Source organism: Shewanella schlegeliana (genome assembly GCF_016765635.1).
Taxonomy (GTDB): domain Bacteria; phylum Pseudomonadota; class Gammaproteobacteria; order Enterobacterales; family Shewanellaceae; genus Shewanella; species Shewanella schlegeliana.
Genome location: NZ_JAESVD010000006.1, coordinates 288357 through 346027 on the forward strand (window position 1 = coordinate 288357; position 57671 = coordinate 346027).

The window sequence follows — 57671 nt, forward strand, 5'->3', positions numbered from 1 at the left end:
AAGTCCCTTCTGCTGTGAGTTACGCAGTCAAGCAGATTGAAGAAGAGCTAGGTGTAGTGCTGTTTGTACGGCATCACCGTAGCGTGAGTTTGACCCCCGCTGGCGAGCACTTTGTAAAGCAATCTAGAAGCTTATTAACCGATATAGATGCAATGCGCGCCGATACCATACGCGTCGCTAATGGTTGGCAGCCGACTCTTTCAATTGCCTTAGATAATATTGTCAGAGCCGATAAGATCAGCAATCTGATTGCGGATTTTTACCGCACTTTCGATAATGTTGAGCTGATAATTCGCATCGAAGTCTTTAATGGCGTATGGGAATCGATAGCCACAGGGCGAAGTGATATTGCCATTGGCGCGACAACGGCAATTCCCGTCGGTGGTGATTATCATTTTAGAGACATGGGACAAATTGAGTGGTGCTTCCTCGTTGGCAAGAACCACCCTCTTGCTGATATTGATAGGCCACTTACTGATGATGAGCTCAGGCAGTATCCCTCTATCTGCCTAGAAGATACCTCAAGAGAGATCCCAAAAAGAATGACCTGGCTGCTTGAAAACCAAAGGCGCCTAGTTGTTCCTGACTGGATAAGAGCAATTAACTGTTTTAGAGAAGGCCTAGGTGTTGGTTACATGCCTGCACACTTTGCATTCCCATTTATAAAAACCGGTGCGTTAATCGAGAAACAGCTTGAGCGGCCTAACAAGACCAGTCCATGCTGTTTGGCTTGGAACGCAACGAATAAGTCCCCTGCTATGGCTTGGGTACTGGAATATTTGGGGGATAGTGAAAAGCTACATAAAGATTGGTTAGATTAACTAAGGTTAACTTCGGCTTATTTTATGCTTCAAGCGCTTTATACCTTAGGTTAGCTGCTGTATGATTTAACAAATTAACACTGGAACATCACTCATTTTCATCTTGAGGGAACTCCTTGTTTAACTCGTGTTCAAACAAAATAGCTTGAAAATTTGTCTTCGGAGAAAGATATGAAAGATATGACACAACAAACCGCGTATAGCAGTACTTCAGTTGAAGTAAACAAACTGCTAAAGAATACTTATATGCTGCTTTCTATGACCCTTGCATTTTCTGCAGTGTGCGCAGGTTTGGCGATGGCATTAGCAATCAGTCCAATGATGTCTCTAGGTCTATCTATCGGTAGCTTAGTATTGTTATTCGTAACTCTTAGAAAGGCAGATTCTAGCGCCGGTATTTTCTGGGTCTTTGCGTTTACCGGTATGCAAGGCGCTTCACTCGGTTATATCCTTAACCATTACGCAGGCATGGCTAACGGTCCACAGTTGATCATGCAGGCACTAGGTTTAACCTCTCTCATCTTTGTGACCCTTTCAGGTTATGCGGTAACAACTAAGAAAGATTTCTCGTTTATGCGCGGCTTCCTTATCGCAGGTCTTGTGATTATGGTTGTAGGCTTGCTAGTTAACCTATTCCTAGGTAACAGTATGGTGTTTATGGCGCTTAACGCAGGTATTGCGCTGCTGATGACTGGCTTTATTCTTTACGATACAAGCAAAATCGTTAACGGCGGCGAAACTAACTACATTCGTGCGACTATCTCTTTATACCTAGATTTCCTAAATCTATTCATCGCCCTACTACATTTAATGGGTGTTGGTGGTGATGACTAATACCAATTAATTTTAATTGAGTTAAAATGGCCCTATTACAGGGCCATTTTTTTTACCATGAGCAAATTCATTATTCAGGTTAACTCCGCAGCCTATGGCAGTGCGTCGAGTTATAGCGCCTATCGATTCGCTAAAGCCGCCATTGAAAATGGCCACACTATTGAAAAGGTGTTCTTTTACCAAGACGGCGTACTCAACACCAATCACCTTAATTCTCCAGCTAGCGATGAGTTCGATCTAAAACAAGCTTGGGTCGAGTTACATCAACTTCACGGTGTTGCTTTGGTTAACTGTGTTTCAGCCGCACTGCGCCGTGGTGTCTTATCGGAGTCTGAAGCAAAAGAGAATCAGTATAGCCATTGGAATATGCAAGCTCCATTTACTATGGGTGGATTGGGTGAGCTGGTTATCGGAATTGAAACGGCCGATAGGCTTGTCAGTTTTTAGGAGCACAAGTGAAAAAACTTTGTATTATCTTTAGGCAAGCTCCCCATGGCACAGCTCATGGCCGCGAAGGGCTTGACCTATCATTGTTAAGTGCCAGCTTTGAGCAGGAAGTGAGTCTTCTGTTTTCCGATGAGGGGCTATTGACTCTTTTAAAGAGCCAAGATCCTGAGTCTATCGGTAGCAAGGATTACATCGCAGCCTTAGGTGCGTTGTCACTTTATGATATTGAAACTGTGCTTGTATGCCAGGAGTCGATGCAAGCACTAGGGCTTGAGTTGGAAGATTTACGTATTGATCTATCTGCAGCCTTGCCGACTGAAATCTCTAAACACTTAGCAGAAGTCGATGAGGTACTGGTTTTCTAATGATATTACATCACATACAAGATTCGGTTGAACAGAGTTCAGGCCTAACAACTTGCCTACGTTACATTGCACTGGGTGACAGTATTTTATTGTCCGGCAACGCAATTAACTGTTTACTCAAGCGTGAGTGGCGCGCAAAATTAGCAAATCTGCGCGTCGTAGCCTTAAAAGAAGACGTTAACGCTCGTGGTCTGCAAGATTATTTAAAGGACGTTAAGCAAATAAGCTATAACGAGTTTGTTGAGTTAAGCCTTGAGCACGAAAAAGTAATTAGTTGGTAAAATGATAGAATTTAATGGAAAACAGATAGAAACCGATCATCAAGGTTATTTAAAATCAGTCAATGATTGGACCCCTGAACTCGCGCCAGTTATCGCAAAGGAAGAGCAAATTGAGCTGACTGAAGCGCATTGGGAAGTGATTAACTTCGTGCGTGAATTCTACCTAGAATTTAAGACAAGCCCTGCGATCCGCGTGCTCGTTAAAGCGATAGGTCAAAAGCTCGGTGAAGATAAGGGTAACTCAAAGTACCTCTATACCCTCTTCCCTGTTGGCCCAGCAAAACAGGCAACCAAGATAGCGGGTCTGCCCAAACCAGCTAAATGTATCTAAGATAAAGCTGCATCGATTCATTAAATGAAAAGCCCTATTCGTTAGGGCTTTTTTGCATCTCAGCATAGCTTTGATGGACTGCTGCGAATAGGTTACCCCCCAAGGCATAACAAACACTGCTAAGCAGCATCTCCTTACATGGCTCAGCAGTACATTTTTACGATTTCGATACTCTTAGATGCAAAGAATGTTTTTACATTCTAGAAGCCCGCTCAACGCACTCAGAATGCTTTTAAATTAGGAGAAAACGTTCGCTTTAACAGACGACAAAAGTCACTCTGACACCAGCCCCCCTGATTTATAAGTAAGTGAGACTGAGTTAGTCTGTAGATCGGAATCGTATCGCTAGTCGCCTAGTTTATCAAAAGCGAGACATCTTTTATCAAAAGCAAATCCCTTGTACTTTTATCGTAAACGCCAGATACAAAAAAGCGCTGGCATTCATATTTAACGAGGTATCTCTTATAAAAAGGAATCCCTTGCCCTCTCTCAATAAGAGATAAATTTCAGATGAAAAAAAACCAGCGAAATGGTTGGTTTAGTCACTCTTCATAAGAAGATGGTCCCCGTGGCCAAGACTTTGTGAAGAGTGCGAGGCGGCTGTTATAAAATGGAATCTCTTGTACGTTCTTCATAAATGACAGATACAAAAAAGCCCCGACAGTGTCGAGGCTTATCTGCAACTCTCAATGAGAGTTATTTGGTACCCATGGCCAGACTTGAACAGGTTCTCTTATGCAGCGAGGCATCTCTTATAAAAAGGAATCCCTTGGCTCTTTTCTGATGAACCAGTTTTAGATGTAAAAAAACCAGCTCAAAGGCTGGTTTAATCACTCTTCGTAATGAAGATGGTACCCGTGGCCAGACTTGAACTGGCACGCTTATTCAGCGAGGCATCTCTTATAAAGGGGAATCCCTTGGCTCTTTTCTGATTAACCAGTTTCAGATGTAAAAAAACCAGCTCAAAGGCTGGTTTAATCACTCTTCGTAATGAAGATGGTACCCGTGGCCAGACTTGAACTGGCACGCTTATTCAGCGAGGGATTTTAAATCCCTTGTGTCTACCGATTCCACCACACGGGCAAACTCTTTGATTCTGACGATACGTATTGTCGGTATCAATACTGTTTCTCTTTTCAGAAAAACTCACCAAATTCTTATTTGTGGAGGCGCGACCCGGAGTCGAACCGAGATCGACGGATTTGCAATCCGCAGCATAGCCATTCTGCCATCGCGCCACTTTGTTTCCCTTCTTGCCGGGAACGAGGCGTACTTTACTAGAATAAAAATTTCAGTCAACAAGTAATTTGTCGATTTTATTCAAATGGTTAAAAGGCGCTCTAACTTGTCAAGAACTAATCAATCCAAGCTCGGTTTTTATCCTTCATGATGGCAATATCGCGTGAGGCAGGCTATTCAGTCCCCTATTGTAAATCTTGCTTTATTGTCAGTTTTTCATAAAGATTAAGCTGATAAATTTATTTTTGCTAAAATGTACGCCAACAGCAGCAGATACATACTTTCATCGCTATTGCCTCAATTGCAAAATGGCTAAAGTAGGATCCCGCAAAACGTAAAGACCTCACTAGATACTCTAAAGAGTCGCTATTTATAAACGGATGCCTGTCGCCCTTTTGGTAAGTGAGTGGGGAACTGATTAAGAGTACGTAGTCTTTCTTAAGGAAGGTGAGCTCTCGTTATTACTTGATGGTCTCCAAAAACTCGGATTTATTTGTGGTAACCCTATTACTCTCAAGTAGAGTTATTTTTACTAGCTACCTACAGTCCCTCTTTCATAAATAATGCCATAAGATTGTTTATGAAGATCGCGAGTTACCTTATATAAAAACAAATTCTTTGTACATTTGCCATAAACGCAGATACAGATAAGAGCGTTATTTGGTACCCGCTACAGGGTTACGCTGGCATTCATATTCAACGAAGCATCTCTTATAAAAAGTAAATCCCTTGTGCTTTTTTATCGTAAACGCAAGATACAAAAAAGCCTCCGCATGTCAATGCGAAGGCTTTAATGGTGGTACCCGTGGCCAAGCTTGAACAGGTTCTCTTATGCTGCGAGGCATCTCTTATAAAAAGCAAATCCCTTGGGATATGAAATCTCAAATTTCAGACGTAAAAAAACCAGCTCTAGGCTGGTTTAGTCACTCTTCGTAAGAAGATGGTACCCATGGCCAGACTTGAACTGGCACACCTATTCAACGAGGCAGCTCTTATAAAAAATAAATCTCTTGTGCTTTTGTTGTAAACGCCAGATACAAAAAAGCCCCGACAGTGTCGAGGCTTCTCTGCAACTCTACAAGAGAGTTATTTGGTACCCGTGGCCAGACTTGAACTGGCACGCTTATTCAGCGAGGGATTTTAAATCCCTTGTGTCTACCGATTCCACCACACGGGCAAACTCTTCGACTCTGATGATACATATTGTCGGTATCAATATTGCCTAACCTGATTAAGGTTAAACTCATCAAACTCTTAATTTGTGGAGGCGCGACCCGGAGTCGAACCGAGATCGACGGATTTGCAATCCGCAGCATAGCCATTCTGCCATCGCGCCACATGGTCTAAATTGGAGCGACATATCGGGTTCGAACCGATGACCTATACCTTGGCAAGGTATCGCTCTACCAACTGAGCTAATGTCGCATTTCAATTTAAACTGTATTCAAGTTCTTGCTTAGTTCGCTTCCCCTTGACTACGGAATGGCATTCTACCGATTTACCCATGAGAGTCAATCGACAAAAAACAAATTAGTGACTGTTTGACGTTAAAACCATCAGAAATAACAAATTTCATGCTATTTGATTATTTGGCAGCCTTGTTTATGGCATTCAAAGTCGTTTCAGAGTTGGCTATTGCAAATAATCGCTTGATAAAAGCCTTGGATTCTTTCATCGCTATCATTTACTCCACACTTTCTCTTTGCCGCTTAGGTATTCCAACCTCCCCTTTTCAGTTACCAAACTGAAAACAAAAACGCCTCTATGATTAGAGGCGTTTTATAGATGGGCTTAATTCAGTAGAGAATTAGCCATGAGGTAATGACTGGTAGTTAAGGCCAAGCATTTTCTGCATAACACCAACAACCTGGCAGCTATAGCCAAATTCATTGTCGTACCATACATACAGTATCGCTCGATTGCCTTCTGCAATAGTTGCTTGTGAATCAACAACACCTGCATAACGTGAACCGACTAAGTCGCTAGACACGATTTCTGTAGAATCTGTGTAATCAATCTGGTTTTGCAGCTCTGACTGTAATGCCATATCTTTTAGATACTCATTTAGGTCATGCTTGTTTGTTTCACCATTAAGGTTAAGGCTGATAATTGCCATAGAAACGTTAGGCGTTGGAACGCGGATAGCATTACCCGTTAACTTACCTTCCAATACTGGCAACGCCTTAGATACGGCTTTAGCAGCACCTGTTTCGGTGATAACCATGTTTAATGGTGCACTACGGCCACGACGGTCAGCTTTATGATAGTTATCAATTAGGTTCTGGTCATTGGTATACGAGTGAATTGTTTCCACATGACCATTTTCAATACCGTACTTATCATTCACAGCTTTTAGCACAGGTGTAATCGCGTTAGTCGTACAGCTAGCTGCAGATACGATTGTGTCTTCATCAAGAATATCTTGCTCGTTTACACCGTAAACAACGTTCTTGATGGCGCCTTTGGCTGGAGCGGTAAGCAATACCTTGCTTGCACCTGGAGACTTAAGGTGTAAACCTAGACCCGCTTCATCTTTCCAAATGCCTGTGTTATCGACAACAAGCGCATTTGAGATGCCAAACTTAGTGTAATCCACTTCATCTGGAGAGTTTGCGTAGATCACCTGAATATAGGTACCGTTGGCGATGATTGCATTGTTCTCTTCATCGACTTCAACTGAACCATTAAATGGACCATGAACAGAGTCACGACGCAATAGGCTGGCACGCTTTTCTAAATCGCCAGTACGGCCGCCACGAAGTACGATAGCACGTAGTCTAAGCTTGTTGCTTACACCCGTTCTTTCAATAAGCAAACGTGCGAGTAGACGACCAATACGACCAAAGCCATAAAGAACAACATCTCTTGCTTCTTGGTCATCTTGATGGGTGATTGCATCTGCAAGTTCGCGGCTCATGTAAGCTTCAATCTGACTTGCATCTTGATATTCGCGCCAGTAATTAACCGCGAGTTTACCGATGTCAACTTTACACTGCTTTACCGCCAACTTGCTTAGGGCTTCAACAAATGGAAAGCTTTCACGTAGTCTCAGTTTTTCACCAACATGGCGACGCACTAAACGGTGCGATTTGATGATTTCGATTGTAGAGGCATTAAGTAGAGGTTTGCCATAGACGACGACTTCTACACCTTGGTTACGGTATAACTTACCAAGCAATGGCTGCATAGCCTCAGCCATCTCGAAACGTTCTTGCCAACTTTGTAGGTGTTTATCAGCGCTCATTAACAGATCCTTTATCTCACTTTTCTGACTTTTTTGTCAGAAATGTTTGAGTAACAAAAAGAAAAGACCAATAATCTATCGTTATATAGGGGATCTTTCCCCGTTTGGTCGGCGCTATTGTAATGAAAAGTGTGCTCTCAAGCTAGCAAGATATTTTTCATAACATTGTAATTTTATTAGATAAAAAGCTATCTGGAGCCTGGTTTGAACCGAAAACTTGTAATGATTACATCATTTTTTGGGATTCCGCTTGTTTTTGGTCTTTTTGGCTGCGAACAGCCGACAAATACTCAGATCATTTGTAACAAAAATCCTGAACTTTGTGCAGATCTACATAAAGATAGTTGGTGTCGATTTGAACGAGGAGACTTGATCCGCAATAGGTTCAAGCTAAAAAGTATACAAGACCCATCTGGTAAGGAGATTTATCAGCAACTAGTGTACTTAGAAAGTTACAACAAATGCGTCGAACTTGCCGCGGGTGTACAACACATTTTACATCCAGAGCGCACCAATGATCGGGCTCGCGCATTCGGATTAAGCTCACAATCACTAGCGCAGTTACAAGAAAGCACCAAGGGGAGCTCTGACCCCCACCTCGCCTATTATCATTGGTCACGCTTTAACGATAGTGATGCAGAGGCAATTGTTTTCGCAGCAGAGCAAGAGAATAAGATTACAGATACTGACCTAAAGGCCCAGTTAGCGTCTTATTTTGTGAAAGTCAGTCCCCAAAAGTCTAAACAACTCTACGCTCAAGTATTTCAAGGCAGTACAGCAGAAGAGTTCGATCCTGATTGGCTTCTAGCATTGGCGACGCTCTACCGCCTAGAAAACAAAGCGGAAATTGAATATTGGCTATCAAAGACCAACATCGAGTTGACTCAGGCAAACTTTTCTAAGGAGCAGATGCTCGCCCTCATTAAGGGAGATAAGGCACTGCAACGAAGATTGGACCAAGATGCAACTAAGCTTGCAGATCAGCTTAAAGGTGGAAAGTATCAACAAAGTAAGCTAAAAATATTGCTTGATAAAGAGTTACCCAAACCTCTATAGAGGTTTGATTGTCGAACACTCTTTTTCGGCAATATTTTTGCCAACTTACAGTTATTCTGTAGATTGACACAATTTATATTCGAATTCGCGACACGTGTAAAAAAATTACCTAAACAATAGCAATATTTAGCCATTTATCACCGATATCACTTGACGGTGGCTGCCAGTTTGGTAATTTTACTACCAGATTCTATTTTTTCTTTTACCTGAGGGATATGAGATGACTATCCGAGTTGCAATTAACGGCTATGGCCGTATCGGCCGCAATGTTCTACGTGCACTATATGAAAGCGAAAAGAACTATCCTATCAAGATTGTTGCACTAAACGATTTAGGTGATGCTTCAATCAACGCTCATTTAACTAAATACGATTCTGTACATGGTCGCTTTAATGCAAAAGTAGAGCACGCAGATGATGCTATTTTTGTGAATGAAGATAAGATCCTTACCTTCCAAGAGCGTGATCCATCAAAACTTCCTTGGAAAGAACTGGATGTAGATGTGGTATTCGAATGTACTGGTATTTTCACATCTAAGGAGTCTGTTCAGCCTCACCTAGACGCGGGTGCCAAAAAGGTCATTATTTCTGCACCAGGTAAGAATGTCGATGCAACTGTTGTTTACGGCGTAAACAATGATGTCATCACTGCCGATATGACCGTTATCTCAAATGCTTCTTGTACAACTAACTGTTTAGCGCCATTTGCTAAGCCGTTAAATGACGAGATTGGCATTGAATCTGGTCTAATGACCACAATTCACGCTTACACGAATGACCAACGTTTGTCTGATGTTTATCATACAGACCTTCGTCGTGCTCGTGCAGCGGCTATGTCGATGATCCCAACTAAGACTGGTGCAGCAGCTGCTGTAGGTCTTGTGGTTCCAGAGCTTGCTGGTAAATTCGATGGCTTAGCGGTTCGCGTTCCAACCGTTAACGTTTCACTAGTTGACCTGTCTTTTGTAGCTGCACGCGACACAAGCGTCGAAGAGATCAATGCAATCATCGAAAAAGCGGCCTCTGTTGCGCCACTGAGTGAAGTGTTGGCTGTTAATCATGAGCCATTGGTATCTATCGACTTTAACCACAACCCATACTCTTCTAACTTCGATGCGACACAAACACGTGTTAACGGTCGTCTAGTTAAAGTAATGGCTTGGTACGATAACGAATGGGGCTTCAGTAACCGCATGCTAGACAATGCCGTTGCACTAATGAATGCTAAGTAGTTCGTGAGTAAAATTAAAAAACCCAGCATCTGCTGGGTTTTTTTATGCTTAGATATTTTCTGTTTAGAAAAGAAGTCATCGCCTTATTAAGCTAAGCAATAAGCTCTCAAGCCTCTGAACAGTCTCCTCCACTAAAAGAAACATCAAAACAGTTAACCTGTGAGTGTTCTCACCCGAGGAGCCCCTATCGCTTCATCAATATTTTCAAGGTTTTGGTCAATATATCCGAGCAAGATGTTTTTCTCAGTACTTCCCATATCTGCAATCAATATGGCTCTATGCAGCTCGAGGGATTCTGACTTAAGGGTTAAAAGCGTTAAGGCGGAGATCTGATCTTCGTTGTTATAGCGCCTCAGCAATGTACGCAGAGTGATCTCTAGCGATGTTTGCACACTATGATTCAAAATGCAGATCTTTTCATCCACAATGCTTTGCGCTGCTAAACCACAATACTGTCGTTGCTGCTGTAAAGTATATTGCATGGCCACCTCTTAAGGTTGTAGGCCTACATAGGTAGGCTTTGTGTGACACATCATAGCAATTTGGAACTGTACTAATACTTAATAGAGTACTTAATAGAGATCAATTAACAGTGGTAGGACAGCAAGTGATTAAACGGTTTAGCTTCGTTTAATACGCACAACTTTAAAAATATCCATTTCAAAACCCGCAACACCCTGAGTGTCTGGATAATAAGTCACATTGACTCTAGCCCCATTAAGGCTTTTGTATTTTTTGGTTCTGCGAAATGTAAAAGGTGTATCGCAGTCATCGATCATCACTGTGTGTTGTACCCAATCATCTTTAACTCTTTGGGTATGTGAGCACACTTTAACCCCTTCAGAATGTACTAGCTTATCGTGCTTAACTAGCATTTTGTCTACTGTGGACTTCACAATTTCCTCCATAGCAAAAAAGTAGTCTTTAACCGTAGCACAGACTGGCTATTGAGTAAAAAATTCACTTAAAAATAGCGATCTTTTACCCAGCCATACTGGTAGTAACCCCATTGCCCTAACCTTCTTAAACGAGCACAGGGAAACCTTGGAGCAGCTTGATGGTATAAGGGAAGCGAAGGCACTGGGAGGCCGACAATTTGCTCAGAGAGCCGATAAGCCGCCTGAGCACTGAAAGATACTCCTGCACCACAGTAACCTAAGCTATAGCCAACTCCGTTAGTTTCGAATACATGGGGAATATCATCAAAGCTGGCTGCAATCCACCCGGTCCAGTTATAGTCCAGTTTTTTAAATTTTAGTGCGGGAAAACATTGTGTTAAAGCGAACTTCAGCCGTTCTTGATACACTGGATTTTGTGAATTTCGCCCAAAAATTGCACCTCTACCACCAAAAAGCAGACGATTATCAGGTAACAAGCGATAATAATATTTTAATATGCGGGTATCCATTACTACTTCTCGTGTATGAATACCCAATATAGCAAGCTCGTCTGCAGTTAAAGGTTCGGTAACAATAATATTGCTTAATATAGGCAGGAAACGATTATCCACTGTCGGATGAAAATGCTTGGGTGTATAACCATTTCCCAAACTTACGACCTTCTTCGCCCTTAACTCTCCATTTGATGTGATTAACCTATGAGTCCCTTCTTCCTCAACCCACGACTCGACGCACGTATGCTCATACAGGGGAACACTCAATTTTTCGACAATCCTTTTATAGCCCTGCAGTAATTTAAGCGGGTTAACACCAAAGCCTTGCTCTACCCTTAAGGCACCAACTGCCTGATGGTGGTTCAAGTATTCGGCCTTAAGCTGCGCTTCGCTGATAAGTTGTGTACTCTCTCCTAAGTGTTTATCGATAAAGTTGGCAGTATCGCTTAGTTGTTTGAATGCTTTTCGGTTATGCGCAATTTTAAGATACCCCTTAACTTGTGGTTCACATTCAATTTTGTGATCCGCGATTAACCTTTCTACCCGCTCTACTGCTTGTGTAAACTCATGATGAATACCTTTAGCAATCCCCAGATCCCAACGTTGTACCATTTGGCTGTAGCCCAGACGTCCAGAACCTCTTAACACAAAGCCGGCATTGCGAGCACTTGCACCAAATCCTATCCTATTCGCCTCTAGCACACAGACATCGACATGATGATATTTGGCAAGGTAGTACGCGGTTAAAAGGCCTGTATAACCACCGCCTATGATGGCCACATCAGTCTGTAGTCTTGCTCTTAGTGGGGCTCTCGCCGTACAGAGTTCAACGGTATCAGACCAGTAAGAATGGCAATGTGAAAGTGATTTAGGTGAAGTGGCAACTAATGGATCAAAGCGATCACTTTGTTGATTGCTCATGCGCCCTCCTAAAAAGTCAGTAGCATTTCACATGCCACGCAATGACAATTCGGGCCACACAGGATACATACATAGTCAGGGTGCTCCTCGGTATCATTCCATCGGTTAGGATGTTCGTATATCAACTTACCGCCAGCTTTTGTGAAATACTTAACGGCAGCATTATTAGGGCTTTGTTGCCAAAGGTGACTCACGCCAGCAGTTGCGCCCTGCTGCGTTAATGCTGAAATGGAAGCTTGGAGTAACCTTCCCCCTAATCCTTTCCCTCTTGCGTCCTTAGCGACTGTATTACACTTAAAATAACCAACGCACTCCTCTTCTATGCCCCATAGTTTAGGCGAGCACCATTTATCTATCGGCCATTGACCTGGAGCATAGCAGAGCCTAAAGCCAAGTAAGGCGCCCTTTTCTATGGCAACAAAACAACTGTTAATGCCCTTTTTATATCCAAGACTAACGATGTGCGCTAACGATTTTGCGTCTAGATAGCCATCTCCGTGAACTTGGTTTCCAAGTGCGATAACGGCATCAAAATGTATAGGGGTTAGTGGGACAATCATGTGACCTCTTATTATTAACCTAACACGAGTATCACATTAACATGTTTTGTTTGGGGAGTTCCTCTGAGGTGTACTGACTTATCAATTTCAATTAACAAGCATAAAAAAAGCGTTATGTCTTAGACATAACGCTTTCTCATTGAAACTATTGGTTTGACGAGTTACTCAGCCTTCCAACCTAGTTTCTTCTCGATTGATTCGATCATCGCACCAGCGATATCGATACCAGTAGCAGACTCGATACCTTCAAGTCCTGGAGAAGAGTTAATCTCCAGTAATAGAGGGCCTCTGCTAGAACGAATAATATCAACACCTGCAACACGCAGACCCATGGTCTTTGCCGCTTTCAATGCTAGTTGCTTCTCTGCAGCGCTGACTGAAACGATTGATGCACTACCACCTTGATGGATGTTAGCTCTAAACTCACCAGGAGCCGCTGTACGCTCTATCGAAGCAACAACCTTACCGTCAATCACAAAGCATCGTAAATCTTTACCTTGAGCTTCTTTGATGAATTCCTGAACTAGCAAGTTTACGTGTAGCGATTTAAAAGCATTAATAACACTTTCAGCAGCTTTCGTTGTTTCTGCTAATACAACACCTTTTCCTTGAGTGCCTTCAAGTAACTTAACGATAAGCGGTGCACCACCCACCATATCGATAAGATCTTTAGTATCAACAGGCGAATTAGCAAAACCGCTCGTTGGAATATCTAGGTTATTCTTTTGCAACAACTGCAATGAGAATAGCTTATCTCTTGAGCGTGTAATCGCGTCAGAGGTGTTAAGCGCCATAATATTCAAACTTTCAAAGTGACGTGTTAATGCACAGCCGTAGAAAGTCATACTTGGTCTGATGCGCGGAATAACTGCATCTAAATCATTTAAAATACGACCACCACGATAGTGTACTTCTGGCTCTGATGCATCAAGTTTTAAATAACACTGCTTGATGTTCAAAAATACCATCTCATGACCGCGCTGCTCACCCGCTTCGATGATACGACGGTTACTGTACAAATCTGGGTTACTTGCTAGCAAGCCAATCTTAAGACCACTTTTCTTTGCAGTTTTAACGCCATAAAGTTGTTCAACTTCTACGTCGTTCTGCTCGCCTAAGCAAAATGATTCAGATGGATCAACCAAGGTCTTATTGCTCATTGCTTCGCGACCTAATAGCATCCGGTATCCCATGCTATCACGGTTAGTCAATGTAAGCTCAACTTCCCATGCGTGACCGCCTAGCTGGATAACAGAGGCAATAACGTAACGCTTTTCTGATTCGCCATTTGAACTCTTGATATTACGACGGTCAATAACTTTACTTTCACATCGAAGGATGATCTTGCGACTGTTTTGTATCGGATGAAGTTCAAAAGAAACCCATGGCTCGCCTTCTCTTTTAAAAGGACGGATATTTACAGCATGGATTGATGACGTTCTGGCGCCAGAGTCAACTCTAGCTTTAATTGCTGGAACACCAAGAGCAGGGAATGCACACCACTCTTCACTTCCGATAATAAACTTATTGTCGCTCATTACAATTCTTCCAGTTAAGTTAAATTAAGGAGCGCGAAAGTACTCCTTTTTTCAGCAGATGCAAACTAAATTTTAGTTATTTTCTACAATCGGGCAGGATTTTTTTAAAAATCGCGCAAATTTAGACCTCTATCGTGATTTTTTAGCCGTATAAATGGCTGACATCACTATAAAATCCATTATAGATGAAGGGTATCAAAAATGCGGATTATTGAGTAGTTTTGCTCGGTTAATTTTAATTTATCAGCATTTAAAACCTTATTTGCTATCACCATGAGGCTTTTCTGAAATGGCACAATTCACATCGTCTCTCCCTCGCTTCACCAAGGGATCGCTTGCCCCTGATAGTCATAGAAGTTACCACTCTGTTCAAGCTCTAAGCTATCGATAACATGAATCATTCCAATAACTGAGGTATCAGTATCAATTAGAGCATTTGGCCCGCCCATCTCTGTTTGAACCCAACCAGGGTGCAATGCCACACATCTTATTTGATCTTGCTTAAGGTCAATTGATAACGATTTCACAACTGAGTTCAATGCGGCTTTAGAGGAACGATAATAATATCCTCCTCCGCTGCTGTTATCTTCCATGCTACCCACTTTTGATGAGATAAAGGCCAACACAGGATTTTTTGAGGCTTTTAGACCAGCATAAAGTGACTCGGTCAACAGTAAAGGGGCTATCGTGTTGACCTCTAACACGCGTCGCCACTCCTCAACATCAGAGTGACCAAAACGGACACCTTTCGGACCGTAATAACCCGCATTATTAATCAATAAATCAATTGACTGCATGTCTTTGGCTTGTGCAAGTTTAGCAACAGAAGATGCATCTGTTACATTAAGCTCTGTCACTTTAAGATTAACGTACTTCGCCATTAACACCTTCAATTCTTGGGCTTTATTCGGCTCTCTACAACACGCTGTCACCTGCCACCCAGATAACAAGTACTGCTTAACAAATGAAAGGCCGATTCCACGATTAGCACCGGTGATCACTACATGTTTCAAAACTTATCCCTATCTTTATTAAGTGCTTAGTACTTTATTCGTTTGCTGTTCACTACCTTGGCAATGATTAGCATTAAGTTCATAAAGTTTATCACACACTTTGCTTATACAAAGGCACTAACAATATCATTCAGGTCTGATGCTAGATCTTGACTGTTCAACGGAGAGAGTGTTGAGCCTCAAGACAAGTGAAATCCATTTTACATGCAACAAGCTGTGTTTTAGTCGATATAAAATAGGCCTACAACTCGGAAGAACTTAACTGTAGATAGCTTATTAATTCACACTTAAATTAATAATCAGCTTTGTTTAAATGTAGCCATAATTATTTTAAGACTTTAATTTAACACCACATAACCACGATTAGTCATACAGTTTTTAATTACAGTTTGTTGCTCAGCAGCGTGGGTATCTTTATTACCTCGTCTCTCTCTGCCTTTGGATATTACGCCGACACCTAGCCCGATTGCCGCTCCCTTTTTAGCTCCATCGGTTCCAGAACCACCTGCAATCGCTTTACCAGCAGAGCCAATTGCCGCACCTTTGGCAGCAGTACCAATAGCGCTTCCTTCCGTCTTTTTTTGCTCAACTTGAGTCGACATTTCAGTACATTGGTGTAGATCATATACATAGTCTTTTTCATCAACCCCAGTTTTATCGACAATGATATTTGCCATCGCACTGACAGGTAGTAACAATAGGCCAAGGCTTAATAAATAACGTTTCATTCAAAAACTTCCTCTCTATTCAAAAATTCTCGCGTTAATCACCCAAAACAATGTTATGAGTCTGTTTTGATTCCGCTTCTTATCAATTATAGTACAGCGTTCTACCTGTCTGGTTGTTGAACAAAATTTTACTTAGGCGCATTAATGGATCTGACCAATAGCTCAGTTGAAAATGTGTTAGTTGATTTTTTTGAATCTACTAACTTCAAAAAAAACTCAAAGATTCAATCTCTTTGGTCTGGATATGGTGAAGTTGCAAGATACAGTTTCACCTCGAAAGAGTTAGTTAATAAATTTGGAGTTAGTCAATTTATTGTTAAACACATTTGCCCTCCTAAACAGGTTAATCACCCTAGAGGCTGGTCAACTTCGGTTTCTCACCAGCGAAAAATTGACTCTTATCAAGTTGAAACTAACTTTTATAAAACATTTTCTGAACGTTGCGATAGTTATTGTCGAGTCCCAAGATTTCTAGGTGAACGTCGTTTTATTGAGGATGGTAGGTCAAGCCAACTGATCTTGATGGCTGATCTTGATGACCAAGGTTTTTATTGCCGAGCGACAAGCCTGACTGTGGAGCAAACAAAATTATGCCTTCGATGGCTAGCCCATTTTCATGCAAAGTTTATGCACTTCTCTGCTGGCAATACTTATGATGAACTTTGGCCAATCGGTTGTTACTGGCACCTTGCTACACGAATGGAAGAGTGGCAATCTATGCCTGAGTCCAGACTAAAACAACAGGCGTCAGCAATAGATAACCTACTGAATAATTGCGAGTATAAAACAGTTGTACACGGAGATGCCAAGGTTGCCAACTTCTGTTTTAATCATGATTTTACCGATGTTGCCGCCGTTGATTTTCAATATGTCGGCAGTGGCAGCGGCGTTAAAGACCTTGTATACCTGATTGGCAGCTGCTTATCAGAAACCGAATGTGAGAATAATTTTACACAATTAGTGAATGAGTATTTCATCGATTTAACCCATGCTTTAGGTTTGTATCAGCCTACAATCGACCCTATTCTAGTCGTTAAAGAGTGGCAAAATATGGTGAATTTTGCGTGGGCTGACTTCGAGCGCTTTCTTGTCGGTTGGGCCCCTAACCATAAAAAGAGAAATCAATTCAGTCAGCGAATCACGAGCAAAGCCCTAGCATCCATTTAAGCTATTTTATTATGCTGGGCCTTTACGCAACATGATCGTTCAAATAGGTAACTTTGTTAAATGTTATGAACAGTTCTTAGTCAGCACTCAATACGTCTATTCATGACAGTACCACCCAAAGGGATTTAGGTAATGGATAACTGTTAGAAGCAAGCTTTGATTTTTGATATATAGGTAGAATACTCATATTGGCTCGGCCACAAACTTTGCTTGTTTAACAAAGCGAATTATCGAGTCTTGCCAATCATAAGGCACTGACATACTTAGCAGTTAAATAGACTTGCAACTTAAAACTCTTCTGTTGCCTTTGGGTATTCACTCAACAAGTGATCTATAGCTTGGTCGAATGTATCGATTTGATTTTGTGCCATGAACTCCTTGAGTTTTACTACAAGATCATTGCCAATCTCGATGTGGGATTTTTTTTTGCGTTTCTTTATTTGCGATAGCTCCTTTCGCACCATTCTCCAGCCATAATCACTAAAATAGCGATTAAGCAGTAAATTTGTTTGTAACAGAGCTTCATCAACACCAGTCGCTTGTTTTCGGAGCTGATTCAGAGATGACAAGCTTTCGGTTAACAAGATGTAGAGTTGCTCACGCTCTACAGCTTCTTCGAATTCATAAAACCAATCCTTTCTTTTTTCAACTTCAATCAAAGAGATTAGTCGATAGATTAGAGGCAAGGCAACGAGCAACTCTTCTGCTTCTAACAATTTTAATTTCCGACCTGCAGTTGGTTTTTGCTGATGATACTGCCAACTCTGCCCTGCGCTTTCTGTTTTGTTTTGCATTTCATTCCATTCTTAATCGCTAATTTCACTAGACTTTACTGGTAACCACATGAAAAATTAAAAGTATGGTGTAACCATATATTAGTCTAATTACTGCGTTAATGCATCATCTAACTCACTACCTCTACAAGGTTTTTTTACAAAACTTGACCATGAGTTTAATTGATACAATAAAATGGTGACACCATGCTATTAAATCTAAAACGGTCCCAAGCTAATCTTGGTTCTGCGCTAACGACTTCTTTGTTATTCGAATGGCTTATCTATATCACTCACAGCATCATTACCTAAAGCTCTATTTCTCACACCTGAATACTTATATTGAAACATAAGTGCTAAGCCATCGTTTGGATAACCAGCAGGTTAAAATTATTCGTGATTGATGTCAGTACTAAAGTTTAGCCAAATTTCCATACCACGAAATTTTTTGGCAGGCCTGAAAATCATCACAGTTCACTGCAGTGTCATTCATACTAAAACGGATTAAAACAGAATAACCAAGGATTAAGAAAAACAGTTCAAGCGTAAACATCTTCATAATAAGTGAAGATGTGAGTCCGGTTAACTTGTAGTCAGTAATGAACTTACAATCAATAACGTAGTTAAACCACCTTATTAAATGTACCGCCTTCATCAGCCCCTAACTTCAATATGTTATATTAGCCAAACAATAAATGGTTATACCATTCTTTTTCAAATAAACTTATTACCCACAGAGTTACAGAATAATTCAAATATAGATTTCATAATAATAAGCTTGTCTGTGCTTAATATTTCCTCCATCACAATAGATTAATCTCAATTATTGTACGTAAAACACTCAGTAATCATCATCACTATCTCTACCAGTGATAATGACGATTATCACTGGTAGAGATAACGGTTTTTAAGTAGAATATTGACCGTTAAACGATGGATTTAACGTCACTTTTGTAGATTATGGGTCAGCAATAATAGATGAATTCGGAACAACAACTTCCTAGGCAAGTCAGCTCTTTAAATGAACAAGAACTTGCATTAGGTCAATTTAGCGGTGGCTTAACAAACGATCAAAATGGTCAACGCGATCCGAACAACACAAACGAAAAGTTTTTCCAAGAACAACAACTTCCTATTTCGATCTTAGATGATTACAAAAGTGCAGCCAGCGAGACTCAATATGAGATCTCAGAAAACACTCGCCGAGTCTATCGTTCTAGTTTCGCTATTTTTAGAAATTATTGCGAACAACATAACTTAAGTGCCCTGCCCGCCGATCCAAGGAGTGTTATTTCCTTTATCGGTCATCAAAAAGAAATATACCAAGAAAAGAGTGGCCACCAGCTATCTAAACAAACAATTAATACCCGTTTAGCAGCGATTCGTTTTTTTCATATTCAAGCCGCATATCATTCACCAACTGAACACCCCCTTGTGATCAGGGTAATGCGTGGTCTAATGCGTAATCAATATCGTCAGATCTCCGACTACGATCAGCAACCGATCACCTATGATGAACTTGAAATGTTATTGGCAGTTATTGATCAACAGCCGCAAGAGTTAACTCGATTACGAGACAAAGCAATTTTACAGCTTGGGTTGCAGGGGGGATTTCGACGTTCGGAGTTAGCGGAGATAAGAGTTGAACATATCAGCTTCTTAAGAGAAAAGCTTAAGATTCGCGTGCCCTACTCTAAAAGTAACCAACAAGGTCAAAGAGAGTGGAAAGATCTACCAAAACAGGAACTATTTTCTGCTTATGAAGCCGTTCAACAATGGCTTGATGCCACCAAGATAAAGCAGGGGCATCTGTTCCGCTCCTTGAGTCGTGATGGCAATTCGCTTCGAGATTATCAAATCACTCAAGCGAAATTGGGAAAAGGTTTTTTAAAGGGTGACGATATTTATCAGATGATAAAAAAATACTGTGACAGAGCGGGACTAAACTCTCGATTCTATGGTGCGCACAGTTTACGAAGTGGTTGTGTCACCCAGCTCCATGAAAATGATAAAGACCATCTTTATATCATGGCAAGAACTGGGCATACCGATCCGAGATCATTAAGGCATTACTTGAAGCCAAAGGATTAAGTTTCTTCAATAACTAAGTTTTTGTTTAGTGCGTAGTTAAAATGATACTGGGTTTTAAGATGATAGTTTCTTGGCTAACCATCATTAAAATGGACAGGGACTGTTTGCAAAGATCCTCTCACCAGAGATAGGATGATCAAATTCAAGCTGAGTTGCATGTAGCATCAATCTTGGTGCGAGTCGGTAAGAGGTCTCGGAGCCATAAAGATCACAACCGATAATTGGATGGCCAAAGTACTGACTATGGATCCGTAATTGATGTGTTCGGCCTGTTTTCGGAATAAACTCAACTCTCGTCACAGTAATCGAACTGTCGGTTGCTTGTTCATTCATGCTGGAGACAGCTGCGTTATCATTATGGCTGGAATAAGATTCTAAGGCTAAAACTCGATATAAAGACCGTGCAGTTTTACCCTCTTTGTCGCAGATCTTCATTAACGGAAAGTTAGGTTTATCTTTCGCAATTGGTGCATCGATAAATCCCTGATCATTTTTGAGCTTATCAAATAGCAATGCTGTATAGGTTTTTAGCACTGTACGTTCACTAAATTGCTTACACAATAACGCATTAATTTGTTTATTTCGTGCTATCACCATAATACCCGAGGTGCCTAAATCCAACCTGTGAACTAAGGTACAACCTGGGAAATCCTTAACGAGACGATAATGTACTGAGTCAAGATTGGCAGGATTTTTCCCCGATAGAGATAGCAAACCTGAAGGCTTATTGATCAGCAAAAGATACTCATCTTGAAACAGTATCGTGATCTCATCTAAGCAAGGAGGTGCAATAAAATCGTCTGTTAATGGTGGTGAAACTTGCAATGCAGTTAACTCTAAGGCGTTTAAATTGCCGCCTATGATACAGGAATTTGCGTTAAACAACGAACTGATAATCTCTGAACCGATGGTGTTATAACTTGCTAAAATGAGTCTAATTGAGCTGGCTATTCTTAGTCATTACCACAGCCTTCCCCCTATTTATCTATACATTATTCTGATGTAATCGCATATATAAAAGTCATACTTAGCACCTTGTTCTGGCTATTATATTGCCTCATTTAAGTCCATTGACGCACGGTTTCTAGGGTTGCAACCTTATGCAAAAATCAGCATAGTAATGCACAAATTAAAATATAATCCCGAGATATTTTTAACTAGATTGATTTTATAGTCAGAATAATGAATAGCAACCAGTCACTAGAAGTGTGATAAGCAAATAAACTTGAGCGGTGTAGAGCGTATGTCCATATACGCTCCATGGGGGGCAAATAGTACAGCTTTACATAAAAACTAGGGGGGAATTTAGAGGTGGAAACCTAGATTAGAAGTCAATTCTGAAGCCAACACTCGCAATCGTATCATCAAAATCTGAGTACTGTTTTACGGCAAACTGACCCAGCTCTGTGTGTACTCGAGTTGATTTTGAAAGACGATATTCTGCGCCAATTGCCCACTGTGAAACCTCTGGAACCTCTGTAGCCGCAGCGCCTAATTTGTCATAAACACGTCCAGCAATTTTACCCGTACCAGAATCGTCCTGACCATATTGAGCTTTTAGTGTTAGCTTATCGATCTGATATTTAGCACTGACGATAAAGCCGTCACCATCACGTTGCTGCCAGTTATCTAAATTTGGATTAACGATTTCAGAGCTTTGATAAATTGTTCCTAACATTAACTTATCAATCTTATACTGAGCCACCGCGCGGAAACCTTTGATGTCTTCAACACCATCTGTGTAAGCAGCCGCAAGATACAGATCACCGGTTTTGAATAATTTATCACCGTAGGTTAACGCAACCTGGTAATTACCGTTGTCACGACGTACATCATCTTCACCGTAATAGTTATCTTCTAGAATATAACTGGCGCCAAATTGTAACTTGTTCCATTTAACAGTTTTATATTCTAAAGAGTCACCCCAACGCTTATCACCTGCAAATAAACGGTCATGTTTTAATGAGTACATGTCCATTGCATCGGCAGTGCCTTTCGCCATCTTAAAAACGGGGTCTATACGGCCTGCGGCAAGTTGACCAGCAGTTGAGTGTTTAATACCAAGGAAGGTAGGACGTGCTGAAAACGGGTTATTTTGTTTACCTTCTGTCGCACCATTTACGCCGACTTCTATTTGATAAAATACGGTGAAATCGTCATTGAGTGCAGTATTACCTTTAACGCCTAATCGACTCCAGTTGTTTTCTAAAATAGTGCCACTCTTTCCGCTATGAGTAGCACTACCACTATCAGAGTGAGTCACTGAGTAGTCGATACGACCATAAAATTTGTAGGCATCGGCCATCACACTTGGTGAAGCTAATACTGCGGCGGCAAGCAAAGTTAATTTAACAGTTTTCATCATCTTCTCTCTTAGTTCTTTTATCAATTTGAAAGGCAGACGACTCCGGCACTCTATGGCGATAGGGAGTCGGCCGCTAGAGCAGGATTACTTTTTCTTGTGTTCGTTGATCATTCCGTCTTGACGCATCTCTTGATACAAGATCTCAGCTTGCTTCAAGTAGTTATCCCAAGAGCTTGAACGCTTAGTGAAACCAGTGGCAGCATAACTTCCGGTATCGCCGGTGGCAGGAAGATCATCGATGATAAATAGTGAGCCGCCCTGTTGTAGGTGAGCATTCAAGCCATCGATCATCACATTGAAACCAATTCGTGCTGGCTCGACATAGTTGATAGATTCATACTTAGACTGGCGATAGAATTTTTTCAAAGATGCGTCTTTTATTTGGGCCTTTTCGTCTGCAAAAATCTCATCATAATGAGCTTTGACAATTTGCTTGGTATCACTATCCACAACGATTCGTAGCATGGCAGTGATGCCAGTCCAGTTACCTTTAGCATCAATTAGCTTTTCAGCATGTTGATAGAATCTTTGCTTGGTTCCGTCACCATTGATCTGGGCATGTATTTTGGCCGTTAGCGGAACCATAGATTGCTGAATACTGTTAGATGCACCTGCAACCACATCGATACCGGCATACTTCAAACGATTAGGTTCTTTTAGTTTATTGCGCAGTGTTGGGTCGTAATCTGGGTTTAAGTTAAACGTCAACTTATCCTGCTCAACCATAAGCTTTTCCATGGTCAAAGATGATTGCACCCAGGCTGTGCCTTTCTTCTTACCCATTGAGAAGTTGTATTCAGACATACGCTTAGGAACGTCTTGATATAGACGGGTATAGTAATTCGGTCGACCGCTTTCGTTAAACTCTGCAAAAATAACGTCTTCGGCGTTATTGCTATCGGTTACAATCGCAACACTCCCCATATGGCCTTGGCGGAATCGCGCCTCCTGATAGTAGTAATCTCCCTTAAGCAAACCTAACTGAGGTTGAATTGACCACTTAAGCTTGAAATCTTCATCGCCAGATTGCTCCTTTGAACCAACAGCCACATAGGCTGGCTGACTGCCGTCTCGACGTGGGATACTGTTTACCGCTTCTAAAATACCGTTAGAGGAAAAAGTTGCCCCCGACACAGCATCAATGCCTTCGTGGCTGTTTTTTGCGACAATTTTCGAGAGTAACCGCTCGGCGTTTAGATACAGAGATTCGGTCTCGTTATGAGATTTGGTCTTAATATCAACAATATGACCGTTTTTAACCTCTACTGTTAAGGTAATGAGTCCTTTCTTACCTTTAGCAGAAACGTCATGTATGCCGTCTGCGTACTTACCTTGATCCATAGCGGTAGAACTCGTTGCAGAACAACCTACTAAAGTCATTGTGGCGAATAATACTGCGCTACTTACCAGCGTTTTATTGAAGTTTTTTATGCGTTTCATTGTCTCTGCCTTCAAGTGTTTTTTCATTGAAGCCAGAATAAAAGGTTTTAGATTCTTAACAATTGCGGAAAACCGCAATGTCTTAGTTTGAGTTATATTTATTTGACGCAGTTAACACAAACTACAGTTAATTATCTTCATCTAAGTTAGTTGTGATATTTATTTAAATATATCGCGACAAACAGACCTTATTATGAAAAGCATTTACCCACTATTATTTTTACTAACTGTCACTAATCACATTAGCGCAGCAACATTAAATTCAGCAAATAACAGTAGGACTCAAACAGAGTCAGAACTTATATTTAATCTGCCACCAGCACCTGACTTTAAGATTGTTAATGTCGATACCAAAGGGAAACCCTACCTCTGTGAGGGTAACGCTATTATTACAACAAGAGAGGGAGTCACAAATTTAACGACTCTTAAATACTTTGGCACATCAATTAGTATTGATATTTATGACGCTGGTAGCAACAATTCAAAACAAGCACTTTGTAATGCACTAAATGTAATACAGGAGTATCATTACCTTGCATCAAACTACAGTACCTATCCCCATGTCACAAATATCAAAAGCATTAATAATGCGCCTGAGAAGCAACACAAAATCGATCCAAAACTGACTGAGTTAATCAAACAAAGCATAGATTGGCATGATAAAAGCGATGGCTATTTTAACATCGCCCTATCACCTGTAATCCAAATTTGGCGTGATTATAGAGCACAATGTATCGGTGAACGTAAAAACCAAGACCGATGCGAAATCCCGACTCAAGCAGAATTAGAAGCCGCCAGGCCTCTGATTAACATAGAAAATATCAAGCTAAATTCAGAACAAAATACCATACAGATGCTGGCAGGCATGAGCATAGATCTTGGTGGGATAGCCAAAGGTTGGATGGCCGAGAAGGTTTACTTTAAGTTGAAAGAAGATGGTGTGCAAAACTTTATGATCAATGCTGGTGGAAATATCCGTCATTATGGCGTTCATCCACAAGGTCGTACTTTTGTCACTGCTGTTGAAGATCCCATCTGTAAGAAATATCAAAATTCACTTAGCCGCTGCCAGAGCTTTGAAGGCCAATACCATGAAGTGATGACGGGGAGAGATATTACAGTGGTATCGAGTGGTAACTACCTAAAATATTATCGCGTCAAAGGTGAAGAGTTTCACCATATTATTAACCCAAAAACTTTGTACCCAAAGCGTAGTGGCATATCTACAACGATAGTGATGAATAACAATCAAATCTATGCTGACATTATCTCAACTGCCTTGTTTCTTATGCCATTAGATAAGGCACTTGCATATGCAAATAACAATAATAATGTAGAAGCAGTATGGTTTTTAAATGAGCAAGGAGAGAAGATCGAAAGTGACGAATTCAATATATATAGAAAACAACTGTAAAATAAGTTTAGAGATCAAAAAAATTAAACCAACTTATAGAGATAATATATTCCACACCAAGCTTAGTGCTTATTTATTATAAATGAGCTTTAATGAATTATGATGTAGTGGTTTTCCGCATGGTTGAAATTTATGTGACTCGGTTCACTGAGTGCCTGTGTTTGCCACTACTTTTATCTAAAATAGAGTCATAATACCAAGGTGTTTCTTTCTTGTACTCCATCATGATAGCCAAACTTCGTCCTTTAGCCACCATAGGTTGCCTTATACTCTCGAGTTTTCATGCTTGTTATAGCTATGCTCAACAGGTTGAGCCTATTCGAGTTGGCGTGCTTGCGTTTACCCACCCAGACAACGTCGCTAAACGTTGGCAACCAACAATCGATAGAATTGCCGTCGATCTCAATAAGCCTTTCGAGCTAATCGCCTTAACACCAAGTGAACTCGACTCTAAGGTCGCCCAGGGCAAGTTAGACTTTCTAATTACCAATGCGCTGACAGGTGTGAGTTATAAGAAAGACTACGGTACTACCAGCTTACTCACCCTAGTACCACAGGGAAATAACCAACCCACTCAAGCCGTTGGTTCTGCATTGGTCACGCGCTCAGAGCAACAAGTAAATAGTTTCAGTGATTTAAAATCGCTCAGAGCCGTTTCAACCGATAAGCAAGCATTCGGTGGGTTTCAGATCTTCGCTGGGGAGATGGCACATAATGATTTAAACCCTTTCAATGACTTTAAAGCGCTCTCATTTGTCGGCTTTCCTCAACAGAAGTTGTTGTCACTGGTTGCTAACGGTAAAGCAGATATCGCGATTCTGCCCACTTGTGTGCTTGAGAACGCAGTTAAAAAAGGTGATATCGCTGCAAATAGCTTAAAGGTCGTGTTAACCAAAGCTGCTCCAACATTTCACTGTAAAACCTCCAGTGAGTTATACCCCTATTACTCTTTCTCGAAGCTGGGAAAAACCGACCACCGTCTTGCCACCGATGTTATCCGCTCACTGTTGACCATCGAGCCTACAGAACCCGCAGCGGTTATAGGCCGCTACGACTCATGGTCAGCAACCGTTAACGACAGCCATGTATTTAAGTTACTAAAACAGCTACAACAATGGCCATTTGTTACCAACTGGACCACAATTTTTAGAAGTGCGCTGCCTTGGGCCGTCGTCATTGCCATATTCTTGTTACTGGGATATATCCACCACTTAAGAGTCAAGCGCTTAGTTGTACTACGCACGCGCGATCTACAATCGGAAATACAGCAGCACACTCAAACACAAAGAGCATTACTAGAACAGACAAAACAATTCTATAAAGCCCAGCGAGTACTGTTAACAGGAGAGATGGCCTCTGGCATAGCACACGAATTGAATCAGCCATTAGCTGGGATCCGTTATCTAACACAAGGCTGTATTTATCGTCTATCTGATGAGCAAACCGAACTAAAAGAAGCGATGAATAAAGCGATTCAACAGGTCGATCGAGCCCAATCGACGATTAAGCGTTTTAGGCACTTCTGCCAACAGCCCAGTGTCATGAGCGAATGCTACCTAAATCAAGTTTTAGAAGATACATTAAGTCTCATGGCTGCAGAGTTCATGCGTATGCAGCTGACTCCAGAGTTTAAATGTGAAACGGTAGAGTTAACGGCAGATCCTAGCCTTCTACAGCAGGTATTTGTCAATATCATACGCAATGCACTCGATGCAATGAGCCAGTGCCCTGCTCCTAACCTATCAATATCGCTCTCAAAGCAAGCACAACACGCCGTTATTGTATTTAAAGATAATGGAACAGGTCTAAGTGAAACGGCGTTGGAGCGGCTATTCTTCCCGTTTGAGACATCTAAAGAGAACGGCTTAGGTCTTGGAATGATCATCTGTAAGAGGATCATCGAAGAGCATAGCGGTGAGATCGTCGCAGCCAACAATCATGTTGATGGTTCACGCGTTCCCGGCTTGACCATAACGATAACCCTCCCGATTAAGGAGTCATAAATTGAGTAATCTATATCTAGTCGACGATGACCAAGCAGTTTTAGACTCGTTAACTTGGATGCTAAATGGCCTTGGCTACGAACCTCAGGGCCATTTGTCTGCCGATAGTTTTTTGAAGCAAGCTGAACTGCAAAACGAAGGAATTGCCATTTTAGACGTACAGATGCCTGGGATGGATGGCAGCGCGTTACTCAGCCACCTGACTAAGTCTCAAAGCCCGATTGCCGTGATCATGTTAAGCGGTCATGGAAATATTGCCATGGCGGTACAGGCGATTCAAAAAGGCGCACTAGACTTTCTGGAGAAACCTGTGGACGGCGACAAACTCGCAGTCCTGCTTGAACAAGCTAAATTACAAACTAAGCTCAATATGCAGCAAAAAGTGGAACGAGATGCGTTAGCCGATAAGCTCAAAGCACTGACCCCTAGAGAGCATGAGGTAATGGAAAAGGTGTTAGAAGGCAAACTAAATAAAGTGATTGCCGCGGAACTTAACATTGCCCAGCGAACATTAGAGTTACACCGTCAAAAAGTGATGCAAAAGATGCAGGTGAGTAACGTCGCCGAACTGGCATTTTTAATGGGCAAAAGTACCTGATTTCTGTTCTATTCTGTAAAGAGGCAAGTCATATGAAGACCCGAACGAATACAAGTAATAGTGACTAGCGTCGAAAATATGAGTATTCAATAACTAGCTAGGCGAGTCGACTTCTTGGGCTGCGTCTAGAGTGAGCCCAACGGGCACAAAACTCCCAGCCCTTATCTTGACAGACTAGACCGGCATTATAACGGCCTTTTGCCAGTCGAGTTGGCATCGACCTTGAGACTCGCCAAACATAAATATCGAAGGCTAGCCTGTCACTCGATAGATTAGCTACACTAACGTCAAAACGTTTCTCATCCGGACTCACGCTTGGGTTATCGCACATCAGGTTAGACAAGCAAAATAACGCCAGTGAAGAGGCAAAGACAAAACGATGACTAGGCCTAAAGCCTAAATAGCGTATAACCTTGTCGAATCGCATCCAACGCCCCTATTCATATGATTACGAATATTAAGCATAACGCAAATAGCTGCAGATTCAACGCTCTGCTCTCTAGACTAACTTATACTCACATTCAACAAAATTGAGCTTAACCCCCATTATCGGAGGCCCTTTGACAAGCCTCCATATAATCTTGCCTTCGCTGCTGTAAAGCTGACTGTTCACGATTATTGCGGCTACGGCCATGTAAGGATGACTCGACAAAAAGTGCAAACCAAGCCTGTAACACCTCAGCGCTTTTAGGCTCCCCAGCTGCTGCCAAGGCTAATGCTGCCACCTCAGCCGTGCCAAGCTGAAAATCTCGCGCGCCTTTTCTTAAAGCGTAGGATGCAGTCGTCTCTGGTGAAAATGAAAACAGTGGCAGTCCATGCAGGTATTCACTTTTCCTAAACATCTTTATCGCTTCACGCCAGCTCCCATCAAGCAGAATAAGCAGAGGCGTCTTGCCTGGCGCTATCATCGTTGGCTCTATACGCTCAACTACAGCTTGACCTTCTACCGCGTATTCTGACGGAAAAATGACATAGGCTTGATAACGAGGATCGTTAATAATCTCCAACATTTTGCGGTTAGGCTCATTGCGAGACCAGATAAAGGCATGGGTGTCAGGCACAATATCTGCGATTAGACGACCACTATTGCTCGGCTTTAGTACCTCATCGTCATACATGATCAGCATAAAGGCCAAGTGACTCTTGTTATGCATACGATAGCTGCAAGTACAGAGTTTCTCTGCCAGCAAGCAGGACTGGCAGCGAATAACATTCTTACCTCTTGCAGTGAAAGGCCGTGAAGAGATCGCTTTTCTATATTCATACAAACGGTGAACCGCATGCTTTGGCAAAGTCATTTAGCTAAAACCTAATAATATCAACGCTGGCAGCGCCAGTTAAAGAAAAAGCCTACTCATAAGTAGGCTTTTAATCGTTAGTCAATCGACAGACTTAAAGTATACGTCTTAACAGAAAGTCTGCTTTCAAACGTTTAATTCGCTTCATAAGCTTACGCACTGGCGCTGGATAGCTTTGTAACGTTTCAATCTGGCTATAGTGGTACAAACGCTCAGTGTGTTCGAGAATATGCTGCTGCTCTTGCTCAAACTGCTCTTTCCAGCATTCGCTTTCATCTTGAAGCAATAGCCCATTTTCTAGATCAAGTGCCCAAGCTCGTGGATTCAAGTTACTGCCGGTGATCAAATGACGATGACTGTCGGCGCTGATCCCTTTCAAATGGAAGCTATTGCGACCATCTTTCCAAAGATGAATATTTAACTGGCCATTTTCAATCGCCCATTGCTGGCGCTTGGCAAATTTTCGCAGTGACTGCTCATACATATAGGGCAACGCACCAATGGTTGAAAATTCTTCCTCTGGTGGAATATAGAAATCATTTGAGGTTTTATCGCCAACAACGATATCTATCTTCTTGCCCTTACGAAGGTGCTTGGTTAACGCACGAACTAAAATGTAGGGCGGATTAAAATAAGGAGTGCAGATAAAGAGTGAGTCTTTTGACTCCTCTACCATAGCAACGATCACCTTGTTTAACTTGTTCTTCTTACGCCCAAGCCCCATTAAAGGCGTAACACGGTTACCAATCCTAGTCTCTTGGAACTTATACTCAGCCTTAGCTAAACGGTGTTTAAGACTCGTTATCTCTGTTTTAGCCGGTAGACGTTCAGTTTCTTTAGGTTGGGTCAATGAAGTTACGGCAACGTCATTCACGAGATAATGCTGGATCATCTCGCGCATGCTTCGGGCAAGCTCGGCTGACTCTATTACGTGGTAGCGGTCGAAACGATACTTATCATCTTGGTGCAAATAGATATTGTTTAAGCTCGCACCACTAAAGATCACGCTATCATCAATAACAAAGCCCTTAAGGTGTAACACGCCCATAAATTCACGGGACTTAACTGGCACACCTAAGATATCGATTGGATGCTCTGCAGCCTCGATAACCTTGCGATACATAAAGTAATTGCCACTGTCGCCTTTATGGCCGATAAGACCACGACGGGCACGATGAAAATCCACAAGGACTTTAACATCGAGCTGAGGGTTTTGGTTTTTAGCTTCTATTAATGCGGCAAGAATTTCTCTACCTGCTTCATCATCTTCTAAATAGAGCGCTGCGATATAAATAGAATGCGTTGCGCCTGCAATTCGAGATAACAATTCAGCTTTTAACGCTTTCGGCGTTAGCAGCCAAGAAAGCGAATCTGGTTGTAGCGGTATGCCACCTAGCTTACTCAGCAAGGCTCTCTCCTTAATAGTGCTGACCATCTTTGTAATAAGTGCTAGGTTCAAGCTCTCTAAACATGACAATCACATGTTGTAGCTCCGGATAAACCTTTAATAAGGCTTCACGGATAACCTTCTGTGCACGATGGTGTGTTTCAGGATCTTTTGGAAACCATAACACCTCGACTTGAGCAATATCTTTGATCTGTTCGCCATCACGGTAGCTATTGCTATTTATCCAATCGAGAATGAAAGACTCTGGTTTTGCCTGACAGATATCGGCTAATGCCTCTAGCAAGCAGGTACTCAGTGTGGCTACCGCCGCCTCTGGTAATCCGCTAACTCTTATATGTGGCATAAAGATCCTCCTAGATAAGGGCATAGAAATTACCGATTTAAGTTAGTTTGAGCAAGGTTTTTCTGTTAATAACGGTCTCTAGAGCCAGTTTTAGGTGGCTTCTTGCGCGGTTAGCCAAATATTTAATCACTTAAAGCTAAATAATCAATCACTCGCTTTCCCCTAATGCCTTCCACTTTGTTTGTCGCTGGTGTCACTGAAAATGAGCTTAGGTTTTGGTAAAATTAACGCGACTTTTACGTTTTGGATGATTTGATGAATATTAAGACCCTTTTAACGCTATTGGTTGTACTCCTAGGCGCATGGAGTATATTTCACTTTAAAGCTCAGTTAGGCATGCTTGTTTTACCGCTGTTTTTCGGCTTGGTGCTGTTTGTGACATTAAGGCTTTATCGCTTGATGGAAAAAGACGAACCTAATGGTAAAGATTAATCTGACGTGACTATCACAAGGATAAAGGACACACTTTTGCATAAACGCTTGATTACCACTCTCTCGCTTAGTCTTCTGGTGATTTCGGCTTCCGCTAAGTCTAATGATTACCTAGACAACATAGTCAAAGTCATCGAGCCTAAGACTTCTCAGACGGCCATCGTTGTCAGCGCCCTTGGGAGTGAGGAGCGAACAAAATCGGCCGCAGATAACGAATATCGTAAAGATGCTGAACGGTTATTCATACCTGCCAGCACAATGAAACTATTGACGGCCGTAGCAGCGACAACCTCTCTAGGAAGAAACTTTAGGTTTAACACTCAAATTGATGCATTTGTCGGCATTCAAAATAGTCGTATTGAGGGCGATCTATTTATACGGTTCGACGGTGATCCGACTTTGACGGTGAGTGATCTTAGGCAACTGTTTAAGCAGTTACATAAGCAAGGTCTTAAGCATATCGATGGTAACGTCTACTTGGTAGGCGATCAGCAAGAGACCCTTCAAGCGCCAGGTTGGGTCTGGGATGATTTAGGGATCTGTTACGCAGCCCCAGTTTCTCGCTATATCCTTAACCAAAACTGCGTTAAAGCTAAGCTCTCACCTACCCTAGCCAATAATCAGTCAAAACTTTCGTTAAGCCAATTTGAACCCGTCTCGATTACCAATACCGCCGTGTTCGACAAAGTTGGTGATATCCCTTTTTGTGAGTTAAGCCTACAACGCCAATCTAATAACCAGTTTTTACTATCAGGATGCCATACCGGACAAAAACCGTTAAAGCTTGCAATCGCCATCTCGGATCCAGCCCTTTATGCTAAAAATACGGTAACCAATATGCTAGCTAATTTGGGGATCACTATTAAAGGCAAGGTACTATTAACCAGTAAGAGGCCCGCAAATACATTACTGCTTGCTGAGCATGAATCTAAGCCACTTTCAGAACTTACTGACACCATGTTACTAAAGTCAGATAACTTAATTGCTGATAGCCTGTTAAAGCGCCTAGGGCAGCAAATTTATGGTGTACCTGGCTCATTTGTTAATGGCAGTGCAGCAATGAAACAGATTCTAACGGATCTTGGTGTTGAGCTTGATAGTGCCAATATCGTAGATGGTTCAGGATTATCACGCTACAACTTGTTAAGTGCAGAGCAGTTATCCCAAGTACTGTTACTTATCAAACAGCATAAGGATCTTAACTTCTTAATCGAACAATTACCTGTTGCCGGCTACAGTGGTACCTTAGAGTACCGCAGTGGTTATACAACTTCGCCTCTTAAGGGCGCGGTACTTGCCAAAACGGGCTCTATGATGGGGGTTGCCAACTTAGCAGGTTTCATTAAGGAAGGTGGCGAGCTAACCAAGGCGTTTGTAGTCTTAGAAAATGGTCATAGCCCGGCAGTCAAAAAGAACGAACTATCGCCGTTTAACGTGTTGTTTTTACAATCAATGGTTCAACCATAATAAAAAGTCTAACACTTTATTAGATCTAAGGTTGGTCCCCTATTATCACAACAAAAACGCCACTTAAATAAGTGGCGTTTTTGTTGCTACTAGGTGATAGGAGCCGTTTAGAACAGACTTGCATCCATCTGCATAATTGAGGCATCACCCTTGCTAACCTGCGATAGATGATAATCCGCTTTGGTGATTAACTTGTCGAAGTAGAAGCGACTTAGGTACGCTTTTTGCTGCTTAAAGCTGTCATCTTCATGGTCATGGGCAGCGTCTGTCATCGCTAACCAGAAACAGCCATACAGGCTATAACCGAATGCATCGAGATAATCCACCGCGCAAGCGTTAATGAGAGCTGGCTGTGATAGCTTATTCTCGTTAACTTGCTTAGCCACCTCGAGTAACTGCTCCAATAGCGCCAACACCTTAGTTTTATCAGCGTCACTGACATGACTATAACCATTGATGTTAGCCACTTGCTCAGCAACAAACTCAGAAAGTGCGGCCACATTATCACCAGTCACTTTACGGCCTAAGAAATCTATCGCCTGAATGCCGTTGGTGCCTTCATAGATCTGTGCAATTCGGGTATCGCGAACCAATTGCTCGATGCCAGTTTCTCGAATATAGCCATGACCGCCAAAGACCTGCTGCGCCATAATCGCTGCGTCTAGGCCGCGATCGCTTAGAAACGCTTTCGATACCGGAGTTAACAGCCCCATGTAGCGGCTAGCCTTAGATTTTACATCTGCGTCTTGTGAATACTTGGCTAAGTCCAATTGCTGTCCAGTATAAACCGATAATGCGCGCCCAGCTTCAGTCAAAGCTCGGATGGTTAGTAACATACGTCTGACATCACCATGAACTAAGATAGGATCGCTACTCGCCCCTGTAGGAGAACCACCCGCAGCCACGCCCTGTACTCGCTCCTTAGCATAGTCAGCTGCCATTTGATAGGCCGCTTGTGAAGTACCTAAGCCTTGAATACCAATGGCTAAACGCTCGTAATTCATCATGGTAAACATACAAACGAGTCCACGATTAGGCCGCCCAATCAGGTAGCCTTCTGCGTCATCGAAGTTCATCACACAAGTTGCAGAGCCTTTCAGCCCCATCTTATGCTCGATAGACCCCACAGTAACGCCGTTTGCTTCACCAAGACTATTGTCTGCATTAACTTTGATTTTCGGCACTAAGAACAGCGAGATGCCACTGGTATTGGGTAGTTTCGCCAACACAAGGTGGATAACGTTTTCAGTTAGATCATGATCGCCACCAGTGATGAATATTTTGCTACCGGTGATCTTATAACTACCATCTTCATTTGGCACAGCTTTAGTGCGAATGTTGCGAAGATCTGACCCTGCTTGTGGCTCAGTCATATCCATGGCACCAGCCCACTCGCCGCTGTACATCATCGGCAAATATTGTTCTTTAATCTCATCGCTGCCATGGGCATGAATAGCGAGTGCTGCGCCAGCGGTTAATGAACCATAAAGGGTAAATGCATTACACGCACTATAGGCCATCTCATCGACAAGCACGCCAAGCATCTTTGGCATGCCCATACCACCAAATTCAGGATCACCACATAGCCCGACCCAGCCCCCCTCGGCATACTGGTCATATACCGCTTTATAGCCATCGGGTGTGATCACCCTATCAGCTTCATGACGAACACCTTGCTCATCGCCACTGCGATTTATAGGATGGATTAGTTCGCGGCTAATCTTGTCTGCTTCATCTAAAATAGCCACTGCAGTATCCATATCGACAGACTCTGCCATTGCAGGCATTTCAGACCAAGTTTTTGGGGCATCAAAGACTTTTTCGAGCAAGAAGCGCATTTCAGCTAACGGGGCGTTATAAGGGTTCATATAGGGCTCTTAAACATTAGATTTAAACAGTTGTTTCAAATCTATCAGATGTAGCTAAAAAAGACACCCTTTTGCGACGAAATCTTTTGCAGAATCCTCTTGAGTACTTTACTTCTGATCATCACTGCCGTTTTTATCGCAACAGTGATCGCATATTTAACTACTCGCTATTTGTGTCACCTCAGCCTATTTCATCTGCAAATTACGACTGCACTTTACTTTGATTCAAAAATCAATTACCTATTTAGATGCTTTATCTTTGCAATCATGGACTAATATTCAATTATCGCTTTCAAGTAACACTTAGTATTTTACGATGGGGACAACATGATCACTGCGTATTGCAATAGAAATAACCAAATCACGCCTACCGTCATTACGGTTGATGACCCAATACCAGTAGCAAGTATTTGGTTAGACATATATCAACCGACAGAGGCTGAACGGCTATGGTTAGCTAGCTATTCCGCCGAGGACGTGCCTGACAGGAATGATAGGAATGAAATCGAAGCCTCTTCACGATTTTACCTAAATAGTGATGGTCTACATATTAATGCCCTATTTAGTCAAAGAACTGGGCCAACACTAGCCTCTGTTAATGTGTATTTTAACCTTAGAGAGCAGTTATTGATCACCATGCGAGATGATGATGAGCCCTTAATTAGCTCATTAATAACAGATATTGAAAAAGTTCAGTTCCTCCACAGCACACCGCAGCAGTTATTTATTCACCTTTTCAAAATGCAGGTCGATCATTTAGCGGACCTTATCGAGGAGATCTACAGTGCTTTAAACAATGTTAGCCAAGAAGTATTTGATAAGGACCGCATAGATGAGGTCTTTAAACTGATCACGATAAAAGAAGATTCAAACGGAAAAGCTCGCTTAAATTTACTCGATACTCAACGAGTACTGAAGCACATGCAGCGTGATTATCACAATAAGTTATCCGGTACCGAGATGAAAGAGATCAGTCACATGCTGTCTGATATCGAATCGTTAATACCACATAGTCAGTTTCTGTTTGAAAAGTTGAACTTCTTGATGGATGCAGCCATGGGCTTTACCAGTTTACAGCAAAATAAGATAAGCAAAATCTTCTCTGTAGCAGCCGTTGTATTTCTTCCTCCAACATTAATCGCCAGCACATACGGCATGAACTTCGATCTTATACCTGAAATACATTGGCGATATGGCTATCCTTGGTCTTTGTTACTCATGCTTGCAAGTGCTGTAGCGACCTACTGGTTCTTCAAAATAAAACGTTGGCTATAATTGGGGATAAGTTTTTATGATACAAAAATCCACAGGATGCGCATGACACTTTATCAAAGCATATTTACAAGTTTGTCTGCCGTTAGGCAAACTTACTTCTGAATGCAAAATACACTGCGCCAACTAAGCACAAGCCCGCCCAGAGATAATCAAGCTTGAGCGGTTCCCTAAGATAAAACACCGAAAATGGCACAAAAACCATCAAGGTGATCACTTCTTGAAGGATCTTTAACTGACCGACATTGAGTTCTGTATAGCCGATTCTGTTGGCAGGAACTTGTAGTAAATATTCAAAAAGTGCGATGCCCCAACTAATTAATGCGGCAATAATCCAGGGCTTATTATTCAGCTCTTTTAAGTGGGCATACCAAGCGAACGTCATAAAGATATTGCTACAAACGAGCAGAGAGATACTGATAAAAATCGGATTCATGGTCGACTAGAGTCACGCTATAAACTCATCAAACCTGAGGCTTAATGAGGTGGGCTAAAAATGTTGGCGCATTCTACTGATAGCCCTGTTTTCCGTAAACAAGTATTTAGCGCTCGTTGCTGCAGAGCAATGTTTTCTTCCCATTAAACTCATCAAACAAGGATTGATGAGTTAATAATGAGAAAGTATCTTGCCTGGTTTCATACTGTGCAATCCAGTCAATCAACATTGATAAGTTGTTATCTTGCGCGGCCTTAGACTCATACTTATGGGGTTCCCACGGACGCTGTTTAGCATTGGCAATACAATCCTCGATTGACAAGTTCAAGAAGACAACTTCGCAGGCGTGCCTAATCGCTACCTGCAACAGATCTGAATAGCAGCCTTCAATCACCCAAGAGTCTTTTTCATTGATAAAATCTTCAATATCAACAGACGCTTGCAGTAATGGTTTTCGCGCTGGCGGTGTTTGTGGTAACCAAGCAATTAGATCTAAATCAAGATGCGCGAGCCCATATTTCTCGCATAACTGTTTAGCTAGTGTGGATTTACCTGAGCCTGAGTTTCCAAATATAACAATTTTCTTCAAACGCCAATGTCCTTATTTTAATGAAGTACGCTAATTTAAACGCGAAAATTCGATTGACCTTAAACCTAGCTTATCATTCTTGTATTGAATAGCAGGGCCTTTTAAATGCATACATAGCCAAAAGGCCCAACCTTTGTTCCTTATGGATTATAACGTTTAGGTGCAATAATATTGTTTGGGTCCATAGCCTGCTTTATTTTTCTCACTAACGTCCAATGAGGATCATCTGCCGACAAAAAGTGCAGTTGTTGCTCGACATTGAGCCTGTATGGAACAAATCCACGTTTACAGCCCTGCATGAACAGCTCATCGAGGCAACGTTTGGCATTTTTAATCGCTTCGGCGTCTCTCCTATTGAAAAGCAGAGGAATAGTACTGTCGATACAATCATGCCTCAGTGCAGTCATAGTGATCAGTGGCTCTACCCCATATTTTGGACACACAGATCTCACCATGTCTACAAACTCCCTTATTTTTGAGTTTGACACAGGTATTAAGGGCGCATACCAGAGCAAACCACAATTATCACGAGCAGGATTGAGCGCTTCATAGGAAGTTGGCGCTAAGTCATTGCGCCAGTACGCTAATGGTAAGGCCACGTCACAGGGTACCCCACGCATGATCAACGTACTCTTCTGCAGTGCAGCAAGCTGTTTTCGCAAACCACTAAATAGTTGCTGAGGTAAGTGGTCAAAAACCTTAGATGCCACCTTCAATTTATTTGTGCTAATAAATACAGAGCGATTTACACAGCTAACCTCTTTTATCCGCTTTTTGAGCTGTCGCTTTACAGCCTGAACCACTTCATGATTTCCATAAAGGCTTCCCATACAGGTCCATTGATAAACCTTATGACTCGCTTGCAACCGTTCGACATAATCTAAATCATTCATATGGTTATTCTTAGAGGGTTGAACAACCATAGATAACATCCGTCTACAATCTAAAATGTTAATCGAACCGACTATTCCAGGAAAATCTTTCAAGATTTTCCTTACTAGCGTAGCTACAGACTCGAGGGCTTTATCATCGACGCAAAAGAGGTAAAAAGACTCGACACATTCGGGCAAGGGGGCAAGCCTAATGGTCATATCAGTTACAACGCCCAAATTACTTTGAGAGAAGAGCCCATCAAGGTAAGGGCCTAACCCCCATTTATAGCAACTGTCGACAGTATTCTCTGCCGTCTGATCTAACGAGTGAACAGCAGAGCGGTAGACAGAACCATCAGCTAACACAGCTGTTATGCTGGTTACTGCAGCAAAATGATCAGTATTCGGGGTGATACCATAGCCTCGCTCGATAGCGTTACCAACCAAACTGCATGTAGGGCCTGCCCCTGTTACTGGCACCATCAACCGTAAGTTATCCCTATCTAACCTTTGCCGAAGCTCTTGCTGTGTTACACCGGGCTGCAGTCGCACAATCCCCAACTGTGCATTAATCTCTATCCGCTTTAACTTAGATAAATCCAAAATAAAACAAGGTGCAACATCATCCACTGGATTAGCTGAACCGTAACCCCAGTTGTTACCACTACTAATAGGATAAAGCGTGATCTGATACTTGCCCGCAAGCCTCAAAATAGTACTGATATTCTCCTCTTCTGCAGTTTGACTCTGCTTCCCATCAATAGGTAATACAATAAATGCGCCTGTAATATCCCTGTCTGTGGCAATGGTGTTAGCCCCATAAACCGATTTAGCCTGCAGCGCATCATAGTAAACGACTCGCCCAGCTGTAGCCTGAGATACATGCTCCGTGAACGATTCAATATTAAGTACCTGTTTAACCGTACGATTATCATTATAAATCATGATGGATAGCCTCCCATCACAAAACCTTCAAATGAACTTTGTTCCTGTTTAGCCCCAGAGTCTCTAAGGAGATTGACCAATCCAAGATCTCCCATAGACATTTGATCATGTGAACTCTTATCCTTCAAATGACGAATTAAGTCATCACCGAACACTAACTCACCAGTGAGAACGGCCCCGTCCGTCTCGCCTAAGTCTCGACAAAAGGAGTAGATCTTTGACCTTAGAGATTTTCCTTTCGTAGGCCTTAATTGATAATCACTGTGCTTCATAAAGGAGTTAACTAATATTCCATCATCTCCAATTGACTCGTTAATGACTTTTTCGAACGCCCTATGACGGTCTCGAATTCGGTCATTAATAGGCAGATCATCAAAGCCTGGATACATATTAGTTCCTAAACTGTAAACAGTTTGCATAACGCTTGGGTTCAGTGTTCTGGTAATAAATGGCATGGGTTTGCCCAAGTTATTTGCACTATTCCAATAAGACAGCACCCCTCGTATAATCTGGCGTGCATATAGTCGTGAAAATAACTCAGCTTTATTATTAACGTCATCTGCGACCATACATGCTTTAAACACATATACTTGTTCACCGAAATCAGTATAAATATGACTCCCCGAAAGGTAAGCGACTAACTTTCCCTGCTTAAAAACCAACCATAAATGATCCGAATTAATTGCTGAGCGATGCACATTTAATTTAGAGAAAGTACTGTTCTCTAACGTTAAGCGATGCGCTTGGTCTCTGGCATAGATCTGTAAAACTAGCTCCTGAATATCGGTAACAATTGCGGCATTGATATGCAGTTCTTTGGAAGACGGATTATTAATCTCTTCTATTTCAAACTCATTCAAAACCGTAGTTGTTTCGCCGTAGTAGCCGTTAGTCTTATTGATTAAACTCATAAAAGATCCTTTTTTATCAGACTCCTCTCTAATTCTGCATACCCATGTAAACAGTAATGATTGGAGTGAAGTGTGAGGCGTGGTAAGTCGATAAAACCGACACACCTCCCTCATAACCAAGAATTAATAAGCTCTTGATTATGAGATAGAGTCTAAAGAATTTACTTGGGATCTAAATACCGATAAGAGTGCTGAAATTATTAACGCGCTTATCAAGCTTGTTATTCAGTAAGTGCTAAACTAAATTTAAAACAGCAAAGTTTTAATTAGTCTTCAATTTAGATTTGACATGAAAAATACCTAACTGACGATTTATCGATAGAGTTTTAAAAGCTAGGCCGCCAACTAACCCATAAGGCAACAATTAACTTAACAAGAGATAAGGGAGAAGAGAGAAGATAAAAAATAACAGCGGTCAAACCGTCATCTTTATATAACTATTGTCCCTTTTACCTACTCCGTTAAGTAGAGGTTTTCTATTCAAATACAAATGGAGTTAACAAATAGCGAGAGTTTTAATTGCTTTGGCAATTGCGAACAATAAAAAAGCCGTAACGATGAGTTCGTTACGGCTTTAATGATTCATTATTTCACTGCGGCAGAGAAACTGATGAAGTATTGATTACCACATTAGATCGTCTGGAATGACATAATCAGCATACGGATCGTCTTCTTCAACAACCTCTGTGCTATCTTCTTGAGACCAAAGATAGCCAACCCAAGCAGGGACGAGCAAGTTTACTCTTTCTACCAGCTTATGGGGAACTAAGTAACTTACCTCTTCATGTCTGATAATACCTAGGTGGCCGTTTAACAGCTGACTCTGCATTTTTTCATCCACATACAGCGAATAAATTTTATTTTCAAAAGTGAAGTTAAACTTAATCTCTGCATCTTTCGGCGCAGAGATCGCAAGCTTCTTGAACTCGGTAACTAAACCACGAACCAGACCTTTTTCTGCAGCCTCAGCAAAGCGTTGCTCATTTAATTGCTTATCTTTGTCTATCTGCGCTTGCTTCTTAGCTGCAATCTCTTGCTTAAGCGCTTCGGAGCCATCATCGACCTTAGCTTTTCTGTCGCGGCGCTTTTGCGTTTTAGTGTCACGCACTTTCTGTTTACTTACCAAACCAGCCTTAAGAAGCTGTTCTTGAAATGGGTTTGCCATATCGTTTATCTCTAGTTAACTTTTACTTTAATTCTAAACTTAACTGCGTCTTGCTAATTGTCCAATCTCAGCAATTGCAGAACCAGCTCCACCGAGTGACCACCCACCATCGACAGGTAACACGGTACCAGTAATGTATGAAGCCATATCTGAGGCTAAAAACAGTGCCGCATTGGCAATATCATCGCAGCTGCCGTTACGCTTTAAAGGTACACCTTGTGCAACGTGGGTCTGTAACTCTTCAGAAGGAGCTAATCTGTTAAACCCTTCTGTGTCGGCAATAGGACCAGGCACAATAGAGTTGATCCTAATTCCTTTAGGGCCCCACTCTATTGCCAATGTTTTAGTCAACATGTCAACGCCCGCTTTTGCCGCACAAACATGCACCTGCATAGGCATGGGAACGAAGGCTTGTGGCGCCGAGATCTGAATAATTGCGCCACCTTTTTCGTTCATTAATGGATATGCCTGCTTAAGTACTTGGAAACTACCTAAGAGATCGATATCCATTACCGATTTAAAACCGTTTTCCGAAAGTTTCTCGGCAGGTGCGGGGAAGTTTCCTGCCGCGCCACTGACTAAGATATCAACCTGCTCCATGGCATCAGCAATAATGGCAAAGCCTTGTGATAATCGCTCTAGGTCCCTAACATCAAAGCAAACACCGAGGTGATTTCCACGAGGATTTGCCTGTTTTAGCTGCTCGACTGCGGCATCAACTTTAGCAGCACTACGGCTAGCTACCGCGACATTGGCACCGGCTTGAGAGAAGCGAACGGCAATAGCAAGATTTATCCCGCTGGTGCCACCGACAACGACAACATTCTTTCCATGATAGCTAAACATTGTGACTTCTCCCTATAGGTCATATTTTAAGGCACTAAACGCCAAGATCCAATATAACCTACTAGGCAACACTCAATTAAGCAATCGTTTGGTGGATAGCCTGCAGTGCTTTTAACGGATCTGCCGCTTTAGTGATTGGACGGCCAATGACTAGGTAATCAGAACCAGCAGCTAATGCTTCAGGCGGCGTCATCACGCGATGTTGATCGCCTCTATCGCTGCCCACTGGACGAATACCCGGAGTAATAAGCTTAAAGTCTTGCCCAAACTTGGCTTTTAGAAGCGTAGACTCTTGCGCCGAACAAACCACACCGTCTAGGCCTGCTTGTTTCGTCAGTGCCGCTAAGCGCAGAACATGCTCAGACGCTGGTACATTGATACCCAGCAGTTTAAGCTCATCGTCACTCATTGATGTCAGTACAGTTACAGCTATAAGCAGCGGCGCTTTATCGCCATAAGGCTCCAGTGCGCGTTTAGCCGCTTCCATCATTGCTAATCCGCCAGAGGCATGAATATTGGTCATCCATACACCTAGCTCAGCAGCGGCACTCACGGCTTTAGCTACGGTATTTGGAATATCGTGAAATTTAAGGTCGAGGAAAAGGTCAAATCCACGACTATGAATGTCGGTTACCAACTCAGGACCGAACAGAGTGAACATCTCTTTGCCGACTTTCAATCGACACATATCAGGATCTAATTGATCAATAAGCTGCAAAGCATCATTTTTATTATCGTAGTCTAGGGCAACTAAAATAGGCTTGTCAGTCATTCTTTCTCCAATCGCTTTGCGGTGTAGGTTTTACAGTTTTTAGTTGATAAATCAGAGGTACTAACGGTTACTCACCGTCTAGTCCTCTGATCCTTTTGATGCTGCCCCAATGTTTACAGGAGGGGCAATGCCAATATAATCGGTGTGAAGGGAAGCCACATTCACGGCAGCGATAGCCAGGTCGATATTTTATCTGCTGCTCAACAAGCTGCTCTAGCATGGTCAGACTCTTCTTGGCCTGCCCCTCTTCAGCTTGTTGCAGGTGGATCTTCATTAAATGCTGAAAACTTTTCATGGTTGGGTGTCTGATCAACCCTTCCATAATCAATTTTTCGGCATCTTTAGGGTGACCTTGCTCTATCATATGTTGAGCAAGCGTGATGGCAATACTTGCACCAGCCCCCTTTTCGATAGCCTCTCTCAGTAGCTCTTGATACCCAATGCTATCGCTGGTTAATAGATATGCTTCTTTCGCGATGGCTAAGGCATCAGGAAATAGGTCTATATCTGTTTTTAGCAGCTTCTCTATGGTTTGCTTACAGGCTTTAAACTCTTCTTGCTTTAAGTACAGCTCTGCGAGCGTTAATAGTGCTCGGCCGCATTGATTGTCTTGTTTAATTGCGAACTGCAAATTTTTAAGTTTGCTAACATCATCTTGGGCTTCGTTCGCCAACTCACAATAGAAGTGTGCACTATCGTGTTTAAGTTCCTGCTGACGTTTGCGTTTGAGTTTTTTGATGATGTCGATGGCTTTCTGCCACTCTTTGGTCACTTGGTAAATCGCAATTAGCTGGTTCTCAGCTTCCTCACTATGATCTTCTTGGTTAACTAAGTTAATGAAGATCTCTTCGGCACGGTCATAAAAACCCGCCGCGAGATAATCTTTGCCTAGTTCCATCATAGCGATATCTCTTTGCTCTGTTGTGAGGCTAGGTCTTGCAATTAAGTTCTGATGAATACGAATTGAACGGTCGACTTCGCCGCGCTTACGAAAGAGCGAGCCTAACGAAAGATGGGTGTCGATAGTGTCATCATCGACGTCGAGCATACTGATAAATAGATCGACCGCTTTATCAGACTCATTAGACAATAGAAAATTAAGCCCAGTGAAGTAATCTCGGCTTAACTGCTTTCGCTGATTTGTCTGTTTTTGTCTAACACTTCTGCGTCCCATATACCAACCGTAACCGGCGGCGATTGGAAGAAGCAGAAAGAGGATTTCTAACATATTAAGCGTCTACTTCTTTTTCAGTGCTTCTTATTGCCATTGATTTTGACTGTTCTTGCGCAGCTTGCTTATCTTCATATACAGCAAGTTTCTTGTTTGCACGGCGCAAAGACAGCTTAAGTCCTGCAATGTGGTACATGGCAAAGATCCAACTCACCAGAAAACCCGCTAAGAAAACAAACGCTAAAACAACAGGTAGCCTAAATTCGCCTTGTGCAACAAAGTAACTAATCGTCACGACCTGCTCGTTGCGGGCACCGAAGATAAGCGCTAAGAAAAAAAATGCAGCGACTAGAAAAGCAATGATAAATGACTTCACGTTTTGCTCCATGAACGCGTATGTGAGCTTTAATTATCTAAGAAAAAGAGAGAACTAGCTAGCGATACCTAAGTTTTAGGTATAAAAAAGCCTCCTAATGGAGGCTTTTAATACAATGTAAATTACGCGTTAATAGCATCAACACGTTCGCGCAGTTCTTTGCCTGGCTTAAAGTGCGGTACGTACTTGCCTTCCAATTCAACTGAAGTACCAGTCTTTGGGTTACGGCCAGTGCGTGGTGCACGATAATGAAGTGAGAAACTACCAAAACCACGGATCTCAATACGATCACCTGATTCCAATGTCTCGGCCATTTGCTCCAACATCTCTTTGATAGCGGCTTCCACTTCTTTCGCAGACAGCTGCGACTGCCTAGTGGCAAGTTTTTCGATCAGTTCGGATTTAGTCATCCTATACCCTCTATTATCAAGCCAAACACAGTCACCTTTTAGGGGTGCAAGCACCCCTGAACTTCAAGGCGATTATTTACGAGCTGCTTTGAACGCTTCAGCCATTGCGCTGCTCATAGCAACGTCATCTTGCTTGTTCAAGCTAGCCATTGCTTCTTTCTCTTCAGCTTCATCCTTAGCACGGATAGATAGGCTGATGGTGCGGTTCTTACGATCAACACCCATGAACTTAGATTCTACTTTGTCACCTACAGAGTAAACTGTAGATGCATCTTCGATGCGCTCACGAGAGATATCTGAAACGCGAAGGTAACCTTCAACAGTCTCAGCTAGTTCAATTGTAACACCTTTTGCGTCAACTGCAGTAACAACACCAGAAACTACAACACCTTTCTTCTTGTCAGCAAGGTATGCATTGAATGGATCGTCTTCAGTTTGCTTAACGCCTAAGCTGATGCGCTCACGCTCTGGGTCAACAGAAAGAACTACAGCGTGGATTTCGTCGCCTTTCTTGTATTCAGCAACTGCGTCTTCGCCAGTACCATTCCAAGAAATGTCAGAAAGGTGAACTAGACCGTCGATGCCGCCGTCAAGACCGATGAAGATACCGAAGTCAGTGATTGACTTGATCTTACCAGAAACCTTGTCGCCCTTGTTGAAACGCTCTGCGAAATCATCCCATGGGTTAGTCTTACATTGCTTAAGACCTAGAGAGATACGACGACGCTCTTCATCGATGTCTAGAACTAGAACTTCAACTTCATCACCTAGGTTAACAACCTTAGATGGGTGGATGTTCTTGTTAGTCCAATCCATTTCAGAAACGTGAACAAGACCTTCAACGCCTTCTTCGATTTCAACGAAACAACCGTAGTCAGTTAGGTTAGTAACGCGACCAGTCAAACGTGTGTTTTCTGGGTAGCGCTTGCTGATTTCTAACCATGGATCTTCGCCAAGTTGCTTAAGACCTAGTGATACGCGTGTACGCTCACGGTCATACTTAAGAACTTTAACGTTGATTTCGTCACCAACATTAACGATTTCAGATGGGTGCTTAACACGCTTCCAAGCCATATCAGTGATATGTAGAAGACCGTCAACACCACCAAGATCAACGAATGCACCGTAGTCAGTAAGGTTCTTAACGATACCCTTAACTGATTGACCTTCTTGAAGGTTCTCAAGAAGAGCATCACGCTCTGCGCTGCTTTCAGATTCGATAACTGCACGACGAGAAACAACAACGTTGTTGCGCTTCTGGTCAAGCTTGATAACTTTGAATTCTAATTCTTTGTTTTCTAGGTGAGCTGTGTCGCGAACTGGGCGAACGTCAACTAGAGAACCTGGTAGGAATGCACGGATACCGTTTAATTCAACAGTGAAACCGCCTTTAACCTTACCATTGATGATACCGATTACAGTTTCAGCATCTTCGTACGCTTTTTCTAGAACGATCCAAGCTTCGTGGCGCTTAGCTTTCTCACGAGAAAGTTGAGTTTCACCGAAACCATCTTCTACAGAGTCAAGAGCTACGTCAACTTCGTCGCCAACTGCGATTTCTAGAGCGCCTTGAGCGTTCTTGAACTGTTCAGCTGGGATTGGGCTTTCAGACTTAAGACCAGCGTCAACTAGTACCATACCGTTTTCGATGGCTACAACTACACCACGTACGATAGAACCAGGACGGAACTCAAGTTCATTAAGGGATTGTTCAAATAGATCAGCAAAAGATTCAGTCATGTTTAAGTTACTTTCTTTAATAAACCACGGACCATCCTGGACGTGGAGTCAGATTAATAATTCGTCTCATCCATGTGACGAATAGTTAAGTCCCTGCTTACGCCGGAACTTGGAGCTTTTGGTGAATATGCGTTAGCGCCATGTCTAACACATCTTCAATGTTTATGTTCGTCGTATCGATGACCAGAGCATCTTCAGCAGGCACCAAAGGAGCGACACTACGATTCATATCGCGGTCGTCACGCTCTTTTATCTCAGACAAAAGTTGATCGATATTAACATCGAAGCCCTTGTCCTGCAACTGATTATAGCGTCTTTGGGCCCTTTCTTCCGCCGTTGCCGTTAAAAACAATTTGGCAGGCGTTGCAGGGAATACAACTGTTCCCATGTCACGACCGTCGGCGATCAAACCTGGTGCTTCTGCAAATGCACGCTGACGACGCAGTAACGCTTCCCTAACGCGTGGGAATGCCGCTACTTTCGATGCTGCGTTAGAGCACTCTTGGCTACGTATCGTTGTGGATACATCCTCGCCCTCTAATACAACTTTAATACCTTTACTTTCTTTACCAGTCACAAATTGCACATCCAAATGTGCTGCAAGTAAAGTTAACGCTTCTTCATTATCTAGTTCTACATTGTGATGAATAGCCGCTAACGCTAATACGCGGTATATTGCACCACTATCGAGTAACTTGTAGCCTAATCGCTTGGCAAGTAACTGACTAATAGTACCTTTTCCCGCACCGCTTGGGCCGTCAACAGTGACAACAGGCGCCCTTTCTGACATAAAATCCTCCACAAGAAATTCCATCTTCCTTGATATAACCGAAAAATGAGCGCGCGCATTATAAACCATGTAACTTAAGAAAGCGGCAAAAACTTCAAATATTCGGGAACTTGGTTCAGCTAAGCTTCAGGTTTATGAGACAAACACCCGAAGCTTTATGCGACTTGTTGGGGTAATGGCTTAGTGAGCAAGCGCATTAAATTGATTAAAATAGTCTGGGAATGTTTTTGAGGTGCACTCAGGTTCGTTGATAGTGATGCCGCAGTCGGCGAACGCCAACATCGAAAAACACATCGCCATACGATGATCGTTATAAGTATCAATGGCAGCAGTGTTTAACTTAGCTGGCGGTGTAACACTGATGTAATCATGGCCTTCATCGACAATCGCGCCCACTTTTCGAAGCTCTGTCGCCATAGCCGCTAAGCGATCGGTTTCTTTGATGCGCCAGTTATAGATATTGCGAATATGGGTAGTGCCTGTGGCAAATAGTGCCGTTGTGGCAATCGTCATGGCCGCATCGGGAATATGGTTCATATCTAAATCAACGGCGTTGAGGTTGCCGCCGCGAGAGATAATGTAATCATCCCCCCACTCTATTTCAGCGCCCATCTTTTCCAGCACATCGGCAAACTTTACATCGCCTTGAATACTGAGCTTACCGACACCAGTGACTTTGACTTCACCGCCTTGAATGGCGCCCGCAGCGAGAAAGTACGACGCCGATGAGGCATCACCTTCAACCAAGACTTTACCCGGCGAAACATAACTCTGCCCTGCTTTAATCACAAATGAGGCATAGTCATTATTTTGTACTTCAACGCCAAATTGTGCCATTAAGGCAAGTGTAATATCGATGTAGGGTTTTGAAACCAGTTCGCCCTTAATTTTGATATTCACATCGCCCTTAGCTAAAGGGGCAACCATAAGTAGCGCGGTGAGAAATTGGCTAGAGAGATCGCCAGCGATTTCAACATCACCGCCGTTTAGCCCGGTGGAGGTGATATCTAATGGTGGAAAACCATCATCCTTTAGATACTTGACCTCGGCTCCGAGCTGTCGCAATGCATCGACAAGATCGCCAATGGGGCGCTCTTCCATACGCGGTTCACCCGTTAAGGTGAACTTGCCTTGCCCCAATGTCAGCGCCGCACATAACGGGCGCATTGCCGTACCGGCATTACCCAAAAATAGCGTTTGTGGCTCACTCGCATTTAAAGGACCACCTAAACCCTCTAATTCACAAATAGTGTTGTTTTGTGAAAGACGGTAATTAACCCCTAACTGCTTAAGCGAGGCCAACATATAGCGAATATCGTCGGAGTCGAGTAAGTTGGTGAGTGTCGTGGTCCCCCTTGCGAGGGTCGCCAATAATAAAGCACGATTTGAAATACTCTTTGACCCAGGAATATTAATGGTTCCTGACACCTTTTTGATCGGCTCTAAACGTAATTGATTCATTGCATACTTCTTATTATTGCTGCAGGAGTCAAACTCGCCTGCGGGTTAACAGTAGATGTTCATGCTAGCGGACTTTATGCGGTCACCACGACAAAATGACGGTCGACTATGCGTTTGTTTGAACTTCGTAGCTATAAAATTACTTATTGCGGCGCAGGATTCAACCGTTTTTTTACTAAAATCCCGCTTTAGAAGTTAAATTCTGCTCAAGTAGTAAAAATGACTAGTTTATTGAGTGGTATATCTGAGATTAACTTTGCTGTTTACGTGGGTGGAATGATTAATTGCCAAATTAATTGATTATTAAAAATACCGTGATAGCTGTTCACTATTATATTTTTTACGTTACTCTAACGCTATAACGATAAACGGCTTTACATGCGCCGCTCACAGAAAAGGTAAACTCTGACATGTTCAATAAATTGACCGCTATGCCAGCCGATCCCATATTAGGTTTGCTGACAAAATACCGTGAAGACATTCACCCTCAAAAAGTCGATCTAGGTGTAGGCGTCTATAAAGATGAGACTGGGCATACGCCAATCCTTTCTTGCGTGAAAAAAGCCGAAAAGTTCCGATTGGACACAGAGTCAACCAAGGTTTACATCGGACCAACGGGTTCTGCTGACTTTAATCGCTTGATGTCAGAACTGGCTTTTGGCATCGATAACCCTGCTATCATCGCTAATCGCGTGCGTACTCTATCCACTCCAGGGGGAACCGGCGCATTAAGAGTCGCGGCTGATTTTATCAAACGTTGTAATCCAAATACCGTAGTCTGGGTGAGTGATCCAACTTGGGCTAACCACACTGGATTATTTGAAGCTGCTGGTATTACTGTTAAAACCTACCCATATTACGACTACGATACTAAATCATTAAAGTTCGATGAGATGAAGGCAACCTTATCGAACGTCAGTGCAGACGATGTCGTGCTGCTGCACGCCTGCTGTCATAATCCAAGCGGTGCCGACTTAACGCCTACACAATGGGACGAGATCATTGCCCTCACTGCCCATAAGGGCTTCACGCCACTCATTGACATGGCTTATCAAGGGTTTGGAGATGGCGTAGATGAAGATGCTTACGGCGTGCGTAAGATGGCGGCAAGCGTAGAAAATATGGTCCTCTGCAGTTCATGCTCTAAAAATTTCGGCTTGTACCGTGAGCGCATCGGCGCTTGTTCGATTATTGGTAAGGATGCCACAAGCGCCGATATCGCCTTCTCAGTACTGTTATATGTTGTACGCTGTATCTATTCAATGCCACCGGCACACGGTGCAGCCATTGTAGAAACCATACTTGGCTCAGACGAGCTGAAACAAGAGTGGTTAGGTGAGCTTAAGGTGATGCGCGAACGAATTAATGGTAATCGCGCTATGTTGGTAACCAAGCTAAGAGAGAAAGGTGTGCAACGCAACTTCGACTTTGTCGCTGAGCAAAAAGGCATGTTCTCCTTTCTCGGGATCACCCCAGCCCAAGTTACTGAGCTTCAAGAACACTATAGCGTATATATGGTTGACTCGAGCCGGATCAGTATCGCAGGAATAGGTACGGGAAATGTCGATTACCTTGCAGAATCAATTGCTAAAGTGATCGATTAAAAACAGCCATCACTCCAATATTCTGTTCACGACTTAAAAATTAAAAAGCCGATAATAACGATATTATCGGCTTTTTCGTCTCAAGATTAATCCTCTATTCGATTAGCTATGCTTAGCTGCAAACGCCTTCATAAACTCGATTAAGGTGTCTACGCCTTCTAATGGCATTGCATTGTATATACTGGCACGCATCCCGCCCACACTACGGTGGCCTTTTAGCGCTACAAGTCCTGCAGCCTTAGCCTCTTCTAAAAACTGGCTATCTAGCTCAGCATTAGTTAACTGAAAGGTCACATTCATACGGCTTCGATTTTCTTTGGCCACACCACTAACGTAGAAATCTAGCTCATCGATACAGTGATAGAGTCGCTTAGCCTTCTCAATATTGAGCTTCTCCATCTCTGCCACTCCGCCAACGCTCTTAAGCCAGCTAAAAACTTCAGCCGCTAAGTACCAAGCAAAGGTTGGCGGTGTGTTATACATAGAGTCATTTTTTACTGCTAAGCGATAATCCATAATTGACGATTGCGGCAGAGTCGGCAGGGCCAGCATGTCATCGCGAACGATCACAATACTCAGACCCGAGGGGCCAATATTCTTCTGTGCTCCTGCATAGATTAATCCGAACTGGCTAACATCGATTTTGCGCGACAAGATATTCGACGACATATCAGCAATCACAGGCCATGGACTATTTATGCTTTCAAAAATTTCGATGCCATCTACAGTCTCGTTTGGACAGTAATGTACATAGCGATAATCTTTATCGATCTTGCTCAAATCTGGCAGAGAAACATGGTTTAAACCATCAATATTACTCACAAGTTCTAGAGTATCGATATTATCTTTACCCGCTAACTTTTCAGCTTCTTCTACTGCGGCTTGTGACCAGCTGCCATCGACTAAATAAAGGGCGTTGCCATCATTGCCTAGAAAATTATTCACAACAGCAGAGAACTGGCCTCGCCCCCCACCGTGCATAAACAGTACATGGTAATGACTCGGGATCTCCATTAATTGACGTAAATCAGCTTCTGCTTGTTCTGTTAACGCGATAAATTCCTTACTGCGATGACTGACTTCCATTACAGAAACACCTTGGTCATTCCAGTTTAGTAGTTCTTTCTGAGCCTTTTGCATAACAGCGGGTGGCAACATGGCTGGGCCTGCACAAAAGTTGAAAATCGCGCTCACAGTATTATCCTTCTATTATAATCAGTTAAAACATTAGGGTATTAGTATTGTTTACAGCAGTATATCCCAAGTTATTGGCAGCTAACATTAAAAAATCAAATAACTGCAACCAGTTAAAGCGATAGTAACTCACGATTTTTGAATTTTAGTATCTGCTTTTGTTACTGTTATGGTTAAAATAGTCCTCTCTTAGAGTTGCTAGTGAACAGTTATTAATAAACACGTCTAAAGCTTACATAACTCTTAACCTAGACTTCGGGCTTAATAACCGATAAAGACTGACATAAACATCATCGTTAGTACGCGAAGTCGCAATAAATTTACTAAACAGACCGCTTTAACGGCAAATTGGATTTGTACATGTTTTTAAAGTCTATACTCCTACTGGGCTCAATATCTATTGGCTCTTTGTTTTCACTGCAGCAAGTGTATGCTGGCGAGTCTCAATACACAGACCTTTCGAATAATTTTAAAAAACGCTTCAATTATGAGTTAAAAGATAGCAAGGTTCCTGGGGGCGCCTTTGTGATCGTTGAAGCAAACAATGTGTTAAAACTCGGCACTTACGGAAAAAGAATCAAAGGTGGCAATCAAAAAGTTAACGCCGACACCGTTTTTAGACTCGCTTCGGTATCAAAAACATTTGCAGGCACACTTGCCTCAATGTTAGTCGAAGAAGGCAAACTTGACTGGCAACAACCTATTGTGAGCTTTTTGCCTGAATTCACCTTAGCCGAGCAGCAAAATGCAACACAGATTAACCTCGGTCACATTATTGGTCATAGCACAGGCTTAATGCCAAATAGTTACGACAATCTTATCAATGCCAACGTCAACATCACTAAAATCGTCAGTAAATTCGATGAACTCACGCCAATCTGTCAGCCGGGAGTCTGCTATGGCTATCAGAATGTGGCGTTTTCATTCATCGAAAGAGCCATTGAACAACAATCGACTTTCAGCTATGCAAACTTTATCCAGAAACGGATTTTCTCTCCATTGAGTATGAGTTCAGCCTCCGTTGGTTACCACGCTTTTCTCAATACAAGTAACCGAGCAGAACCCCATGTAAAAACTCAATCAGGCTTTAAACGGGTAAAAGTCAAACCCAATTATTATCAACTTGCGCCAGCGGCAGGGGTAAATGCCAGCATTAACGATCTTTCAAAATGGCTAATGGCCAATTTAGGTCAAAACCCCGAAGTGCTTTCACCGAGTATGATTGAAGATTTAACCACACCTGGAGTAAAGACCACTAAAGAGCTACGCCGCAGAGATTGGCGACCTTATCTCGATAGCGCACATTACGGTAAGGGTTGGCGAGTCTATGAGTTTAATGGTCGCCCGCTGATCTATCATGCTGGGTGGGTTGCAGGCTATGTTGCAGAAGTCTCCTACTCACCTGAGCTCAATATTGGTATGGCAATGTTACTCAATGGCGAATCTAGAGTCATCGCTAAATTAAGCGCTCAGTTTTGGCGTGATGCGTTTAAGCAGGCAGACAAGTTGGGGATTTAATACTGCCTATAGCAGTAATCTAGCGTAAAGCAGCAACAAAAAAGGATGCCAATGGCATCCTTTTTTAGTCAAATCAATAGTACATCAAATTTGATGGATATTAATCTTCAGTTTTTGGTGTTTCGGTAGTTTCAGCATCGGTGTTGCCAGCTTCTGCTTGGACATCTGTTTCAGCAGCACCTTCAACGATGATTGGGTTACCCTCTTCATCAAGCTCAACTTCAGGCGCTTGAATTTCATCGATACGCTGTAGACCAACTACTTTTTCATCTTCAGCTGTGCGGATGATGGTGACACCTTGAGTATTACGACCAATAGTCGAAACGCCTTCTGCTGGTGTTCTAACCAAAGTACCTTTGTTACTGATCAGCATGATTTCATCATTGCCGCCAACTTGTACAGCACCAACAACGGCACCGTTACGCTCGCTAACCTTAATAGAAACCACACCCTTAGTACCACGGCTCTTAGCAGGGTATTCAGCTAATTCGGTACGCTTACCGTAACCGTTTTCCGTTACCGTCAAAATAGCGCCATCGCCCTTAGGTACGATTAGCGATACAACGGTTTGGCCATCTTCAAGCTTAATACCACGAACACCCGTTGCAGTACGTCCCATTGCACGTAATGCGATAATTTCTTCGCCTGTTTCAGGATCAATTTTAACTTCACCTGTTTCAGAGCTACGGGCTTTCTCGTTAAAGCGAACCACTTTACCTTCGTTCGAGAACAGCATGATATCGTCATTACCATCGGTAATATCAACACCAATCAATTGGTCACCATCTTTCAGGTTGACCGCAATGATGCCGTTTGCACGTGGGTTGCTATAAGCAGTCAAGGCTGTCTTCTTCACAGTACCGTGAGAGGTAGCCATGATGATGTACTTGTCTTCAGCATATTCACGTACAGGTAGAATCGCAGTAATACGTTCACCCTCAGCCAATGGTAATAAGTTAACAATTGGACGACCACGGGCCGTACGGCTAGCCAACGGCAATTGATATACCTTAAGCCAGTACATCTTACCAAAGTCAGAGAAGCACAAGATGGTGTCGTGGGTGTTCGCAACCAATAACTTTTCAACGAAATCTTCGTCTTTCACCTTAGTTGCAGCCTTACCCTTACCACCACGGCGCTGTGCTTGGTAATCAGTTAGTGCTTGATACTTTGCATAACCTAGGTGTGAAAGCGTAACCACTACGTCTTCTTCGTTAATAAGATCTTCAAGACTCATATCAACTTCATTAGCATTGATCACAGTACGACGTTCGTCACCAAAGTTGGTAAGAACTTCTTCAAGTTCCTCTTTAATCACTTCCATCAAGCGCTGTGGACTGCTAAGGATTAACAATAGTGCTGCGATAATTTCAAGAAGCTCTTCGTACTCAGCGATGATCTTGTCATGCTCTAGACCCGTTAGACGGTGTAAGCGTAGTTCTAGAATCGCTTGAGCTTGCTGCTCAGTTAGGTAGTACTTATCGTCACGAATACCGTACTCTGGCTCTAACCACTCTGGACGAGCCGCATCATCACCTGCTTTTTCAAGCATGCCTTTAACGTGGCCAAGTTCCCATCCCTGCGCAACTAGCTTAACTTTCGCTTCTGCTGGGGTTGGAGAGGCTTTGATCAAGGCAATGATCGGATCAATGTTAGCCAGTGCAACGGCTAATGCTTCAAGAATATGTGCTCTTTCGCGTGCCTTACGTAATTCGAATACGGTGCGGCGTGTGACCACTTCACGACGGTGAAGGATAAAGCACTCTAGCATCTCTTTAAGATTAAACAGTTTTGGCTGACCATTGGTCAGTGCAACCATGTTGATACCGAAAGAGCACTGCATTTGAGTTTGTGCGTAAAGGTTATTAAGTACAACCTCACCCACTTCGCCACGCTTAATCTCGACAACGATACGCATACCGTCTTTGTCTGATTCATCACGTAGACCACTAATACCTTCAATCTTCTTATCTTTTACAAGCTCGGCGATCTTTTCAATCAGACGTGCTTTGTTAACTTGATAAGGGATCTCATGAACAATAATACGCTCACGGCCATTCTCTTCTTCAATATCAGCGCGAGCACGCATAACGGCGCGACCACGACCCGTCTTATAAGCATCGATAATGCCTTTACGACCGTTGATAATTGCAGCTGTTGGGAAGTCCGGACCTGGGATGTGCTCCATCAATTGTTCAATTGACAGCGCAGGGTCTTCGATTAGCGCTAAACAGCCACTGATCACTTCATTTAGGTTGTGTGGCGGAATGTTAGTCGCCATACCAACCGCAATACCCGATGAACCATTGACTAATAGTGCAGGAATTCGGGTTGGTAAAACCGCAGGAATAAATTCTGTGCCGTCATAGTTAGGGACGAAATCGACCGTCTCTTTGTCTAAGTCAGCTAATAGCTGGTGCGCCAACTTGTCCATACGGATTTCGGTATAACGCATTGCAGCTGCAGCGTCGCCATCGACAGAACCAAAGTTACCTTGACCATCGATTAACGGATAACGCATAGAAAACGGTTGAGCCAAACGAACAATAGTGTCATAAACCGCTGTATCACCGTGTGGGTGATATTTACCGATTACGTCACCAACGACACGGGCAGACTTTTTATAAGGCTTGTTCCAGTCGTTCTTCAATTCATTCATCGCGAACAGTACGCGGCGATGTACTGGCTTTAGGCCGTCTCGAACGTCAGGCAGTGCGCGGCCAACGATCACGCTCATAGCGTAATCTAAGTATGAATTCTTTAATTCGTCTTCAATATTAATTGGTGTTATAGATGAAGCCAGATCAGTCATAAACTGCTCGATCCCCTGAAATTTAGCGAGCTATTTCTTTTTCCTAAAATAGCTAAGCTTGAAAACGTGATTTGGCATTCTAACACAGTTATTTAATGGCGCTAGACCCAAATATCGATTCATTTTAAATAACCAGATAAACTCAATTCACTTGATTAAAATCAAGGCATAGGCGCAATAATCCACCACATTGTTCCACAAAATCATAACTTGTTTGTTTCTTGCCACTATTCATTATAATCTGGGCTAAATACGGATTTGTCACTGTGAGGTAATTAAAGTGCAAACACATAACAATGTTGATCCACAAGAGATCGCGAAGTTTGAAAAGATGGCCGCTACTTGGTGGGATCCTAAAGGCGAATTTAAGCCTCTGCACAACTTAAATCCATTACGCCTTAATTATATCGATCAAACCGCTGGTGGCATTTTCGGTAAACAGGTACTGGATGTCGGTTGCGGTGGCGGTATTTTATCTGAAAGCATGGCAAGACTCGGCGCCCATGTCACTGGCCTCGATATGGGGGAAGAGCCTTTAGATGTTGCCAGACTCCACGCTTTAGAAACTGGGGTAGAGATTAACTACATTAAGAACACCGCCGAAGCCCATCGAAATGAACATCGTGGCCAATATGATGTCGTGACCTGTATGGAAATGCTTGAGCATGTCCCTAACCCAAGTTCAGTTATTCAGGCTTGTGCAGATATGGTCAAACCCGGTGGTTATGTTTTTTTCTCAACCATTAACCGTAACCTTCGTGCCTATATTGAGACGGTTTTAGGGGCTGAGTATCTATTAAAGATGTTACCTATTGGCACCCACGATCATAATAAGTTTATCAGGCCATCCGAGCTCATTAATTTAGCCGAACATTCCGAGCTTTTCTGTCAAGATGCCGTGGGGATCACCTATAACCCCATTACAGATATCTTTAGATACACCAAGAGTCTTGATGTGAACTACATGATTGCTACGGTGAAACATGACTAAGGCGGAAGCATTTAACATTAAAGGCGTGTTATTCGATCTCGATGGCACGCTCGCCGATACCGCGCCGGACATGATTGAGGCGCTAAATATCAGTTTAGAATCTCGGGGGCATCCTCGCGTACCGTTCGAGCAGATCCGTGCCAGTGCTTCACATGGCAGTATCGCCATGATTAAGGCTGCACTTCCTAATATTGACGAACAGAACACTGCTGTCATGCAACAGCTACTGTTTGATAACTATGAATTGATAAACGGTGATGACTGCAGTCTATTTGAAGGACTAGATAGGCTACTGGACACACTCCAGCGACTCTCCATTCCTTTTGGTGTGGTGACCAATAAACCTGCACGATTCTCAAGACCACTTCTAAATAGGCTTGGGCTAACGGCAAACATGCCGGCAGTGATCAGTGGCGATACCACCCTATATGCTAAACCCCATACGGCACCGATGCTTTTAGCTGCCCAACAACTGAATGTTTTACCCGAACATATTCTTTATCTAGGCGATGCTGAGCGCGATCTCGTCGCAGCAAAGGCGACAAATATGATCTCAGGCCTTGCCCTATGGGGTTATATTAGTCACGAAGACGACATCCATAGCTGGCCAGCGGATCTCAGCTTCGAAACTGGCGATCATTTGGCCGATTTTTTCAACATCGCACAGCAAGCTTAAAAGCGTTGCAATAAAAATCTGAGCAGTGTTTAAGCAATAGCTAAAACTGGTTCCCAAGTCATCAAAATGATCTGTTTAGATCGCTCAACTAAGTGGCGATCTCACAGATCATTTTTATCTGTTTAAATAATCTTGCATATTAAGGAAGTCAAAGCAAAACAAGCCTTAGCGGTTAGCCGTTACTAACAGGTTCAATTATCCTCAAGATATCCACAACTTGTCCCCTAAATTCCCACTTGCAAAAAACCAAGAACCTCACTATCTTGTAGCTATTGAATCTCAAAACACCATATATAGTGTGTGAGTGACAAAGTTAGGCACTATTTAGTCGTTTGTGTCAACAAAAGGAACTCTCCGGTTTTCGGTTAAAATCTGTTTGTTTACAGGGAAACGTACGGTGTACCTAAACAGGTCACTTTCATAAATATAAAAACCAAGGTTTATCGTTAAT

The 57671-nt window shown here is 42.5% G+C and carries 53 protein-coding genes, 5 tRNA genes and 1 pseudogene (2 of these 59 cut by a window edge); 21 read left to right on the forward strand and 38 right to left on the reverse strand.

Features of this window, described 5'->3' with window-relative positions:
* The 6 genes from punR to JMA39_RS12525 form a co-directional block, all read left to right on the forward strand.
* Window positions 1-821, forward strand: the 3' portion of a protein-coding gene (gene punR, locus JMA39_RS12500; RefSeq protein WP_202722192.1) for a DNA-binding transcriptional activator PunR. The gene continues 82 nt to the left of window position 1, outside the view; the window shows 821 of its 903 coding nt (coding positions 83-903); its start codon lies beyond the left edge, outside the window; its stop codon occupies window positions 819-821.
* Between the two features lie 180 nt (window positions 822-1001).
* The gene (locus tag JMA39_RS12505; RefSeq protein WP_202722290.1) at window positions 1002-1655 is read left to right on the forward strand and encodes a Bax inhibitor-1/YccA family protein; all 654 of its coding nucleotides are present in this window, start codon (window positions 1002-1004) and stop codon (window positions 1653-1655) included.
* A 57-nt stretch (window positions 1656-1712) separates the two neighbouring features.
* Entirely contained in the window at window positions 1713-2102 is a 390-nt protein-coding gene (gene tusD / locus JMA39_RS12510) for a sulfurtransferase complex subunit TusD (RefSeq protein ID WP_202722193.1), read from the forward strand.
* An 8-nt stretch (window positions 2103-2110) separates the two neighbouring features.
* Window positions 2111-2467 (forward strand): sulfurtransferase complex subunit TusC, encoded by a 357-nt coding sequence (tusC, locus tag JMA39_RS12515; protein ID WP_202722194.1) that lies wholly within the window; start codon window positions 2111-2113, stop codon window positions 2465-2467.
* Window positions 2467-2748 carry a sulfurtransferase complex subunit TusB gene (gene tusB, locus JMA39_RS12520; RefSeq protein ID WP_202722195.1) on the forward strand — a complete coding sequence of 94 codons (282 nt, stop codon included), beginning with the start codon at window positions 2467-2469 and terminating at the stop codon, window positions 2746-2748. Before tusC ends, tusB begins: the two co-directional genes overlap by 1 nt.
* A gap of 1 nt (window position 2749) precedes the next feature.
* Window positions 2750-3079, forward strand: a complete 330-nt coding sequence (locus JMA39_RS12525; protein ID WP_202722196.1) for a TusE/DsrC/DsvC family sulfur relay protein — start codon at window positions 2750-2752, stop codon at window positions 3077-3079.
* 997 nt (window positions 3080-4076) lie between these two features.
* Here JMA39_RS12525 and JMA39_RS12530 read toward each other — a convergent pair.
* The 6 genes from JMA39_RS12530 to JMA39_RS12555 all read right to left on the reverse strand — a co-directional run bounded on the left by JMA39_RS12530 (window position 4077) and on the right by JMA39_RS12555 (window position 7562).
* Window positions 4077-4162, reverse strand: a tRNA-Leu gene (locus JMA39_RS12530).
* An 81-nt stretch (window positions 4163-4243) separates the two neighbouring features.
* A tRNA-Cys gene (locus tag JMA39_RS12535) sits at window positions 4244-4317 on the reverse strand.
* Between the two features lie 1092 nt (window positions 4318-5409).
* Window positions 5410-5495: transfer RNA gene (locus tag JMA39_RS12540), tRNA-Leu, on the reverse strand.
* An 85-nt stretch (window positions 5496-5580) separates the two neighbouring features.
* A tRNA-Cys gene (locus tag JMA39_RS12545) sits at window positions 5581-5654 on the reverse strand.
* A 13-nt stretch (window positions 5655-5667) separates the two neighbouring features.
* Window positions 5668-5743: transfer RNA gene (locus JMA39_RS12550), tRNA-Gly, on the reverse strand.
* A 382-nt stretch (window positions 5744-6125) separates the two neighbouring features.
* The gene (locus tag JMA39_RS12555; protein WP_202722197.1) at window positions 6126-7562 is read right to left on the reverse strand and encodes a glyceraldehyde-3-phosphate dehydrogenase; all 1437 of its coding nucleotides are present in this window, start codon (window positions 7560-7562) and stop codon (window positions 6126-6128) included.
* A gap of 222 nt (window positions 7563-7784) precedes the next feature.
* On the opposite strand from JMA39_RS12555, the gene JMA39_RS12560 reads away from it, so the two are divergent.
* Together JMA39_RS12560 and gap are read left to right on the forward strand one after the other, a co-directional pair.
* Window positions 7785-8618 carry a DUF2989 domain-containing protein gene (locus JMA39_RS12560; protein ID WP_202722198.1) on the forward strand — a complete coding sequence of 278 codons (834 nt, stop codon included), beginning with the start codon at window positions 7785-7787 and terminating at the stop codon, window positions 8616-8618.
* A 220-nt stretch (window positions 8619-8838) separates the two neighbouring features.
* Entirely contained in the window at window positions 8839-9849 is a 1011-nt protein-coding gene (gene gap / locus JMA39_RS12565) for a type I glyceraldehyde-3-phosphate dehydrogenase (RefSeq protein WP_202722199.1), read from the forward strand.
* Between the two features lie 152 nt (window positions 9850-10001).
* On the opposite strand, the gene JMA39_RS12570 is transcribed toward gap, so the two are convergent.
* From JMA39_RS12570 to JMA39_RS12600, 8 genes and pseudogenes are all read right to left on the reverse strand, one after another.
* Window positions 10002-10331: a hypothetical protein gene (locus JMA39_RS12570; RefSeq protein WP_202722200.1), complete on the reverse strand. Its 330-nt coding sequence runs from the start codon at window positions 10329-10331 to the stop codon at window positions 10002-10004.
* A 138-nt stretch (window positions 10332-10469) separates the two neighbouring features.
* Window positions 10470-10745 (reverse strand): hypothetical protein, encoded by a 276-nt coding sequence (locus JMA39_RS12575; protein ID WP_202722201.1) that lies wholly within the window; start codon window positions 10743-10745, stop codon window positions 10470-10472.
* A 68-nt stretch (window positions 10746-10813) separates the two neighbouring features.
* Window positions 10814-12163 (reverse strand): NAD(P)/FAD-dependent oxidoreductase, encoded by a 1350-nt coding sequence (locus tag JMA39_RS12580; RefSeq protein WP_202722202.1) that lies wholly within the window; start codon window positions 12161-12163, stop codon window positions 10814-10816.
* 8 nt (window positions 12164-12171) lie between these two features.
* Window positions 12172-12723, reverse strand: coding sequence for a GNAT family N-acetyltransferase (locus JMA39_RS12585; protein WP_202722203.1), 552 nt, complete (start codon window positions 12721-12723; stop codon window positions 12172-12174).
* A 161-nt stretch (window positions 12724-12884) separates the two neighbouring features.
* Window positions 12885-13769, reverse strand: coding sequence for a 30S ribosomal protein S6--L-glutamate ligase (rimK, locus tag JMA39_RS21185; RefSeq protein ID WP_244999913.1), 885 nt, complete (start codon window positions 13767-13769; stop codon window positions 12885-12887).
* 84 nt (window positions 13770-13853) lie between these two features.
* Window positions 13854-14261: pseudogene (locus JMA39_RS21190) on the reverse strand (ATP-dependent zinc protease family protein); the annotation flags it as partial.
* Between the two features lie 320 nt (window positions 14262-14581).
* Complete coding sequence (locus JMA39_RS12595; RefSeq protein ID WP_202722205.1) at window positions 14582-15274, reverse strand: SDR family oxidoreductase; 693 nt, start codon at window positions 15272-15274, stop codon at window positions 14582-14584.
* A 338-nt stretch (window positions 15275-15612) separates the two neighbouring features.
* The gene (locus tag JMA39_RS12600; RefSeq protein ID WP_202722206.1) at window positions 15613-16002 is read right to left on the reverse strand and encodes a glycine zipper family protein; all 390 of its coding nucleotides are present in this window, start codon (window positions 16000-16002) and stop codon (window positions 15613-15615) included.
* 144 nt (window positions 16003-16146) lie between these two features.
* On the opposite strand from JMA39_RS12600, the gene JMA39_RS12605 reads away from it, so the two are divergent.
* Entirely contained in the window at window positions 16147-17169 is a 1023-nt protein-coding gene (locus JMA39_RS12605; protein ID WP_202722207.1) for an oxidoreductase family protein, read from the forward strand.
* A gap of 287 nt (window positions 17170-17456) precedes the next feature.
* Here JMA39_RS12605 and JMA39_RS12610 read toward each other — a convergent pair whose 3' ends face one another.
* Window positions 17457-17963 carry a hypothetical protein gene (locus tag JMA39_RS12610; protein ID WP_202722208.1) on the reverse strand — a complete coding sequence of 169 codons (507 nt, stop codon included), beginning with the start codon at window positions 17961-17963 and terminating at the stop codon, window positions 17457-17459.
* A 957-nt stretch (window positions 17964-18920) separates the two neighbouring features.
* Here JMA39_RS12610 and JMA39_RS12615 point away from each other — a divergent pair.
* Window positions 18921-20033, forward strand: coding sequence for a site-specific integrase (locus JMA39_RS12615; RefSeq protein WP_202722209.1), 1113 nt, complete (start codon window positions 18921-18923; stop codon window positions 20031-20033).
* Between the two features lie 84 nt (window positions 20034-20117).
* Here the strand turns inward: JMA39_RS12615 and JMA39_RS12620 are convergent, their stop codons facing one another.
* From JMA39_RS12620 to JMA39_RS12630, 3 genes are all read right to left on the reverse strand, one after another.
* Window positions 20118-20858, reverse strand: a complete 741-nt coding sequence (locus JMA39_RS12620; protein ID WP_202722291.1) for an RluA family pseudouridine synthase — start codon at window positions 20856-20858, stop codon at window positions 20118-20120.
* A 499-nt stretch (window positions 20859-21357) separates the two neighbouring features.
* Window positions 21358-22398 (reverse strand): porin, encoded by a 1041-nt coding sequence (locus JMA39_RS12625; protein ID WP_202722210.1) that lies wholly within the window; start codon window positions 22396-22398, stop codon window positions 21358-21360.
* Between the two features lie 84 nt (window positions 22399-22482).
* Window positions 22483-23838: an FMN-binding protein gene (locus JMA39_RS12630; protein WP_237732804.1), complete on the reverse strand. Its 1356-nt coding sequence runs from the start codon at window positions 23836-23838 to the stop codon at window positions 22483-22485.
* A gap of 193 nt (window positions 23839-24031) precedes the next feature.
* On the opposite strand from JMA39_RS12630, the gene JMA39_RS12635 reads away from it, so the two are divergent.
* The 3 genes from JMA39_RS12635 to JMA39_RS12645 all read left to right on the forward strand — a co-directional run bounded on the left by JMA39_RS12635 (window position 24032) and on the right by JMA39_RS12645 (window position 27853).
* Window positions 24032-25252 carry an FAD:protein FMN transferase gene (locus JMA39_RS12635; protein WP_202722212.1) on the forward strand — a complete coding sequence of 407 codons (1221 nt, stop codon included), beginning with the start codon at window positions 24032-24034 and terminating at the stop codon, window positions 25250-25252.
* Window positions 25253-25476: 224 nt separating this feature from the next.
* A complete protein-coding gene (locus JMA39_RS12640) occupies window positions 25477-27255 on the forward strand; it encodes a sensor histidine kinase (protein WP_237732805.1) in 1779 nt (592 codons plus the stop codon).
* Between the two features lies 1 nt (window position 27256).
* Complete coding sequence (locus JMA39_RS12645; protein ID WP_202722213.1) at window positions 27257-27853, forward strand: response regulator transcription factor; 597 nt, start codon at window positions 27257-27259, stop codon at window positions 27851-27853.
* A gap of 97 nt (window positions 27854-27950) precedes the next feature.
* On the opposite strand, the gene JMA39_RS12650 is transcribed toward JMA39_RS12645, so the two are convergent.
* The 4 genes from JMA39_RS12650 to JMA39_RS12665 form a co-directional block, all read right to left on the reverse strand.
* The gene (locus tag JMA39_RS12650; protein ID WP_202722214.1) at window positions 27951-28280 is read right to left on the reverse strand and encodes a hypothetical protein; all 330 of its coding nucleotides are present in this window, start codon (window positions 28278-28280) and stop codon (window positions 27951-27953) included.
* A 109-nt stretch (window positions 28281-28389) separates the two neighbouring features.
* Window positions 28390-29151 carry a tRNA-uridine aminocarboxypropyltransferase gene (locus JMA39_RS12655; RefSeq protein WP_202722215.1) on the reverse strand — a complete coding sequence of 254 codons (762 nt, stop codon included), beginning with the start codon at window positions 29149-29151 and terminating at the stop codon, window positions 28390-28392.
* Between the two features lie 94 nt (window positions 29152-29245).
* Window positions 29246-30559, reverse strand: a complete 1314-nt coding sequence (pssA, locus tag JMA39_RS12660) for a CDP-diacylglycerol--serine O-phosphatidyltransferase (RefSeq protein WP_237732806.1) — start codon at window positions 30557-30559, stop codon at window positions 29246-29248.
* Window positions 30560-30569: 10 nt separating this feature from the next.
* Window positions 30570-30902, reverse strand: a complete 333-nt coding sequence (locus JMA39_RS12665; protein ID WP_202722217.1) for a DUF1904 family protein — start codon at window positions 30900-30902, stop codon at window positions 30570-30572.
* A 255-nt stretch (window positions 30903-31157) separates the two neighbouring features.
* On the opposite strand from JMA39_RS12665, the gene JMA39_RS12670 reads away from it, so the two are divergent.
* Together JMA39_RS12670 and dacB are read left to right on the forward strand one after the other, a co-directional pair.
* Window positions 31158-31334, forward strand: a complete 177-nt coding sequence (locus JMA39_RS12670; RefSeq protein WP_202722218.1) for a hypothetical protein — start codon at window positions 31158-31160, stop codon at window positions 31332-31334.
* Window positions 31335-31370: 36 nt separating this feature from the next.
* Window positions 31371-32801, forward strand: a complete 1431-nt coding sequence (gene dacB / locus JMA39_RS12675) for a D-alanyl-D-alanine carboxypeptidase/D-alanyl-D-alanine endopeptidase (RefSeq protein WP_237732807.1) — start codon at window positions 31371-31373, stop codon at window positions 32799-32801.
* Window positions 32802-32908: 107 nt separating this feature from the next.
* Here dacB and JMA39_RS12680 read toward each other — a convergent pair whose 3' ends face one another.
* A complete protein-coding gene (locus tag JMA39_RS12680) occupies window positions 32909-34669 on the reverse strand; it encodes an acyl-CoA dehydrogenase C-terminal domain-containing protein (RefSeq protein ID WP_202722219.1) in 1761 nt (586 codons plus the stop codon).
* Between the two features lie 327 nt (window positions 34670-34996).
* Between JMA39_RS12680 and corA the strand changes: the two genes are divergently transcribed.
* The gene (gene corA / locus JMA39_RS12685; RefSeq protein WP_202722220.1) at window positions 34997-35944 is read left to right on the forward strand and encodes a magnesium/cobalt transporter CorA; all 948 of its coding nucleotides are present in this window, start codon (window positions 34997-34999) and stop codon (window positions 35942-35944) included.
* A gap of 82 nt (window positions 35945-36026) precedes the next feature.
* Here corA and JMA39_RS12690 read toward each other — a convergent pair whose 3' ends face one another.
* The 13 genes from JMA39_RS12690 to aroA all read right to left on the reverse strand — a co-directional run bounded on the left by JMA39_RS12690 (window position 36027) and on the right by aroA (window position 48425).
* Window positions 36027-36377, reverse strand: a complete 351-nt coding sequence (locus JMA39_RS12690) for a DMT family protein (protein WP_202722221.1) — start codon at window positions 36375-36377, stop codon at window positions 36027-36029.
* 106 nt (window positions 36378-36483) lie between these two features.
* On the reverse strand, window positions 36484-36966 hold the full coding sequence (locus tag JMA39_RS12695; RefSeq protein ID WP_202722222.1) for a P-loop NTPase family protein: 483 nt from the start codon (window positions 36964-36966) through the stop codon (window positions 36484-36486).
* Between the two features lie 140 nt (window positions 36967-37106).
* Window positions 37107-38783, reverse strand: a complete 1677-nt coding sequence (locus tag JMA39_RS12700) for an FAD-binding oxidoreductase (protein WP_202722223.1) — start codon at window positions 38781-38783, stop codon at window positions 37107-37109.
* Entirely contained in the window at window positions 38780-39694 is a 915-nt protein-coding gene (locus JMA39_RS12705; RefSeq protein WP_202722224.1) for a hypothetical protein, read from the reverse strand. The genes JMA39_RS12700 and JMA39_RS12705 overlap by 4 nt, the downstream gene beginning before the upstream one ends.
* 622 nt (window positions 39695-40316) lie before the next feature.
* Window positions 40317-40859, reverse strand: coding sequence for a DUF2058 domain-containing protein (locus JMA39_RS12710; RefSeq protein ID WP_202722225.1), 543 nt, complete (start codon window positions 40857-40859; stop codon window positions 40317-40319).
* Between the two features lie 39 nt (window positions 40860-40898).
* Window positions 40899-41705 (reverse strand): SDR family oxidoreductase, encoded by an 807-nt coding sequence (locus tag JMA39_RS12715; protein WP_202722226.1) that lies wholly within the window; start codon window positions 41703-41705, stop codon window positions 40899-40901.
* A gap of 76 nt (window positions 41706-41781) precedes the next feature.
* Window positions 41782-42477 carry an orotidine-5'-phosphate decarboxylase gene (pyrF, locus tag JMA39_RS12720; protein ID WP_202722227.1) on the reverse strand — a complete coding sequence of 232 codons (696 nt, stop codon included), beginning with the start codon at window positions 42475-42477 and terminating at the stop codon, window positions 41782-41784.
* 67 nt (window positions 42478-42544) lie between these two features.
* The gene (gene lapB / locus JMA39_RS12725) at window positions 42545-43705 is read right to left on the reverse strand and encodes a lipopolysaccharide assembly protein LapB (protein ID WP_202722228.1); all 1161 of its coding nucleotides are present in this window, start codon (window positions 43703-43705) and stop codon (window positions 42545-42547) included.
* A gap of 1 nt (window position 43706) precedes the next feature.
* Entirely contained in the window at window positions 43707-44024 is a 318-nt protein-coding gene (locus JMA39_RS12730) for a LapA family protein (RefSeq protein ID WP_244999905.1), read from the reverse strand.
* A gap of 122 nt (window positions 44025-44146) precedes the next feature.
* A complete protein-coding gene (gene ihfB, locus JMA39_RS12735) occupies window positions 44147-44434 on the reverse strand; it encodes an integration host factor subunit beta (protein ID WP_202722230.1) in 288 nt (95 codons plus the stop codon).
* Window positions 44435-44506: 72 nt separating this feature from the next.
* Window positions 44507-46174: a 30S ribosomal protein S1 gene (gene rpsA / locus JMA39_RS12740; protein ID WP_202722231.1), complete on the reverse strand. Its 1668-nt coding sequence runs from the start codon at window positions 46172-46174 to the stop codon at window positions 44507-44509.
* A 97-nt stretch (window positions 46175-46271) separates the two neighbouring features.
* Complete coding sequence (gene cmk / locus JMA39_RS12745; protein WP_202722232.1) at window positions 46272-46964, reverse strand: (d)CMP kinase; 693 nt, start codon at window positions 46962-46964, stop codon at window positions 46272-46274.
* Between the two features lie 180 nt (window positions 46965-47144).
* Complete coding sequence (gene aroA / locus JMA39_RS12750) at window positions 47145-48425, reverse strand: 3-phosphoshikimate 1-carboxyvinyltransferase (protein WP_202722233.1); 1281 nt, start codon at window positions 48423-48425, stop codon at window positions 47145-47147.
* A 410-nt stretch (window positions 48426-48835) separates the two neighbouring features.
* Between aroA and JMA39_RS12755 the strand changes: the two genes are divergently transcribed.
* Entirely contained in the window at window positions 48836-50029 is a 1194-nt protein-coding gene (locus JMA39_RS12755; RefSeq protein WP_202722234.1) for an amino acid aminotransferase, read from the forward strand.
* A gap of 102 nt (window positions 50030-50131) precedes the next feature.
* Here the strand turns inward: JMA39_RS12755 and serC are convergent, their stop codons facing one another.
* The gene (gene serC / locus JMA39_RS12760; RefSeq protein ID WP_202722235.1) at window positions 50132-51223 is read right to left on the reverse strand and encodes a 3-phosphoserine/phosphohydroxythreonine transaminase; all 1092 of its coding nucleotides are present in this window, start codon (window positions 51221-51223) and stop codon (window positions 50132-50134) included.
* Between the two features lie 360 nt (window positions 51224-51583).
* Between serC and JMA39_RS12765 the strand changes: the two genes are divergently transcribed.
* Window positions 51584-52741, forward strand: a complete 1158-nt coding sequence (locus JMA39_RS12765) for a serine hydrolase domain-containing protein (RefSeq protein WP_202722236.1) — start codon at window positions 51584-51586, stop codon at window positions 52739-52741.
* A 100-nt stretch (window positions 52742-52841) separates the two neighbouring features.
* Here JMA39_RS12765 and gyrA read toward each other — a convergent pair whose 3' ends face one another.
* Window positions 52842-55553, reverse strand: coding sequence for a DNA gyrase subunit A (gene gyrA / locus JMA39_RS12770; RefSeq protein ID WP_202722237.1), 2712 nt, complete (start codon window positions 55551-55553; stop codon window positions 52842-52844).
* Between the two features lie 280 nt (window positions 55554-55833).
* On the opposite strand from gyrA, the gene ubiG reads away from it, so the two are divergent.
* The 3 genes from ubiG to nrdA form a co-directional block, all read left to right on the forward strand.
* Window positions 55834-56544 carry a bifunctional 2-polyprenyl-6-hydroxyphenol methylase/3-demethylubiquinol 3-O-methyltransferase UbiG gene (ubiG, locus tag JMA39_RS12775; protein WP_202722238.1) on the forward strand — a complete coding sequence of 237 codons (711 nt, stop codon included), beginning with the start codon at window positions 55834-55836 and terminating at the stop codon, window positions 56542-56544.
* On the forward strand, window positions 56537-57220 hold the full coding sequence (locus JMA39_RS12780; RefSeq protein WP_202722239.1) for an HAD family hydrolase: 684 nt from the start codon (window positions 56537-56539) through the stop codon (window positions 57218-57220). The genes ubiG and JMA39_RS12780 overlap by 8 nt, the downstream gene beginning before the upstream one ends.
* Window positions 57221-57669: 449 nt before the next feature.
* Window positions 57670-57671 carry a 2-nt sliver of a class 1a ribonucleoside-diphosphate reductase subunit alpha gene (nrdA, locus tag JMA39_RS12785; protein WP_202722240.1) on the forward strand. 2287 nt of this gene lie beyond the right edge of the window, so just 2 of its 2289 coding nucleotides fall inside the window; the start codon is cut by the window's right edge — 2 of its three bases fall inside, at window positions 57670-57671; its stop codon lies beyond the right edge, outside the window.

What these genes read in the sequence shown, in the direction of transcription:
- gap (WP_202722199.1), top strand. Translation starts at nt 8,839, where the DNA reads ATGACTATCCGAGTTGCAATTAACGGCTATGGCCGTATCGGCCGCAAT.
- corA (WP_202722220.1), top strand. Translation starts at nt 34,997, where the DNA reads ATGATCACTGCGTATTGCAATAGAAATAACCAAATCACGCCTACCGTC.
- JMA39_RS12630 (WP_237732804.1), bottom strand. Translation starts at nt 23,838, where the DNA reads ATGAAACGCATAAAAAACTTCAATAAAACGCTGGTAAGTAGCGCAGTA.
- JMA39_RS12650 (WP_202722214.1), bottom strand. Translation starts at nt 28,280, where the DNA reads ATGCGATTCGACAAGGTTATACGCTATTTAGGCTTTAGGCCTAGTCAT.
- JMA39_RS12715 (WP_202722226.1), bottom strand. Translation starts at nt 41,705, where the DNA reads ATGTTTAGCTATCATGGAAAGAATGTTGTCGTTGTCGGTGGCACCAGC.
- tusB (WP_202722195.1), top strand. Translation starts at nt 2,467, where the DNA reads ATGATATTACATCACATACAAGATTCGGTTGAACAGAGTTCAGGCCTA.
- JMA39_RS12690 (WP_202722221.1), bottom strand. Translation starts at nt 36,377, where the DNA reads ATGAATCCGATTTTTATCAGTATCTCTCTGCTCGTTTGTAGCAATATC.
- JMA39_RS12665 (WP_202722217.1), bottom strand. Translation starts at nt 30,902, where the DNA reads ATGCCACATATAAGAGTTAGCGGATTACCAGAGGCGGCGGTAGCCACA.
- JMA39_RS12560 (WP_202722198.1), top strand. Translation starts at nt 7,785, where the DNA reads ATGATTACATCATTTTTTGGGATTCCGCTTGTTTTTGGTCTTTTTGGC.
- JMA39_RS12615 (WP_202722209.1), top strand. Translation starts at nt 18,921, where the DNA reads ATGAATTCGGAACAACAACTTCCTAGGCAAGTCAGCTCTTTAAATGAA.
- JMA39_RS12625 (WP_202722210.1), bottom strand. Translation starts at nt 22,398, where the DNA reads ATGATGAAAACTGTTAAATTAACTTTGCTTGCCGCCGCAGTATTAGCT.
- JMA39_RS12670 (WP_202722218.1), top strand. Translation starts at nt 31,158, where the DNA reads ATGAATATTAAGACCCTTTTAACGCTATTGGTTGTACTCCTAGGCGCA.
- JMA39_RS12655 (WP_202722215.1), bottom strand. Translation starts at nt 29,151, where the DNA reads ATGACTTTGCCAAAGCATGCGGTTCACCGTTTGTATGAATATAGAAAA.
- JMA39_RS12610 (WP_202722208.1), bottom strand. Translation starts at nt 17,963, where the DNA reads ATGCAAAACAAAACAGAAAGCGCAGGGCAGAGTTGGCAGTATCATCAG.
- JMA39_RS12680 (WP_202722219.1), bottom strand. Translation starts at nt 34,669, where the DNA reads ATGAACCCTTATAACGCCCCGTTAGCTGAAATGCGCTTCTTGCTCGAA.
- JMA39_RS12705 (WP_202722224.1), bottom strand. Translation starts at nt 39,694, where the DNA reads ATGAGTTTAATCAATAAGACTAACGGCTACTACGGCGAAACAACTACG.
- JMA39_RS12605 (WP_202722207.1), top strand. Translation starts at nt 16,147, where the DNA reads ATGGATCTGACCAATAGCTCAGTTGAAAATGTGTTAGTTGATTTTTTT.
- aroA (WP_202722233.1), bottom strand. Translation starts at nt 48,425, where the DNA reads ATGAATCAATTACGTTTAGAGCCGATCAAAAAGGTGTCAGGAACCATT.
- tusD (WP_202722193.1), top strand. Translation starts at nt 1,713, where the DNA reads ATGAGCAAATTCATTATTCAGGTTAACTCCGCAGCCTATGGCAGTGCG.
- lapB (WP_202722228.1), bottom strand. Translation starts at nt 43,705, where the DNA reads ATGTTAGAAATCCTCTTTCTGCTTCTTCCAATCGCCGCCGGTTACGGT.
- JMA39_RS12505 (WP_202722290.1), top strand. Translation starts at nt 1,002, where the DNA reads ATGACACAACAAACCGCGTATAGCAGTACTTCAGTTGAAGTAAACAAA.
- pyrF (WP_202722227.1), bottom strand. Translation starts at nt 42,477, where the DNA reads ATGACTGACAAGCCTATTTTAGTTGCCCTAGACTACGATAATAAAAAT.
- JMA39_RS12640 (WP_237732805.1), top strand. Translation starts at nt 25,477, where the DNA reads ATGATAGCCAAACTTCGTCCTTTAGCCACCATAGGTTGCCTTATACTC.
- JMA39_RS12700 (WP_202722223.1), bottom strand. Translation starts at nt 38,783, where the DNA reads ATGATTTATAATGATAATCGTACGGTTAAACAGGTACTTAATATTGAA.
- rpsA (WP_202722231.1), bottom strand. Translation starts at nt 46,174, where the DNA reads ATGACTGAATCTTTTGCTGATCTATTTGAACAATCCCTTAATGAACTT.
- JMA39_RS12570 (WP_202722200.1), bottom strand. Translation starts at nt 10,331, where the DNA reads ATGCAATATACTTTACAGCAGCAACGACAGTATTGTGGTTTAGCAGCG.
- JMA39_RS12635 (WP_202722212.1), top strand. Translation starts at nt 24,032, where the DNA reads ATGAAAAGCATTTACCCACTATTATTTTTACTAACTGTCACTAATCAC.
- JMA39_RS12525 (WP_202722196.1), top strand. Translation starts at nt 2,750, where the DNA reads ATGATAGAATTTAATGGAAAACAGATAGAAACCGATCATCAAGGTTAT.
- JMA39_RS12710 (WP_202722225.1), bottom strand. Translation starts at nt 40,859, where the DNA reads ATGGCAAACCCATTTCAAGAACAGCTTCTTAAGGCTGGTTTGGTAAGT.
- gyrA (WP_202722237.1), bottom strand. Translation starts at nt 55,553, where the DNA reads ATGACTGATCTGGCTTCATCTATAACACCAATTAATATTGAAGACGAA.
- JMA39_RS12555 (WP_202722197.1), bottom strand. Translation starts at nt 7,562, where the DNA reads ATGAGCGCTGATAAACACCTACAAAGTTGGCAAGAACGTTTCGAGATG.
- JMA39_RS12585 (WP_202722203.1), bottom strand. Translation starts at nt 12,723, where the DNA reads ATGATTGTCCCACTAACCCCTATACATTTTGATGCCGTTATCGCACTT.
- JMA39_RS12780 (WP_202722239.1), top strand. Translation starts at nt 56,537, where the DNA reads ATGACTAAGGCGGAAGCATTTAACATTAAAGGCGTGTTATTCGATCTC.
- JMA39_RS12765 (WP_202722236.1), top strand. Translation starts at nt 51,584, where the DNA reads ATGTTTTTAAAGTCTATACTCCTACTGGGCTCAATATCTATTGGCTCT.
- ihfB (WP_202722230.1), bottom strand. Translation starts at nt 44,434, where the DNA reads ATGACTAAATCCGAACTGATCGAAAAACTTGCCACTAGGCAGTCGCAG.
- JMA39_RS12600 (WP_202722206.1), bottom strand. Translation starts at nt 16,002, where the DNA reads ATGAAACGTTATTTATTAAGCCTTGGCCTATTGTTACTACCTGTCAGT.
- JMA39_RS12755 (WP_202722234.1), top strand. Translation starts at nt 48,836, where the DNA reads ATGTTCAATAAATTGACCGCTATGCCAGCCGATCCCATATTAGGTTTG.
- cmk (WP_202722232.1), bottom strand. Translation starts at nt 46,964, where the DNA reads ATGTCAGAAAGGGCGCCTGTTGTCACTGTTGACGGCCCAAGCGGTGCG.
- JMA39_RS12580 (WP_202722202.1), bottom strand. Translation starts at nt 12,163, where the DNA reads ATGAGCAATCAACAAAGTGATCGCTTTGATCCATTAGTTGCCACTTCA.